General features: G+C 50.1%; 54 protein-coding genes, 1 riboswitch and 1 other annotated feature (2 of these 56 cut by a window edge). Of the genes, 33 read left to right on the forward strand and 21 right to left on the reverse strand.

From position 1 onward, the window contains the following. Positions 1-86 carry the 5' portion of an MBL fold metallo-hydrolase gene (locus DWY93_RS00260; RefSeq protein WP_117468993.1) on the reverse strand. It extends 727 nt beyond the left edge of the window, so only the first 86 of its 813 coding nucleotides appear in the window; it begins with the start codon at positions 84-86; its stop codon lies beyond the left edge, outside the window. A 561-nt stretch (positions 87-647) separates the two neighbouring features. Beyond that, positions 648-776 (reverse strand): hypothetical protein, encoded by a 129-nt coding sequence (locus DWY93_RS17750; protein ID WP_278286463.1) that lies wholly within the window; start codon positions 774-776, stop codon positions 648-650. 450 nt (positions 777-1,226) lie between these two features. Between DWY93_RS17750 and DWY93_RS00270 the strand changes: the two genes are divergently transcribed. The 4 genes from DWY93_RS00270 to DWY93_RS00285 all read left to right on the forward strand — a co-directional run bounded on the left by DWY93_RS00270 (position 1,227) and on the right by DWY93_RS00285 (position 6,136). Next, positions 1,227-3,266 carry a DHH family phosphoesterase gene (locus DWY93_RS00270; RefSeq protein ID WP_117471618.1) on the forward strand — a complete coding sequence of 680 codons (2,040 nt, stop codon included), beginning with the start codon at positions 1,227-1,229 and terminating at the stop codon, positions 3,264-3,266. A gap of 1 nt (position 3,267) precedes the next feature. Continuing rightward, positions 3,268-3,714, forward strand: coding sequence for a 50S ribosomal protein L9 (gene rplI / locus DWY93_RS00275; protein WP_015552983.1), 447 nt, complete (start codon positions 3,268-3,270; stop codon positions 3,712-3,714). 174 nt (positions 3,715-3,888) lie between these two features. Beyond that, entirely contained in the window at positions 3,889-5,229 is a 1,341-nt protein-coding gene (dnaB, locus tag DWY93_RS00280) for a replicative DNA helicase (RefSeq protein WP_021905152.1), read from the forward strand. Positions 5,230-5,470: 241 nt separating this feature from the next. Next, positions 5,471-6,136: a helix-turn-helix domain-containing protein gene (locus DWY93_RS00285; RefSeq protein WP_117468996.1), complete on the forward strand. Its 666-nt coding sequence runs from the start codon at positions 5,471-5,473 to the stop codon at positions 6,134-6,136. Between the two features lie 120 nt (positions 6,137-6,256). On the opposite strand, the gene DWY93_RS00290 is transcribed toward DWY93_RS00285, so the two are convergent. Then, a complete protein-coding gene (locus DWY93_RS00290; protein WP_021905155.1) occupies positions 6,257-6,427 on the reverse strand; it encodes a 4Fe-4S binding protein in 171 nt (56 codons plus the stop codon). A 474-nt stretch (positions 6,428-6,901) separates the two neighbouring features. Here DWY93_RS00290 and DWY93_RS00295 point away from each other — a divergent pair, with 474 nt between their 5' ends. Next, a complete protein-coding gene (locus DWY93_RS00295) occupies positions 6,902-7,108 on the forward strand; it encodes a DUF1858 domain-containing protein (RefSeq protein WP_015552988.1) in 207 nt (68 codons plus the stop codon). A gap of 272 nt (positions 7,109-7,380) precedes the next feature. On the opposite strand, the gene DWY93_RS00300 is transcribed toward DWY93_RS00295, so the two are convergent. Further along, positions 7,381-8,145, reverse strand: a complete 765-nt coding sequence (locus DWY93_RS00300) for an adaptor protein MecA (protein ID WP_117468997.1) — start codon at positions 8,143-8,145, stop codon at positions 7,381-7,383. 274 nt (positions 8,146-8,419) lie between these two features. Here DWY93_RS00300 and DWY93_RS00305 point away from each other — a divergent pair, with 274 nt between their 5' ends. The 4 genes from DWY93_RS00305 (at position 8,420) to DWY93_RS00320 (ending at position 12,897) form a co-directional block, all read left to right on the forward strand. Beyond that, positions 8,420-9,772, forward strand: coding sequence for a serine/threonine-protein kinase (locus tag DWY93_RS00305; protein ID WP_181968457.1), 1,353 nt, complete (start codon positions 8,420-8,422; stop codon positions 9,770-9,772). Then, on the forward strand, positions 9,721-10,323 hold the full coding sequence (locus tag DWY93_RS00310) for a hypothetical protein (protein WP_147324176.1): 603 nt from the start codon (positions 9,721-9,723) through the stop codon (positions 10,321-10,323). The genes DWY93_RS00305 and DWY93_RS00310 overlap by 52 nt, the downstream gene beginning before the upstream one ends. A 277-nt stretch (positions 10,324-10,600) precedes the next feature. After that, a complete protein-coding gene (locus DWY93_RS00315; protein ID WP_117469290.1) occupies positions 10,601-10,900 on the forward strand; it encodes a hypothetical protein in 300 nt (99 codons plus the stop codon). Between the two features lie 347 nt (positions 10,901-11,247). Further along, complete coding sequence (locus DWY93_RS00320) at positions 11,248-12,897, forward strand: glycosyl hydrolase family 18 protein (RefSeq protein ID WP_117469000.1); 1,650 nt, start codon at positions 11,248-11,250, stop codon at positions 12,895-12,897. Between the two features lie 27 nt (positions 12,898-12,924). Here the strand turns inward: DWY93_RS00320 and DWY93_RS00325 are convergent, their stop codons facing one another. The 4 genes from DWY93_RS00325 to DWY93_RS00340 form a co-directional block, all read right to left on the reverse strand. Further along, positions 12,925-13,716, reverse strand: coding sequence for a tyrosine-type recombinase/integrase (locus DWY93_RS00325; RefSeq protein ID WP_347465567.1), 792 nt, complete (start codon positions 13,714-13,716; stop codon positions 12,925-12,927). Between the two features lie 106 nt (positions 13,717-13,822). Further along, positions 13,823-14,677: a tyrosine-type recombinase/integrase gene (locus tag DWY93_RS00330; protein ID WP_117471619.1), complete on the reverse strand. Its 855-nt coding sequence runs from the start codon at positions 14,675-14,677 to the stop codon at positions 13,823-13,825. A gap of 239 nt (positions 14,678-14,916) precedes the next feature. Next, the gene (locus DWY93_RS00335) at positions 14,917-16,302 is read right to left on the reverse strand and encodes an amidohydrolase (RefSeq protein WP_181968458.1); all 1,386 of its coding nucleotides are present in this window, start codon (positions 16,300-16,302) and stop codon (positions 14,917-14,919) included. Between the two features lie 61 nt (positions 16,303-16,363). Continuing rightward, complete coding sequence (locus DWY93_RS00340; RefSeq protein ID WP_117469004.1) at positions 16,364-17,416, reverse strand: beta-eliminating lyase-related protein; 1,053 nt, start codon at positions 17,414-17,416, stop codon at positions 16,364-16,366. A 252-nt stretch (positions 17,417-17,668) separates the two neighbouring features. On the opposite strand from DWY93_RS00340, the gene DWY93_RS00345 reads away from it, so the two are divergent. Genes DWY93_RS00345 through DWY93_RS00350 form a run of 3 tightly spaced genes read left to right on the forward strand, consistent with a single transcriptional unit; the run spans position 17,669 to position 18,964 of the window. Further along, positions 17,669-18,367, forward strand: coding sequence for an N-acetylmuramoyl-L-alanine amidase (locus DWY93_RS00345; RefSeq protein WP_117469291.1), 699 nt, complete (start codon positions 17,669-17,671; stop codon positions 18,365-18,367). Between the two features lie 17 nt (positions 18,368-18,384). Next, a complete protein-coding gene (locus tag DWY93_RS17005) occupies positions 18,385-18,561 on the forward strand; it encodes a hypothetical protein (protein WP_165859933.1) in 177 nt (58 codons plus the stop codon). Further along, on the forward strand, positions 18,518-18,964 hold the full coding sequence (locus tag DWY93_RS00350; protein ID WP_117469005.1) for a hypothetical protein: 447 nt from the start codon (positions 18,518-18,520) through the stop codon (positions 18,962-18,964). The genes DWY93_RS17005 and DWY93_RS00350 overlap by 44 nt, the downstream gene beginning before the upstream one ends. Before the next feature lie 47 nt (positions 18,965-19,011). On the opposite strand, the gene DWY93_RS00355 is transcribed toward DWY93_RS00350, so the two are convergent. After that, positions 19,012-20,322, reverse strand: coding sequence for a M18 family aminopeptidase (locus tag DWY93_RS00355; RefSeq protein WP_015553000.1), 1,311 nt, complete (start codon positions 20,320-20,322; stop codon positions 19,012-19,014). A 292-nt stretch (positions 20,323-20,614) separates the two neighbouring features. Here DWY93_RS00355 and DWY93_RS00360 point away from each other — a divergent pair, with 292 nt between their 5' ends. The 13 genes from DWY93_RS00360 (at position 20,615) to DWY93_RS00420 (ending at position 34,968) form a co-directional block, all read left to right on the forward strand. Then, on the forward strand, positions 20,615-21,778 hold the full coding sequence (locus DWY93_RS00360; protein WP_117469006.1) for a polysaccharide deacetylase family protein: 1,164 nt from the start codon (positions 20,615-20,617) through the stop codon (positions 21,776-21,778). A 59-nt stretch (positions 21,779-21,837) separates the two neighbouring features. Further along, positions 21,838-21,955: riboswitch (FMN riboswitch) on the forward strand. Positions 21,956-22,114: 159 nt separating this feature from the next. Beyond that, positions 22,115-22,753, forward strand: coding sequence for an ECF transporter S component (locus tag DWY93_RS00365; protein WP_117566743.1), 639 nt, complete (start codon positions 22,115-22,117; stop codon positions 22,751-22,753). A 199-nt stretch (positions 22,754-22,952) separates the two neighbouring features. Further along, complete coding sequence (locus DWY93_RS00370; protein ID WP_117469008.1) at positions 22,953-23,747, forward strand: creatininase family protein; 795 nt, start codon at positions 22,953-22,955, stop codon at positions 23,745-23,747. 332 nt (positions 23,748-24,079) lie between these two features. After that, on the forward strand, positions 24,080-25,150 hold the full coding sequence (locus tag DWY93_RS00375) for an L-threonylcarbamoyladenylate synthase (RefSeq protein WP_117469009.1): 1,071 nt from the start codon (positions 24,080-24,082) through the stop codon (positions 25,148-25,150). Between the two features lie 134 nt (positions 25,151-25,284). Further along, positions 25,285-25,773 (forward strand): dCMP deaminase family protein, encoded by a 489-nt coding sequence (locus tag DWY93_RS00380; RefSeq protein ID WP_117469010.1) that lies wholly within the window; start codon positions 25,285-25,287, stop codon positions 25,771-25,773. 11 nt (positions 25,774-25,784) lie between these two features. Then, on the forward strand, positions 25,785-27,638 hold the full coding sequence (locus DWY93_RS00385; protein ID WP_117469011.1) for a B12-binding domain-containing radical SAM protein: 1,854 nt from the start codon (positions 25,785-25,787) through the stop codon (positions 27,636-27,638). Between the two features lie 54 nt (positions 27,639-27,692). Beyond that, positions 27,693-28,436 (forward strand): 3'-5' exonuclease, encoded by a 744-nt coding sequence (locus DWY93_RS00390; protein WP_347465570.1) that lies wholly within the window; start codon positions 27,693-27,695, stop codon positions 28,434-28,436. A 350-nt stretch (positions 28,437-28,786) separates the two neighbouring features. Next, positions 28,787-30,313: a VanW family protein gene (locus tag DWY93_RS00395; RefSeq protein ID WP_117469012.1), complete on the forward strand. Its 1,527-nt coding sequence runs from the start codon at positions 28,787-28,789 to the stop codon at positions 30,311-30,313. Positions 30,314-30,338: 25 nt separating this feature from the next. Next, a complete protein-coding gene (locus DWY93_RS00400) occupies positions 30,339-30,929 on the forward strand; it encodes an AIR synthase-related protein (RefSeq protein WP_117469013.1) in 591 nt (196 codons plus the stop codon). A gap of 24 nt (positions 30,930-30,953) precedes the next feature. Continuing rightward, positions 30,954-31,436: an Lrp/AsnC family transcriptional regulator gene (locus tag DWY93_RS00405; protein ID WP_015553011.1), complete on the forward strand. Its 483-nt coding sequence runs from the start codon at positions 30,954-30,956 to the stop codon at positions 31,434-31,436. Further along, on the forward strand, positions 31,433-32,605 hold the full coding sequence (locus DWY93_RS00410) for an aminotransferase class I/II-fold pyridoxal phosphate-dependent enzyme (RefSeq protein WP_117469014.1): 1,173 nt from the start codon (positions 31,433-31,435) through the stop codon (positions 32,603-32,605). The genes DWY93_RS00405 and DWY93_RS00410 overlap by 4 nt, the downstream gene beginning before the upstream one ends. Before the next feature lie 192 nt (positions 32,606-32,797). Next, a complete protein-coding gene (gene trmL / locus DWY93_RS00415; RefSeq protein WP_117469015.1) occupies positions 32,798-33,292 on the forward strand; it encodes a tRNA (uridine(34)/cytosine(34)/5-carboxymethylaminomethyluridine(34)-2'-O)-methyltransferase TrmL in 495 nt (164 codons plus the stop codon). A gap of 137 nt (positions 33,293-33,429) precedes the next feature. Beyond that, positions 33,430-34,968 carry a nitrite/sulfite reductase gene (locus tag DWY93_RS00420; RefSeq protein ID WP_117469016.1) on the forward strand — a complete coding sequence of 513 codons (1,539 nt, stop codon included), beginning with the start codon at positions 33,430-33,432 and terminating at the stop codon, positions 34,966-34,968. Positions 34,969-35,337: 369 nt separating this feature from the next. Here the strand turns inward: DWY93_RS00420 and DWY93_RS00425 are convergent, their stop codons facing one another. From DWY93_RS00425 to asnS, 3 genes are all read right to left on the reverse strand, one after another. Further along, complete coding sequence (locus tag DWY93_RS00425) at positions 35,338-37,173, reverse strand: AAA family ATPase (RefSeq protein ID WP_117469017.1); 1,836 nt, start codon at positions 37,171-37,173, stop codon at positions 35,338-35,340. Further along, the gene (locus DWY93_RS00430; protein ID WP_117469018.1) at positions 37,170-38,246 is read right to left on the reverse strand and encodes a DNA repair exonuclease; all 1,077 of its coding nucleotides are present in this window, start codon (positions 38,244-38,246) and stop codon (positions 37,170-37,172) included. Before DWY93_RS00430 ends, DWY93_RS00425 begins: the two co-directional genes overlap by 4 nt. Positions 38,247-38,461: 215 nt before the next feature. Then, on the reverse strand, positions 38,462-39,853 hold the full coding sequence (asnS, locus tag DWY93_RS00435) for an asparagine--tRNA ligase (protein ID WP_021905181.1): 1,392 nt from the start codon (positions 39,851-39,853) through the stop codon (positions 38,462-38,464). Between the two features lie 259 nt (positions 39,854-40,112). Here asnS and DWY93_RS00440 point away from each other — a divergent pair, with 259 nt between their 5' ends. Then, the gene (locus tag DWY93_RS00440) at positions 40,113-41,423 is read left to right on the forward strand and encodes an amidohydrolase (protein WP_117469019.1); all 1,311 of its coding nucleotides are present in this window, start codon (positions 40,113-40,115) and stop codon (positions 41,421-41,423) included. 91 nt (positions 41,424-41,514) lie between these two features. Here DWY93_RS00440 and fucO read toward each other — a convergent pair whose 3' ends face one another. From fucO to yfcC, 3 genes are all read right to left on the reverse strand, one after another. Further along, the gene (fucO, locus tag DWY93_RS00445) at positions 41,515-42,663 is read right to left on the reverse strand and encodes a lactaldehyde reductase (protein WP_117469020.1); all 1,149 of its coding nucleotides are present in this window, start codon (positions 42,661-42,663) and stop codon (positions 41,515-41,517) included. A gap of 177 nt (positions 42,664-42,840) precedes the next feature. Then, complete coding sequence (locus DWY93_RS00450; protein WP_117469021.1) at positions 42,841-43,422, reverse strand: TetR/AcrR family transcriptional regulator C-terminal domain-containing protein; 582 nt, start codon at positions 43,420-43,422, stop codon at positions 42,841-42,843. Between the two features lie 231 nt (positions 43,423-43,653). Beyond that, positions 43,654-45,165, reverse strand: a complete 1,512-nt coding sequence (yfcC, locus tag DWY93_RS00455; RefSeq protein WP_117469022.1) for a putative basic amino acid antiporter YfcC — start codon at positions 45,163-45,165, stop codon at positions 43,654-43,656. Between the two features lie 489 nt (positions 45,166-45,654). Between yfcC and DWY93_RS00460 the strand changes: the two genes are divergently transcribed. The 3 genes from DWY93_RS00460 (at position 45,655) to spoVG (ending at position 48,451) form a co-directional block, all read left to right on the forward strand. Continuing rightward, positions 45,655-46,929 (forward strand): glucose-1-phosphate adenylyltransferase, encoded by a 1,275-nt coding sequence (locus DWY93_RS00460; RefSeq protein ID WP_117469023.1) that lies wholly within the window; start codon positions 45,655-45,657, stop codon positions 46,927-46,929. Beyond that, positions 46,926-48,047 carry a glucose-1-phosphate adenylyltransferase subunit GlgD gene (gene glgD / locus DWY93_RS00465; protein WP_117469024.1) on the forward strand — a complete coding sequence of 374 codons (1,122 nt, stop codon included), beginning with the start codon at positions 46,926-46,928 and terminating at the stop codon, positions 48,045-48,047. The genes DWY93_RS00460 and glgD overlap by 4 nt, the downstream gene beginning before the upstream one ends. 128 nt (positions 48,048-48,175) lie before the next feature. Beyond that, positions 48,176-48,451: a septation regulator SpoVG gene (gene spoVG, locus DWY93_RS00470; RefSeq protein WP_015553023.1), complete on the forward strand. Its 276-nt coding sequence runs from the start codon at positions 48,176-48,178 to the stop codon at positions 48,449-48,451. Positions 48,452-48,605: 154 nt separating this feature from the next. On the opposite strand, the gene DWY93_RS00475 is transcribed toward spoVG, so the two are convergent. The 3 genes from DWY93_RS00475 to DWY93_RS00485 all read right to left on the reverse strand — a co-directional run bounded on the left by DWY93_RS00475 (position 48,606) and on the right by DWY93_RS00485 (position 51,700). After that, the gene (locus DWY93_RS00475) at positions 48,606-49,865 is read right to left on the reverse strand and encodes a TRAP transporter large permease (RefSeq protein WP_117469025.1); all 1,260 of its coding nucleotides are present in this window, start codon (positions 49,863-49,865) and stop codon (positions 48,606-48,608) included. A 1-nt stretch (position 49,866) separates the two neighbouring features. Continuing rightward, the gene (locus DWY93_RS00480; protein ID WP_117469026.1) at positions 49,867-50,355 is read right to left on the reverse strand and encodes a TRAP transporter small permease; all 489 of its coding nucleotides are present in this window, start codon (positions 50,353-50,355) and stop codon (positions 49,867-49,869) included. 265 nt (positions 50,356-50,620) lie between these two features. Next, complete coding sequence (locus DWY93_RS00485; protein ID WP_117469027.1) at positions 50,621-51,700, reverse strand: TRAP transporter substrate-binding protein; 1,080 nt, start codon at positions 51,698-51,700, stop codon at positions 50,621-50,623. 102 nt (positions 51,701-51,802) lie between these two features. Continuing rightward, positions 51,803-52,063, reverse strand: a binding site (T-box leader). Positions 52,064-52,226: 163 nt separating this feature from the next. Between DWY93_RS00485 and DWY93_RS00490 the strand changes: the two genes are divergently transcribed. The 4 genes from DWY93_RS00490 (at position 52,227) to DWY93_RS00505 (ending at position 55,500) form a co-directional block, all read left to right on the forward strand. Then, positions 52,227-53,552, forward strand: coding sequence for a glycosyltransferase (locus DWY93_RS00490; protein ID WP_117469028.1), 1,326 nt, complete (start codon positions 52,227-52,229; stop codon positions 53,550-53,552). A 94-nt stretch (positions 53,553-53,646) separates the two neighbouring features. After that, positions 53,647-54,462: a Cof-type HAD-IIB family hydrolase gene (locus tag DWY93_RS00495; RefSeq protein ID WP_242990489.1), complete on the forward strand. Its 816-nt coding sequence runs from the start codon at positions 53,647-53,649 to the stop codon at positions 54,460-54,462. Positions 54,463-54,678: 216 nt separating this feature from the next. Next, complete coding sequence (locus DWY93_RS00500; RefSeq protein WP_181968459.1) at positions 54,679-55,287, forward strand: sortase; 609 nt, start codon at positions 54,679-54,681, stop codon at positions 55,285-55,287. A gap of 15 nt (positions 55,288-55,302) precedes the next feature. Continuing rightward, complete coding sequence (locus tag DWY93_RS00505; protein ID WP_117469031.1) at positions 55,303-55,500, forward strand: helix-turn-helix domain-containing protein; 198 nt, start codon at positions 55,303-55,305, stop codon at positions 55,498-55,500. A 172-nt stretch (positions 55,501-55,672) separates the two neighbouring features. Here DWY93_RS00505 and DWY93_RS00510 read toward each other — a convergent pair whose 3' ends face one another. From DWY93_RS00510 to DWY93_RS00520, 3 genes are all read right to left on the reverse strand, one after another. Further along, positions 55,673-56,674 carry an SH3 domain-containing protein gene (locus DWY93_RS00510; protein WP_117469032.1) on the reverse strand — a complete coding sequence of 334 codons (1,002 nt, stop codon included), beginning with the start codon at positions 56,672-56,674 and terminating at the stop codon, positions 55,673-55,675. Between the two features lie 110 nt (positions 56,675-56,784). Next, the gene (locus tag DWY93_RS00515; protein ID WP_117469033.1) at positions 56,785-57,099 is read right to left on the reverse strand and encodes an MGMT family protein; all 315 of its coding nucleotides are present in this window, start codon (positions 57,097-57,099) and stop codon (positions 56,785-56,787) included. 1 nt (position 57,100) lies between these two features. After that, positions 57,101-57,671 carry the 3' portion of a DUF4317 domain-containing protein gene (locus tag DWY93_RS00520; protein ID WP_117469034.1) on the reverse strand. It continues 575 nt past the right edge of the window, so 571 of the gene's 1,146 nt are visible here — the last part of the coding sequence; the start codon falls outside the window, past its right edge — the gene reads right to left on this strand; the stop codon is at positions 57,101-57,103.

Genomic DNA, 57,671 nt, shown 5'->3' on the forward strand with positions numbered 1-57,671 from the left:
CCATGATATTCAATGAAAATGGATAATCCCCATTCACAGCCGAGATTTTCGGCGGGGATGTTGTCGCTGAGTACGGTTGCTTTCATAAATGAAAATCCTTTCGTAAAGTATTGATTGATAGTTGCCTTATAACTTTATTTTTTTCATTAAACACAAATGCGAACTTCCTGCAGGAAAGAGGTTTTGTATAACTTTGCGGCTTTACAAATTTCTTTTGCAATCTCTTTCTTATCGATCTTTTTCCTCATTAGATTTTTCCTATCAACGGTATTTGGGTAACAAAAACGCCGGACAACCAAAGTTATCCGACGCCTTTTTTATGATTGCGTGTTTTATGCTGGCTGTCAGCCTCGATGCCTTGCCGAGTATCATAAAGTGCTGGTAATTACCCTCCCCAGCCGGAGTACAGCTTTCATGTGTCGCCACACGGAAACCTTTCTGGTTCATTTATATTATACTCAAATCCCGTCCTCTTATCAACTGATTTTGAAATATCCAAGATTTTAACGGAAATGGCATGGAAAGTGTTACAGGAAAATCGCAGAAAGACCTCTTGAATATTTAAAGAAGAGATGTTATATTATAGATAAGAGAAGTGCCACCGATAGACGGCTTGGCCCTCGAAAATATGGATTAAAAAATAACCGCTAGTTTTGCGAGGACTGGGCGGTTATTTTTTTTGCGTTTTTTTCGATGTCTCTGCCAAGTGAATATCCTGCCTTGAAGCAAGTTGCTCCGAAGCTCAGGATTGCAAGTACAATACCTAAGATTTCCATATGGCATCACCCTCCTCTCACTATGTATCAGAGGGTTACGCATGCCCTCTGCGAAGAGGGCCAAACCGCCTACCGTTATGGTGGCACCTATATTATTCTATCACAAATTCTTTGATCTATAAAGTCTATTTTACGCTACTGGTGGTTTTAGAAGCCGCGTCGCTGCTATCCACGTCAGGAATTTCATAGACCGCAGTGCCATGTCCGCCCCAAGCGGATCATGGACAAATGCCTGTATCTATGGTATACTATCCCCAAAGTCGGTTCTGATACATGGAGAAATTCTGCCTGAATTTCTCCATGCATAAAAAGGCACTAACGTGTCAAATGCACACTCGCGCAAGAAGAGTCTATCACAAGCGACTGCGCTCGGCGCGAGAATGTGTCAAGGCACATTCTTTTTATGGTCTTGCTATGCCCATTTTACCGGGCGGCGGATAGGAGATAAGAATGAAAGATGATAAAAAGGTCAGCCATATTCTGCAGCTTTACCTTCAGTGGCCGGTATTTTTAACGGCACTGGTAATCCTTGCGGGAGCTGCGGTCAACCTGATCTCACGCAAGGCGGGATTCGTGATGCTTACATTTACGGTGATCTACGCGGCGTGTGCCGGAACCCTGTATATGTACGGAAAGAAGCGGGCTCTCGGCAGTCTGGTGTCCTTTGCGTCGGCATACAGCTGGAGCCAGAAACAGCTTCTGGCGTCTCTGGAGTTGCCCTACGCGATCGCGGACACGGATGGTAAGATCCTTTGGATGAACCGCGCCTTTGAGGCGGTGACCAAAGAAGAGAAGAGCGCAGGGAAAAGCCTGACAATGCTCTTCAAGGAGATCACAGTGGAATCCCTCGAGAAGATGGAAAATGCGATGGAAGTCCATGTGATCTATGGGGAATCGAAATACCGCGTGAGTATGAAATGCGTGACGATCCGCCCGGATGAACTTGCCTCCGGAATCCCGGAGAAGCAGACGGAGCAGCAGATCCTTGCGGTATATCTCTATGATGAGACAGAGCTCTACAACTACAAGCAGGCGATCACAGACCAGAAGATGGTCGCGGGCCTGATCTATCTGGACAACTATGATGAGGCGTTGGAGAGCGTCGAGGAAGTCCGCAGATCGCTCTTAACGGCCCTGATCGACCGAAAGATCAACAAGTACATTTCGGCGGTCAACGGTATCGTAAAGAAGCTGGAGAAGGACAAATATTTCTTTGCGATCAAGCAGTGCTATATGCCGCGTCTGGAAAAAGAGCGGTTTGGACTGCTTGAGGAGGTAAAGACCGTCAATATCGGAAACGAGATGGCGGTGACCTTAAGTATCGGTATCGGAATGAACGGCGATACCTACAGCCAGAACTATGATTATGCCCGTACAGCGATCGATATGGCCCTCGGCCGAGGCGGTGATCAGGCGGTAGTAAAATGCGGCCAGAAGATCCAGTATTACGGCGGAAAGGCCCAGCAGTTAGAGAAAACGACCCGTGTCAAGGCCCGCGTCAAAGCCCATGCCCTCAGGGAGCTTCTTGAGACAAAGGACTGCCTTCTGATCATGGGACATAAGATCGGAGATATCGACTGCTTTGGCGCGGCGATCGGAATGTACCGGATCGCATCCGCTCTGAATAAGAAGGCACATATCGTGATCAATGAAGTGACCTCCTCGGTGCGTCCGATGATGGAACGCTTTGAGACCGGCGATTATCCGAAGGACCTGTTCCTCACGGGAAGTGAGGCCGCGGATATCGTGGATAACAATACGGCGCTTGTCGTTGTTGACGTCAACCGCCCGAGTATCACAGAAGAACCGGACCTTTTAAAACTCGTGAAGACGATCGTTGTCATCGATCACCACCGTCAGTCCAGCGAGATCATCACAAACGCGACTCTGTCCTATGTAGAGCCTTACGCGTCATCTGCCTGTGAGCTGGTTGCGGAGATTTTACAGTATGTTGCTGACAGTATCCGGATCAAATCCCCGGAGGCGGACGCTATGTACGCGGGAATCGTGATCGATACGAACAACTTTACAAATCAGGCGGGCGTCCGCACCTTTGAGGCGGCGGCGTTCCTTAGAAGAAACGGAGCGGACGTGACGAGAGTACGGAAGTTGTTCCGTGACAGTATGGAGGACTACAAGGCGAGAGCCGAGGCAGTCCGTCAGGCAGAGGTCTATAAGAAATGCTTTGCCATCAGCGTGTGCCCGTCAGAGGGCGTGGAGAGCCCGACAGTAGTAGGCGCACAGGCTGCAAATGAGCTTCTTGACATTGTGGGAATGAAGGCATCTGTCGTTCTGACCCCATATGAAGGCAAAATCTATATCAGCGCGAGATCGATCGACGAAGTCAATGTCCAGGTCATGATGGAAAAGCTGGGCGGAGGCGGACACAGAACGATCGCAGGCGCACAGCTCCCGGGCGCTACCGTTGAGGAGGCCAAGGAGAAGGTGAAAGGCGTCATTGATATGATGCTGGAGAAAGGAGAAATTTAAGATGGAAGTTGTATTATTAGAGGATGTGAAGGCACTTGGAAAAAAGGGCCAGGTCGTAAAGGTAAATGACGGATATGCGAGAAACTTTATCCTTCCGAAAAAGCTTGGTGTTGAGGCGACATCCAAGAACTTAAACGATTTAAAGCTCCAGAAAGCAAACGCGGAGAAGGTTGCGGCAGAGCAGCTTGCGGAGGCTAAGAAGCTTGCGGAGGAGATCGATAAGATGTCCGTAACCGTTTCGATCAAAGCCGGCGAGGGCGGACGCGCGTTCGGTTCCGTCTCCACAAAGGAGATCGCGAAGGCGGCGAAGGATCAGTTAAAGCTTGATATCGATAAGAAAAAGATGGTTCTGCCGGAGCCGATCAAGAGCATCGGAAGCTTTGAGGTTCCGATCAAGCTCCACAAGGAAGTAACAGCAAGACTCAGCGTGAAGGTCGTTGAGGCGTAAAGACTGAATGCCTGCCGCGTGCGCAATACGCGGACAGCAGCAGTTTTAATTCAGGGCAGGAAACCAGGTAGAGGTTCCGGCCTGCAAAGTAAGAAAGAAAACGGCTTCTGCAGAAATATATGCAGAAGCCGTGCGAAGTTATAGACAGAGACGTACAGAGAGGAAATCGGACAGATGGAAGAAGCGTTAGTAAAAAGGGTTTTGCCGCACAGCGTTGAGGCGGAGCAGTCGGTGATCGGTTCCATGCTGATGGACAGGGACGCGATCATCGCGGCATCGGAGATCGTGGTCGCGGACGACTTTTATCAGCGTCAGTACGGGATCATGTTTGATACGATGGTGGAGCTGTTCAATGAGGGAAAACCGGTGGATCTGGTCACGCTTCAGGACAGGCTGAAGGAAAAGGATGTCCCGCCGGAGGTGTGCAGTCTGGATTTTGTCCGCGACATCCTGGCAACGGTTCCGACTTCCGCGAATGTGCGCTCCTATGCCACGATCGTCCATGAAAAGGCGGTTCTCCGCCGCCTGATCAGAATCAACGAGGAGATCGCCAACAACTGTTATTCCGGAAAGGACAGCCTTGAAGTGATCCTGGCTGACACGGAGAAGCAGATCTTCAACCTGTTAGAAAGCCGCGCTTCCGGCGATTTCGTGCCGATCCGTCAGGTCGCGCTGAACGTCCTTGATAAGATCGAGCAGGCGACCCGCTCAAAATCCACGGTAACGGGTCTTCCGACGGGATTTATCGACCTGGATTACCGGATGTCCGGACTCCAGCCTTCGGATCTGATCCTGATCGCTGCCCGTCCGTCTATGGGTAAGACGGCGTTCGTGTTAAATATTACTGATTATATCGCGGTCCGGAGACAGAAGACCTGCCTGATCTTCAGTCTGGAGATGTCGAAGGAGCAGTTGGTAAACCGTATGCTGTCCATGGAGTCCAACGTGGATTCCCAGAAGCTCCGTACCGGTACCCTGACGGATGCGGACTGGGACGCTGTCGTGGAAGGAATCGGTACGATCGGAAGCTCCAAGCTTGTGATTGACGATACGCCGGGTATTTCCATCATGGAACTTCGTTCCAAATGCCGGAAGGTTAAGCTGGAACATGGCCTCGACCTCGTTATGATCGACTACCTGCAGTTAATGTCGGGCAGCGGAAAGAACGGAGACAACCGTCAGCAGGAGATTTCCGAGATCTCAAGATCCTTAAAGGCGATCGCGAGAGAACTGAGCGTCCCGGTGATCGCCCTGTCCCAGCTTTCCCGTGCCTGCGAGACGAGAACGGATCACAGGCCGATGCTTTCAGACCTTCGTGAGTCCGGAGCCATCGAGCAGGATGCCGACGTTGTTATGTTCCTGTACCGTGACGATTATTATAATAAGGATACGGATAACCCGAACACAGCGGAGGTTATTATCGCGAAACAGCGTAACGGCCCGATCGGAACCGTATATCTTGGTTGGAAACCGGAACTGACCCGGTTTGTGAATATTGCGAAAGAGCAGCAGTAAATGCATGGTCAAGCGCCTGCTTTCGAATGGAATTTGAAGAAATTTCATCGGAGGCGGGCGCTCTTGTCATATTAAGGGGTGGCTTCACATATATTATTAGCAATCTGATAACGGTTTTGCAGGCATGCGGCAGTCTGTGGACATGCTGAGAAACTGGATCAAACAGAGTCGAACAATCGTTGCGGTTCATGGCAGAAATTTCGAACTGTGACGAAAATCATGTGAAAGGAAGAGGACGACCATGTCAGAAACACATTATCTGATCTCCGATGCCTCGAAAAAGGTTGATGTGGAATCTCATGTACTTCGGTACTGGGAGGAGGAACTGGAGATGAACATTCCTCGCAACGAGATGGGACATCGGTATTATACGGATTTTCATATCCGTCTTTTTAAACAGATCAAGGAATTGAAGGAAAAGGGGTATCAGTTAAAGGCGATCAAGACAGCGCTGGCGAAAACGCTGGACGCGGAGGGGGAATCGGTGGCGCCCACGGATGTTCTTGAGGAGGATGTTATGACGGCATTGAAGGAATGTACGGAGCAGGAGAAGAGAGATCTGGAAAAGCTGGATCCGGGGGAAGCCGCGGAACTCATGAACCGGGAAAAAGCGGAGCAGTTCAGGGAGTTTCTTACCCAGATGATCGGACAGGCTATCGAGGAGAACAACGAGAAGCTGAGCCAGGATATCAGCCGGATGGTGAACGATAAAGTGTTAAAGGAGATCGATTACCTGATGCGGGTGGCAGATGAGCGGGACGAAGAGCGGTTCCGGCAGCTGGATGAGACGATCCGGCTTTATCAGAAGGAGAATAAAGGGAGGGCGGAAGCTGCGGCGGCGAAAGCGCCGTTTTTGCCGTCGATCTTCAGAAAGAGAAAGTTTGGGAGAAATGGGAATAAGCTTTGATGAGAGCAACAATGAGAACTCCTTTCGCGAAGATCCGGATTCTGGATCAGAATCCACAGAAATCAAAAAGCCGCTGTTCGAATAGAACAACGGCTTTTATGTATTGGTTTGCGTTTGTGATCAACCCTCGTTGATTGCGCCTGTCGGACAGACACCAGCACAAGTACCGCAGCTGATGCAAGTATCAGCGTCGATTACGTACTGTCCATCTCCCTGAGAAATAGCGTTTACCGGACATTCACCAGCACAAGTACCGCAGCTAACGCAGCTATCGCTAATTACATATGCCATGACAAAATACCTCCTTTATTTATTTCTTTCATTCTATAATAAACGGTTAAATTATTCAAGGGGAAAATTGTGAAAAAATGTACCTAATGAGGAACAAAAATCCAGTAAACATGCGGTTAGACAGTCACAACTCGAGTTAGTCTATTCTTACCTTTGCAGACAAAAATCAACCCGCTGTCATTCAGCTGAAAGCATTTCATGATGGTCAACATAGGCGGACAGGCATTTTCTAAACTGGAAATACCATATCATACAGGAATGCATGATGGTTACTGTACGCGGGTATGGAGTGCCCGTGTACTGTAACTGCATGATGAGGCTGTACCAGCAGATTTTGTAAAACCACCTTGCCAAGAAACGAAAAAAGTATTATACTCTCGATATGCTGGCAAATGCGGCGATATGTCCGTTATGCCAGAAACAATCGTAGAAAATTGCCCTCAGCAGATTTCGAAGGTGAAAGGAGGATTTATCATGCAGATTTCAAAAGAAATGCTCATTGGTGAGCTTCTTCAGGTTGATGAGAATATGGCTCAGATTTTAATGGGCGCTGGAATGCACTGCATCGGATGCCCGTCTTCTCAGATGGAGTCTCTGGAAGAGGCTTGCATGGTTCACGGAATTCCGGTAGAAAAACTTGTAAGTGTAATTAACGAGTATCTGGCTCAGAAGCAGCAGTAATGTATGTGACCGCTCGAGAGAGTTTTGGTTTGCTGACTGTGCGAAAGGTCGGAGAATGTAAGAAGGACTGCGGTCAGGAGAATTTTCCCGGCTGCAGTCCTTTTTCCATTTTGACATATATGGAGCAATGTGCCATAAAAATTCTGTATGTTGAAAAAACAAGGGGACATTTTGGAAACAGACTTTGCACATAAAAAAGCATCTGTATAAATCTGTGGAATGCAGCTCTTTACAGATGCTCTATTTAAATATTGATCAATTGGGAAGTCAGATTATAAGTTCTGCAGCACCTTCAGCGCGTCCTTCTTTACGATCACATCATAATGTTCCGCATAGTAAGCGCCGGACGCAGCGGCATCGCCCTTTAACCTTGTTCCGTATTCGGAGAGAGTATTGCAGACTCTGTTGAAGGAACTCTCACTGTCATTTTCCTTCTTGAGGATCAGGTAGAAGACCCCATTTTCCGGATTCTTGTAGAGAACACTGTTTCCTTTAAAAACAGCACCGGTCTGCCGTGCGGCTTCACAGACGAGATCGAGGGAAGAAAACTGGTAGATCCTTGTAAACTGAGCCGGATTCTTCGACTCTTCCTTTCCCTGCGGTCCATTTGCCGTTGCAGCTGGTGCCGCAGGAGCTTTTTCTCCCTCCGGCTTTAAAATTCCGCTCTGGGTCAGGATATTGATCAGGCCGTCAGCGCCTTCCAGCACTTCCGCGGTGAGATTTCCCCATCCGTTATCATTCTCGTCCTCTTCCGGTGAGAACTTGGAGAACCGGGTATCCAGTTCCTCTGGATCTTCCATCTTCGTGATGATCAGCATAACACTCTCGTTCGCCATCGGGATCGCCTCGACCATAAGCGGGATATCCTCGGCCTCGAAACCGACCTCATTTGCGGCGCGCTGGATCATCTCGCGGAAAAGATTACGGGCTTTCTCGGTTCCATAGGCCAGCTCGCCGAGATTCATATTCCGGACACTCAGGTCAAAGTTGCTGAGGGTGCAGCGGATCTGGTTTTCATTGATACGTTCTATTTTCATAGGATCACTTCCTGTCTGGTTAAAATCAAAATATTCGCGGTATGCTGTAATTCCCATTATAAGAGGGCAGAAAACCGCATTTTTACATCTATAATATACTATATCCTATTCAGCTTTTGCAATCGTATGAGGGAAATTTATTAAAATTTAATCAGTTTGACATCTACAAGATGGTCTGAAGCGGGAGTGTGTATATTAGAATAGTCGCAAGAGGTTGTGTTGCCGGAAGGAGGTGTGATGGTTTATCGAGCGCGTTCTGTTTGGCAAGTATCGGTTGTGCAGAGAGCTGGGAAACGGGCGATCCGGTACTGTATATCTGGCGTATCACGTTGAGCTGGAAGAATACAGGGCGGTAAAAGTAGTCCCGAAATCCCTGGCGGATTATGATACTTTTAGAAAAGAAGCACTTTTTCTGAAAACACTGAGACATCCGGGAATCCCCATCGTCTACGATGTGGAGGAAGATACCGGATACAGTTATCTGATCGAAGAATATCTGGAAGGCGAATCTTTATATGCCCTGGTAAAACGCCTGGGCAGCTTGTCGGTTAAGGCGGCAGCTGATCTTGGAATACAGATCTGCCGTATCATTCAGTTTATGAATTCAGCAGAAAATCCTATTTTATATTTAGACTTGCAGCCCAAAAATCTGCTGGTGTGCAATGGAGTCCTTCGTCTGACGGATTTTGATCATGCACAATACGCGTCAGATGCCGCTGCGTTTGGTGAGCGGTACGGAACGATCGGTTTTGCGGCACCGGAACAGTACACAGGGGAACCACTGGACTGCCGGACGGACGTGTACGCGATCGGTGCGCTGCTCTACTTTATGAGCCGTGGGGATGCGCCGGGAAGTGTTCCGGAATACAGGAATGAACCGGAATATAGGATGTTTGACCGGATCATCCGCGGGTGTATGGAAAAGGAGAAAGAAGCGCGTTACCAGAGTGCGGATGAACTGCAGGAAACGCTGCAGGAGCTGCAAAATCAACTGAAGGAACAGGCAGCAGAATCTCGAATCGTTGTTTTTGCCGGGGCGGCAGCGGGGATTGGAACAACCCATGCGGCTCTCGGAATGTCTCATTTTCTGACCCGGAATGGGTGTCCGGCTTTATATCAGGAAGCTTATGATACGTCTGCGGTTCGCACACTTGCGAAAAATATGGGAATCAAAACGGACCGGACCGGCGTATATCGAATCGGATGCGGAAGCATCCGGCCTTATTATGGCGATGCTGTGAAGCTGCCATATCTTTATTTTCCAGTAATCATAAAGGATGTGGGAGTGATCCGCCCGGAAGAGAAACTTCCGGAAGCAGATTTTTATGTTCTTGTATGCGGGGGAAAATGGTGGGAGATCGACAGGACTGTGAATGCGGCGAAGATCTTAAAAAGCCGTGGGAATGTAATCCTGCTCTTCAATCATATGGAGAAAAAAGCACGTCTGAAACTTCCAAAAGTTTTATCTGATATTCATTATTTCTTTCTTCCGTTCTTTTCAAATCCATTCAGAGAAGATAAAGCTGCCAACACCTGTTACCGGGATCTATGGAACGATGGTACAGGGGAAACCAGATGGAAAAGAAAAAAATTATCACAGAGACTCAGGAGAAGCGATGCAGAATGATCGGAATCGCTGGGAGCAATACCGGGGTGGGGTGCACCCATTTTTCGATCATGCTGACAAACTATCTCGCGGGATACCTCAGAAGGAAAGCCATACTGCTGGAATTTAATGAGTCGGGGGACTTAGAAAAGCTTGAATACGTCTGCACGGGGCAGATGGGACAGAAAAATCCATACAGGGTACTGGATGCGGATTATTATAAGTATGCAGGGCCGGAGGCTGTGAAGGAGGTGCTTCAGAGGGGATATGACGATATCCTGATCGATTTCGGATCGGTCAAAGATGGCGCAAACGAATTATATTGGAGATGCGATAAAAAGTTCCTGGTGGGTTCCTTTACGGAGTGGCAGCAGGAGAGTTTCCGGGAATTCGAGATGGAACAGAGAGCGAAACAGAAAAAAAGCTGGCAGAGTCTCGCGGTATTTGGAAGCGAGGAGACCAGAAGAGAATTCTCGAGAAGATTTCGGATCAATGCAGAACGGATTCCGTTTTCAGCGGATGCCTTCTTGGTCACGAAGGAGTGCGGGGAATTTTTTCAGCGTATCCTGTAAAAATGACATAAAAGGACGATTTCCCTAACCGTTATAAAGGGAAAAGCCTGATACTCAGAAATGTCACAATAAATGAGATCTGACCGGCTAAGAATACAGCAGCGGGGAAAAACATGTCACAGTATAACCTTCTTCAGTCATCGCGGAAAAGCCGGGAACAGAGGCATTTAATAACTTAAAATCGACAGCGCAGAGGGAGAACGTTCAATGAAGAGCATCGATAAGACCGTGCATGCCATAGATATGCGGCACGAAGAAAAGAAAGGTGTATATGGGTATGGAAACAGCAAGCGGAACGTATGACTCGGAAAATCGAAGTGTCGAGGAGATGACGCGCTATCTGAATGGACTTAAGCGGTACACGGAAAAAGGAATCCCGATCTACATGGACGGAAAACTTTCCGGGCAGAGAGAATGGGAGAAACTGTTTGAAGTTCGTGAGGATGGAATGTTCTATATGGGAGATTATGTCCAGGCGGAAGGCGGCGGTCTGAAGGAGATACGGTTTGATAAGGTCTATCTAAGCGAAGCGGATATCATGGAGACGAAAGGTCGGAGGAGAAGAACGAGAAAATAAGGAAAGACGGAGGATACCGAATAGAATGGATCTGGCGGTACTGGATAGCAGTAAATCGCACGGAAATGAACCAGGTTATATGTACGAAGTAATATAGATTCAACAGCTGGGGGATCGTTCTGCCAGATGATTCGTAAGACTGCTGACAACAATTCGTTACAAAAAGTTAACAGACAGACATTCCGCGTTGTGGTATACTTAAGCTATCTTGAAGATCCGGCAAAGTATACGATCTGTGTATACCTTGCCGGATCATCCGTAATAAATAACGATTCAGCATGCCGCCGGTGAGAGACGGAAATGAACGCAGAGTTCTGGGAACCGGCGTGCGGAAAGAGTGATAACGAATGAGAAAAGTAGTTCCTGTATTGGTTGCTGTCGGTCTGATCATCCTGATCGCCGTGGGATTTGTCGGTTTCCAGGTACTGGACCGGTATATGCCGACGAAAGAGCGGGCGGATCTCGCGGAAGTCTATGATGTGTCCGGGGATGAGACCGCGATCCTCTATAACTATGAGCGGCAGGAGCAGACAGGAATCTATGAAAATGGACAGACGTATCTGCCGGTCTCCTGGGTGAATGACCACATTAATGAGCGGTTCTACTGGGACAGCACGGAAGACCTTCTCGTATACGCGCTCCCGGACCAGATCGTCTATGCGGACGCGGAGACAAAGGGGGCCAACGGCGCTCCGCTGCTTCTTGTAAAAGATGATGAGGTCTATCTGACGCTGGGTTTGATCGCAAACTATACGGATGTGCAGATCCAGACCTTTGACTCCGGGGATGGAAGACGTGTCCTGATCAATGACTGGGGAACAAGAAATATAGCGCGGGTGAAAAAGGCTGGAAGTCTGCGAGTAAAAGGCGGCGTAAAGAGTAAGATCCTCACAGACCTCGCAGAGGACGATACGGTGACCGTTCTCGATACGATGGAGAAATGGTCCAAGGTCGCATCTTCCGACGGAAATATCGGATATGTGGAAAATAAGCGCCTGGCAGCCGCGGAGAGCCAGAAATTTTCCGGAAATTTCACAGCTCCTGTATACAAGAATACCAGCATGAGCGGAAAGATCGTTCTCGGCTGGCACCAGGTAACAAGCCAGGACGGAAACAATACCTTTGACAGCATTGTGGCAAAGACAAAAGGGATGAACGTGATCTCCCCGACATGGTTTTCCCTGACAGACAACAACGGAAACTATAGGTCACTGGCGAGCAAAGATTATGTGGTGAAGGCCCATGCAAAGGGGATCCAGGTATGGGCGCTGATCGATAACTTCAGTGCCGATGTCCAGACGGAGACGCTGTTAGCATCCACCGCCACCCGCCGCAGGCTGATCGACAGCCTGATCGCGGATGCGGAAAAATATGACCTGGATGGTCTGAATCTTGATTTTGAGAGCCTGAAAACAGAGGCGGGCGTCCATTATATCGAATTTATCCGGGAATTATCGATCCCGTGCCGCCAGAAAGGTATTGTCCTGTCCGTGGACAACTATGTTCCGGCGAGATACAACAGCTTCTATAACCTGAAAGAACAGGGAATTGTTGCGGATTATGTGATTATGATGGGATATGATGAGCACTTTGCGGGCGGCGAGCCGGGCTCTGTGTCCTCTATCAGCTACGTGAAGAATGGAATCTCCGGAATGCTCGAGGATGTCCCGAAGGAGAAGCTGATCAATGCCGTTCCGTTCTACACGAGACTCTGGATCGAAGCCGGGGACGGATCCATCACCTCCAAGGCGATGGGAATCGCGGATGCGAAGAAGTGGGCAGACAATAACCAGGTGGAACTCACCTGGCAGGCGGATACCGCCCAATATTATGGCGAGAAACAGACAAATGACGGTGCTCGGTTCCTCTGGATGGAGGAGGAGCGGTCCTTGAAAGAAAAGATGAACGTGGTCCGTCAGAACGATCTGGCGGGAGTCGCGTGCTGGAAACTGGGGTTTGAGGATTCTGCCGCGTGGGATTCCATCCAGTGGAACTAAGATCATAATGGCGCATTTACGCCGGACCTACCAGGTCACCATCTTGTCCAGCAGGAGTTTCTGTTCCTTGCTGGAACGTGTGAGGTAGATGCGGGTGGTCTCGATGCTCTCATGCCCGAGAAGATCCGCCAATAGAGAGATATCGCTGCTGCGAGCCAGAAAATTCTTCGCGAACCGGTGGCGGAAAGAATGAGGGTACATGGTATCAGGATCGATGCCATACCGGACTGCATAGTGTTTTAATTGGGAATGGATGCCTCTGGTCGTCACGGGGCGTCCATTTTTTCCCACAAAAAGAAAGCCGGAGGTGATACCGCGGCGGTCACACCAGGCTTTTGCCTCCTGACAGAGGGAATCCGGGATGTAGATGCGGCGGATCTTCCCACCTTTGGAGTAGAGATCAAGATACCCGCAGGCTAAATGTTCCGCCTTGATCTGCACCAGCTCACTGACCCTGGCACCGGTGGTCACCAGAAAACGGACGATGAAATACCAGAAGTCGTGGTGTTCTGCTTTCAGGTTCCGTTGGAGCGTCTCACAGTCTTCGTTTGTGATAATGGAGTCCTGGAAGGTGTCGCGGGAAATTTTTACCGCATGGAGTCGAAAACTGGCGAGGTCGGGATAGAGTTCCGGCTGTTCTTCCTCCAGGAAAAGAAGAAAATGATTTACGGCGTAGATCCGCTGATTGATCGTTGCGGGGCGGTAATTGGCAATCAGAAGACTCCGGTATTTCCGGAGAAGAGATTCGGTTGGAATGGGATAGATGGACAGAAGCTGCCTGATCGTCCGTCCATACGCGTCTCCGGTATTTTCAGACATATTCTTTTTTCTTAAATATGATCTAAATGATTCTGCCAGGTTTTCCTGGTCTTTTGGAAGTTCTTTCATAACATATCCTTTGAATAATAACGGAGCAGCAGGAATTTTACCAGTTTACGATCTGATTGAAGAGATCCTGCTGTTCAGTACTGCTTTTATGTAGGTAAATGCGGGTAGTCTCAATGCTCTCATGTCCAAGAATATCGGACAGAAGCGCAATGTCATCACATTGTTCTATAAATTTTTTTGCGAATAGATGCCGGAATGCATGGGGATGTACGACAGATGGATCCAGATTGTATCGAAGTGCAAAAACCTTAAGCTGATCCCGGATCCCGTTTGTGGTGATCGGATTTCCGAAACGGTTTAAAAATAAGCTGCCGCTGGTGCGCTTTTCGTTTTGAAGCCACAGCAGGCAGGTCTCCTGGACATTTTGCGGGAAGTAGATCCGCCGGATCTTATCACCTTTTGAGTACAGGTCCATCTGACCGCGGATCATATCTTCCACACGGATCTGGAGAAGTTCGCTGATCCGTACGCCAGTGGCGGCCATGATCCGCACGGCAAAGTAGTAGGTAGGCTTTCCGTCACGCAGAAGACATTTTTTCAGGTACTCATAGTCGGCCTGGCTGATCACATTTTCCAGAAATGGTTTCTGTTGAAGGCGGACCATAAGGACCCTGGAGTCAGGAAGCTCGAGAAATTCCATAAAACAGTTCATTGCGCGGATCCTCAAATTTACGGTGTTGGGCTTGTACCTGTCGATGAGATAGCATTTATAGAGCATCAGATTGTCATGTGTGATTTCGGGGTACAGGGAAAGAAAATGCCTGGCAGTATAGAGATAGGAACGGATCGTCTGGTAAGATTTTCCATTCCGGAGCAGCCACGCTTCGAACCTGGAGAGTTTTTGACTGGCCGTTTCAGAAAGACGGTCTGTGGGAAGAGCAGTTTTTCTCATAGTATTATCATACCTTTCTGTTTTTGAAAGTATTTTATCGCAGGAAACAAAAAGAGCAAGAGAAAACTGGAGAATACGTTGTTGATGGGGAAAGGAAGGAGGAAAAGCAAAAAATCCGTCGGAGACATAGGACATCTCCGACGGACGTTTATATAAGCTGTATATGATTGGAAATGAACAGACAATGCTTTTGGGAAATGTTCGGTGGCATTGCGCTGCCCGGAAGGAAATTGGGTTGCTTAGTTCTGGAAATCTACAATCGCGTTTCCCTTTTCATCATATCGAACAGCATCCTTATCAAGTGTCAGCACATCAATGGCGTCAAGGTACGCCTTGATGGACGGATACTGCGGCTTGTAGTTGGCGATGATCTCTTTCGCGGTCACGGCATTGTTGGAGAGCAGGGCATCTACGAGGAAAAGCTGAACCTTTGCCGCGTTCACGCACATACGGTTCGGATCGGTGATCTGGAAGTCGATGCCATGGAGAGTGCCGACAGCGCCGCCTGCGTTGATCTGCACGCCCGGCATTACGCAGGTGACATCGCCGAAATCGGAGGAACCGGTGCTCCAGCCGTTGTAGTCGAAGACAACTTTCTTTCTTCCGCAAAGTGCCACGCAGCAGTCCTCAGCCAGCTTCATGAATGTCGGATCATGATACTCCGGAGCGTAACCAGGGCGGTCGCTCAGCTCAACGCCTGCGCCCATAGACAGTGCGGCACCGGTCAGCGCACGGTTTACCTTGATATTCTCGCGTTTGATCGCCTCTAAGGATTTTCCACGGACATAACTCTCGATCTTCATCTCATCCGGGATAATGTTTACGGCGCAGTTTGCGCCCATGAGGATCGGATGGAAGCGGATCGTATCTTTCTCCTGGAATGTCTCACGGAGGTCGTTGCATGCCTGGAGACCCAGCATAGCGGCATACTCCGCGTTGACTCCCATATGAGGAGCTCCGCCTGCATGGGCAGATTTTCCTTTGTAGCGGATATTTTTCGCTATACATCCGTTCATTCCGAGCAGTGCCTGAAAGTCAAGGTCGGTATCTCCGTCCTCGTTAACGCTGGATCCCTTTGTCATGCCGTGAACCATCATGGCCATGTCGACGCCGTCTAAGAGACCACGGTACATGAATTCGGTCTTACCGCCGTTGTACTTGATGATGCCTTTCTGGCGGAGTTCCTCACGGAATGCAAGCTGGATCATCTCCTCGGCCGGAACGACAACGAGGCGGATGGATCCGCAGAGACCGTCGAGGGCGTGGGGCTGTTTCAATGCGGCTGCGATTCCTAAAAGTGCAGCGGACTGGGCGTTATGTCCGCAGCAGTGGGTCATTCCATTTACGGATTCCGGATGGTTCGCGATATCGAGGGCATCCAGTTCACCGAAGATCGCTACCTTTGGTCCCGGTTTTCCTGTCTCAACATCGGTGTAAAAGCCCGGAATGTTTCCGGCTTTGACGAGTGTGTATCCAAGTGCCTCGTATTTCTCTGCGAGATAGTCGTGGGCCTGCCACTCGGTGTAACCGGTCTGCGGATGAGCCCAGATCCAGCGCTCTGCGTCGAGGATGAGCTGTTTTACGGTATCTACGTTGTTTACGATCAGCTGTTGTCTGTCTGTCATGGAAATACCTCCTGAAATATGTAATATTGGACGGAACCAGGCGCTGTACGGGAGCATCAGGTCAAGCCCGGTTCATCTTTAAAAGCTCGATCAGCGCGTCAGTGTGTTCCTTCGTTGTCGCCCAGCTTGTGGCGATCCGGATCACGGTATGGGAGTCATCATATTTTTCCCAGAAGCTGAATTCCGCCTGCTCTTCCAGACGGTGCAGGACTTCGTCCTCCAGAATAATAAAGATCTGGTTTGTCGGAGTCTCAAGGAAGAACTGGTAACCGTTTTCCTTTAACGCGGATTTTATCGCGGCTGCGCAGTCGAGGGCGGATTCCCCGATATGAAGGTACAGATCATCTGTGAACAGGGTATCGAACTGGATCCCCAGGATGCGGCCTTTCGCGAAGAGCGCTCCGTGCTGCTTTATGATCGTGAAAAAGTGCGGGATCAGCGCCGGATCCGGGATTACGACCGCCTCGCCGAAGAGCGCTCCGCATTTCGTTCCGCCGATGTAGAAGACATCGCAGAGTTTCGCAAGATCCTTTAATGTCACGTCATTTTCCGGGGAAGCGAGAGCGTAGGCAAGTCTGGCGCCGTCCGCATAGAGCGGGAGATGGTACTTACGGCATGTCTCGCTGAGGGCGGTCAGTTCTTCCAGGGAATACAGGGTTCCGTATTCCGTCGGCTGGGAGATATAGACCATGCCCGGCATGACCATGTGCTCATGGTTATCATCAGATAAAAAGGTGTCCATATAAGAGGTGACCTGGGCAGCTGTGATCTTTCCATATGTATGGGGCAGCGGGAGCACTTTATGTCCGCCGAATTCGATGGCACCGGCCTCATGGACTGCGATGTGACCGGTCTCCGCACAGAGAACGCCCTGATAGGAGCGGAGAAGCGCGTCGATGACGGTAGCGTTTGTCTGGGTTCCGCCCACGAGGAGATAGACTCCCGCATTTGGAGCACCGCAGGCTTTGCGGATCTTATCCCGGGCAGATTCAGAGAACTCGTCGAGACCGTACCCGGAAGTCTGCATCATATTTGTGGAGAGCAGCTCATTCATGATAGCCGGATGGGCGCCTTCCATGTAATCGCAGACGAATTTCAGTTTTTCATTTGCCATGTTAAAAACCTGACCTTTCGTGTTGTCTGACTCTATTATACAGATGGCATATTGATGTGTCAATGCAGGAAAGTGTATGAAAAAATCTGAAAACACTGAGGGAAATATAGGGATTCAGCTGATGATGGCGATAAGAGCGGAAGCCAGAATCCAGAACTTTTTTGGATTGAACGGAGACAGGAAAATCCGCACATAAACGGGTCCCCCATGAAATAGAGTATTATGAAGAGCGGATTTTCGGGGAAACAGAGCATGAAGCAGAAAGTGATAGAGCCGGTTCTCGGCATATGCCTGCTCGCCATGGTGGTCATGGCGGTGAAATATGGGAGTATTCGTGTGACGGGGAGCGGTGACGCCTACATAAAAGAGACACCGGTGGTGGTGGTCGATGCCGGACACGGCGGAACAGATCCCGGCAAGGTTGGAGTCGACGGGAGCCTGGAGAAAGATATCAATCTGGCTGTGGCGGAGCGGTTGAAAACGTACCTGGAACAGGATGATGTGAAGGTCATTATGACGCGGGAGACGGACACGGGACTTTATTCCGAAACGGACAGCCGGAAAAAGATGGCGGACATGAAGAAACGGTGTGAGATCATTGAGGAGAGCGGCGCGGACCTTGTGGTCAGCATCCACCAGAACAGCTATCACGAGGAATCCGTCTCTGGCGGACAGGTATTCTATTACCGGGATTCGTCAAAGGGAAAGGCGCTGGCGAAGATCCTGCAGGACCGGTTTGACTATGTCCTGGGGGACCAGAACCGGAGACTTCCGAAGGCGAATGCCAATTACTACCTCCTTCTGCATGTGAAATGTCCCATCGTGATCGTGGAGTGCGGATTCTTAAGCAACCGGAAGGAAGCAGCGCTTTTAAACAGCGGGGAGTACCAGGATAAGCTGGCATATACGATTCATATGGGGATCATGGAGTACCTGAATAAGAAGCAATGAGATAGGAAAATGTACAAATGAAGAGAAATAAAATCGTCATATTATACAAAAAAGGTCCACCTGTTTTTAACTATCCGATATGGCATTTAAAAGGTCAATATGCTATGATTCTTTTACCAATTGGGACGAAAAAAATGAAGGAGGGATACTTTGACGAAAGAAGATATGAAACAGATTTCAGACCTTATGGATGAAAAGTTTATTGCATCGGAAGGCCGGGTGCGAGCGGAGATTGTAGCATCGGAGGCGCGGACAGGAGAAAAGATCGATAGGGTGGAAAATAATCTGAGTGCAGAAATAAAGAAGAATCGTATCAGCATGACAAGGCATATGCAGGAGCTGAATGCCAAATGGGTTGAAACAAATGAAAAACTGGATCGTATGCTTGCAAGGATGGATGGAATGGATAAGAATATGAGCGCGATGCGGGCAGAAATGGACGCAGTGCCTAAGCGATTCGACGCGGTAGAGACAAATCTGGGCAGAAAAATTTCAGAATCGGAGGCAGTTACCCGGAGATATACGGAAAAACTGTTTTTCCAGGTGGCAGAAGGCAAAAAGAAACGTTCTGTACGTTCATCTGGGCTGGAAGGATAAAAGATCCGCCGGAGACACGAATATTCCGGCGGATCTTACTATCAGAATTACTCAAGTACGAGTGTACCGTCGCCCTCAGCACGGATCGCGGATTTGAAGAACTCTTCAAATGCCTTTTCCAGGTAGGCCATATCCTTGGAGCCTGCAGTCTCATACGGAGAGTGCATAGCTAACTGCGGAAGTCCGACGTCTACCGTGTTTAAGGAAACCTGAGCGTTGGAGATATTTCCGAGAGTGGAGCCGCCGAGGATATCGGAACGGTTTAAGAACTCCTGGTACGGAACACCTGCGCGCTCGCAGAGGCAGCGCATAACAGCTGCGGAAACAGCGTCTGTTGTGTACTTCTGGTTTGCGCTGTGCTTGATCACGAGACCGCCGTTTAAGTAGGTGCGGTTTGTCGGATCTGTCTTGTCTGCGTAGTTCGGATGTACGGCATGTCCGTTATCCGCGGATACCATGAAGCTGGAAGCGAGGGACGTGAGGTACTCTTCCTCTGTTCTTCCAAGGCTGCGGTTGATGCGGCGGAGAATGTCGTAAAGGAATGTGGAGCCGGCGCCCTGTTTTGTGCCGCTTCCTACTTCCTCGTTGTCAAATACGGCAACGACCGGGATGCAGCGGTCGCTTTCACTGTTTAAGAGAGCCATTGTGGATGTGAATGCGCACTGGAGATCATCAAGACGCGGAGCAGAGATAAACTCGCCGTCGCAGCCCCATACAGTACCTTCCATACGGTTGTAAAGGAAGAGGTCCATTCCTTTGATCTGGTCAACGGAGACGCCTGCCTCCTCAGCGATCATCTCTTTGAATGCCTTTCCGGAATTGCTCATGCGGTATAATGGAAGCATATCTTTCTGGATGTTGTACTTGTAACCGTCGTTTACTTCACGGTTCATATGGATTGCGAGGTTCGGGATCATGAGAAGATCACGGTCAACGTTGATCAGTTTTGTTGTGAGACGGTTGCCGTCTTTTACGATAATGCGTCCTGCAACGGAGAGAGGTCTGTCGAACCACGGTGCGCAGAGCATTCCGCCGTACTTCTCAACATTTAATTTTACATACTGGTTCTCGATGTTCATCTCAGAAGACTCTTTGATCTTTAAGGTCGGGGAGTCGCTGTGGCTTGCCGCGATATGGAAGCCGGAATAATCCTTGCGGGATACCTTGAATGCGATGATCGCGGACTGGTTGCGGGTTACGAAATACTTTCCGCCCTCAGCAAGATTCCAGGTATTGCCCTCAGCGAGGCGCTCGAAGCCTGCCTCGGTCAGGTAGTTTGCCAGTTCATGAACAGCATGGAAACCGGTCGGGCTCTTTTTGATAAAAGAAAATAATTCCTCATTCAGATTTTGAATCATGTTTTTGTTACTCCTTTCGATAAATAACCCCTGTAAGTCATACTACTTTATTATATAAAAAAAATGAAGATCAGGCAAGCTTGCGCTATGATGTGCGCAAGTGTTAAAATGAAATTCTGGTAGCTTTCGTTATAATTCTGACGTTTTTCTGAAGTTTGTGAAAAAGGTCCCGAAAAGGTACCTTTATTCGCGGTTTCATGTTAAAATATGGTCACGAGTAGCTGCGAAGGTATGGAACAGTTACAAATACGATCAATATGGTGAGAAGATCACTGGGAAAAGAGGGGAACTTATGGATTGGAAGAAGATCAGACAGGCAGTCCGCACGGTGCTGGCGGCTGTATTGATCTGCGCTGCATCGGTGGGAATCACCGGTGATCCGGCATATGCGGCGGATATGGGCGCAGTTTACGGAATTTATGAGCATGGAACCGGTTGGAGTGGGTATCATGGTGACAGCAAAACAGCGCGTGCTGGAACCGGAAGCTATGTGACGGCGATCCGCGCCAGCCTTCAGGGACAACCTGAGGGAATGAGCGGCACGCTTTCTTACCAGGTGAACTTAAGCGGAAGCGGATGGCTTTCCTGGCAGGAAAATATGACTCCGAATGGAAGCACCGAGACAGATATGCCGTTAGAAGCGGTCCGCATGGCATTTACCGGACAGCTTGCGGAGAATTATGATGTTTATTACTCTGTATATCAGAATGGCTCCTGGACAACTCCGGTGAAGAACGGGGAGACTGCGGGAACCGAAGGACAGGGACTCCGTGTGGATGGTCTCTGGGTAACGGTGACGGGAAAAGGTGCGGAGGTACCGGAAGGCCCGAATGGAAAGAGCGTTGACCCGACAAGACCGATGGTTGCCCTGACCTTTGATGACGGTCCGTCGAAGTATACGCCCCGGATCCTGGATTCCCTGGAAGCGAACGGCGGAAGAGCCACATTCTTCATGGTGGGCAACCGAGTTGCGTCCTATGCGTCTACCGTAAAGCGCATGGCGGATCTCGGATGCGAGACAGACAGCCATACCTGGGCACATACATATCTGACAGGAATGTCTGAGGGAGAGATATTACAGAGCTTAAATCAGACACGCGATGCCATTGTGGCAGCAGGCGGAAACGCGCCGAAAGCTGTCCGCCCGCCGGGAGGAAAGATCAATGATGCCAGTAAGGCGGTCCTCGCAAAGGCTGGAATGCCGTCTATCGTCTGGTCCGTGGATACACTGGACTGGAAGACGAGAAACGCGCAGCACACCATCGACACAGTTCTCAGACAGGTGCAGGATGGAGATATCATCCTGATGCATGACCTCTATGAGCAGAGCGTCATTGCGGCAGAGACGCTGATTCCTGAACTCACGAGAAGAGGTTACCAGCTCGTGACAGTCAGCGAGATGGCAGAGCTCCGCGGTGGTATGGCGGCAGGACAGTCTTATGGACATTTCCGCTAAGAATAAAAAATATTGCAGTATGAAGCAAAATGTGATATTCTGTTAACGAACAAATAAATATCGTTCTTCGGGGCGGGGTGCGATTCCCCACCGGCGGTATAGTCCGCGACCTGCGAAAGCAGCTGATTTGGTGAGATTCCAAAACCGACAGTATAGTCTGGATGAGAGAAGAAATTGTATGACAGGAGTAGTTCATTCAAGCCCCGGACTTTTTCAATGGTCCGGGGTCTTTTTATTTACATGGACAGGGAATCATCCCCACGAGTCCGTGTGAGCCGGCAATCCTGCACAGCAATTCCTTGTAACAGAAGAACAACAAGTACAAGGAGGAACATTATGAACCAGAACAAAGTATTAAGCGTCAGAAATCTCGTGCTGATCGCCATGTTCAGCGCGCTCGCAGCCGTATTGGAGACGATCCAGGTGGCGGTTCCGTTTGCCCCGCCGTTTTACAAGCTGGACTTCGCGGAGCTCCCGGTACTGATCGGCGGCTTTGCCATGGGACCGGCCCAGGCAGCTCTGATCGCGATCGTTAAGAACCTCTTAAAGCTGCTTTTAAACGGAACAAGCACTTACTATGTCGGCGAGCTCGGAAACATCATTGGAAGCTGCATGTTCTCCGTACCGGCTGCCCTGATCTACCGCAGACATAAAACGAAAAAGACCGCTATGGTCGCTCTCGCTGCCGGTGTCATCTGTGCTATCGTCGGCGCTGTATTCGTAAACTGCGCGATCACACTTCCGTTCTACGCAAAAGTTGCTTTCGGCGGAATCGAGAACATCATCGCAATGGGAACAAAGATCAACCCGGCAGTTACAAACCTGTATACATTCGCGATCTTCATGATCGTTCCGTTCAACCTTGTAAAATGCGGACTGAATGCGATCGTAACAGCACTTGTATATAAGCATGTCAGCGTGATCATCCATGCAGGGGTTCACAGAGAAAAGAAAACTGAAAATACGGCGGCATAACACCTGAAATGGGAAATTCCCCCGGGATAGAGACGGCGAAAGCCGTGTCTGCCTCGGGGGACTTACAATTTATGCGAGAAGTGAGCAAAAGCCTGCGCAGGCACAAAAGTGAGTGCTGGCAGGTGGCGGCAGTACTTGACGGATAACGACCGAAATGAGATAGTGAAGCGGCAATGACTTAAGAAACGGAGAAAATAAAATGGTAAGATATTATAATGAACTGACAAGACTGGAAATGGAACAGGTCGACAAGGACGAGACGGTGGTCATGATCCCGGTGGGAGCGTTGGAACAGCACGGAAACCAGTGTCCGCTGGGTACAGACGAGATCATCGCGGAGGGAACGGCGAGACGGATCAAAGAGGCCTTAGACCGGGAGATCCCGGACTATCCGATGCTGATCTTTCCGCTGATCCCGGTGGGACTCAGCACGGAACATGTGAACTTCTGCGGTTCTGTCACCTTAAAGCCGGATACCTTTTATCATGTTCTCTACGACATCTGCAAAGGCCTGGCGCATCACGGATTCAGGAAGATCGCAATCTTGAACTGCCACGGCGGAAACTCCCCGATCATCCAGGTCTTAAGCAGGGAGGTAAGAAGTGAACTCGGAATCGCCGTATTTATCATCAACTGTGGCGCATTCTTCGGAAACCAGGCGGTAAAAGACACTGTGACACCTGGAAATATCTGGGATTTCCACGGCGGTGAGATGGAGACATCCATGGTTCTCGCGGAGCGCCCGGAGACAGTAAAGCTGGAGACCTCCGAGGCGGGAATCCCGAGAAAGTTCATGGGAAACAAGACATTCACCGTATATGGCCCGATCACTCTTGGCTGGGTTTCAGAAGAGTGGGAGACCGAGGACGGAAAGCCCATCGGAATCGGCGGCGATCCAAGCGGGGCGACGGCGGAGAAGGGCAACCAGATCTACGACAGCTTTGTGGAGTCGATCCTTTCAGGGCTGAAAGAGATCAGAAAGTGGAAAGACTAAGGCACTGTTTCAGAAAATAGTGAAAAAGTGCTGAGAAACCGGTGGACAGATCATTATTACAGCAATATTAAGAAGAACAGAAAAATTGAAACGAATGGAAACGATGCCGGAAAAGCCTGTAAATCCGCCGGAAATCTGTTGCAACCATAACTTTCATGTGCTAAACTGAATACGCAATTGAACAAAGTAAGGTGCTGCGGTTTTATGCAGCACCTTTATCATTACGCGGCAGGCCACAGCAATACCGCCGCATGAGCGTAAAAATGGGAAACTGTATAGAAGAAACACAGGTTTTCCTGGACATTTGAGTAATAGAATCGAGAGTGCAGAACATGAATACAAAAGTAGTTCGTATCAAAGAGGAAGAGAAGACAAGAGAGACGCTGGAAAAGAATCCGGGGCTTTTAGAGGCGGCTGAGATCTTGAGAAACGGCGGTCTCGTGGCGTTCCCGACGGAGACCGTTTACGGCCTTGGTGCCAACGCGTTGAATGAGGAAGCGGCAAAGAAGATCTACGCGGCAAAAGGACGTCCGTCCGACAACCCGCTGATCGCCCATATTTCCTGTATGGAAGAACTTCCGGCGATCGTGAAGGAGATCCCGGAGGCGGGCCGGAAACTGGCTGAAAAGTACTGGCCGGGTCCGCTGACCATGATCTTCCCGAAAAAGGACATCGTACCTTACGGAACCACCGGCGGTCTTGATACCGTTGCGGTCCGTATGCCGGTGGATCCGGTGGCAAATTGCCTGATCCATCTCGCAGGTGTTCCGATCGCGGCACCGAGTGCCAACACTTCCGGAAGACCGAGCCCGACAAAGGCGGAACATGTCATCGAGGACATGGACGGAAAGATCGAGATGATCATCGACGGCGGCGCTGTGGGAATCGGCGTGGAATCCACTATCGTGGATGTATCCGGCGAGATCCCGACACTTCTCCGCCCGGGCGCGATCACCATTGAGATGCTGCGTGAGACGTTGGGCCAGGTGGATATCGATCCAGTGATCTTAGGACCGGTCAGCGGCGATATCAAGCCGAAGGCGCCGGGAATGAAGTACCGCCATTATGCCCCGAAGGCGGACATGACACTGGTGGAAGGCGACATGGACAAGGTCGTTGCCTACATCAATGAGCAGACAAAGAAAGCGGAAGCAGAGGGAAAGAAAGTCGGCATCATCTGCACCGAGGAGAGTCAGGACATGTACCAGGGCGGAAACCTCGAGGTGATCGGAAGCCGGGAACACGAGGAGACGGTGGCCCACAACTTGTTTGCAGTTCTGCGTGATTTCGATGCCAGAAAGGTTGACTGCATTTTCTCCGAGAGCTTTTCCAAAGACCAGCTCGGCCAGGCGATCATGAACCGCCTGTGCAAGGCAGCCGGATATCATATTGTGAACATATAAAATTGCAGGAAGGCCTGCGCTTGCTGCGGTGGCTGCAGTAAAGGCAAAAGTACGATCAATTAAAATGAGAAATGGATTTTACCCGTAACTGTGAGAGCGTTGGGCAGTTACATATATGAAATGGAGGACGATCTATGTCAGAAAAGAGAAACGGATACATTACCTGGGACGAGTATTTCATGGGAGTTGCAAAGCTTTCTGCCATGCGCTCCAAGGATCCGAACACACAGGTCGGCGCGTGCATCGTGAGCGAGGACAACAAGATCCTGTCCATGGGCTATAACGGATTCCCGAAGGGCTGTTCCGACGACGAGTTCCCGTGGGATAAGATAGACGAGGATCCGTATAATAGAAAATATTTCTATGTGACACACAGTGAGTTGAACGCGATCTTAAACTACCGCGGCGGCAGCCTGGAAGGCAGCAAGCTCTATGTAACACTGTTCCCGTGCAACGAGTGCGCGAAGGCGATCATCCAGGCGGGCATCCAGACCATCGTCTACGAGAGCGATAAGTACGCGAACGACGCGTCCACACGGGCATCCAAGAGAATGCTGAATGCGGCGGGTGTGCGCTATTACCAGTACAACCCGACAGGCCGTAAGATCGAGTACCGGGTATAACGGAGGAACGAATGAAATTTTTGCTGGCGGCGATCAACGCCAAATATATCCACTCGAATCCGGGTGTCTACAGTCTGCGCGCCTTTGCTAGGACGAAGATCCCGGGGGCGGATATCGAGATCGGAGAATACACCATCAATCACCAGATGGACTTAATTTTACAGGATATCTACAGGAGAAAGCCGGATTTTATCGGCTTTTCCTGTTATATATGGAATATTTCCTACATCATGGAGATCGTCCGTGACGTGAAGAAAGTATTGCCGGAGGTGGAGATCTGGCTCGGCGGACCGGAAGTGTCCTATGACGCGAAAAAAGTGCTGACCAGGGAGCCGGATGTCTGCGGCGTGATGCGCGGGGAAGGCGAGCTGACGTTTACGGAGCTTGTGCGGGCGTATCTGAAAAGGGAAGAACTGTGTGCAGCAAGCTTAGACTTAGATCACATTCCGGGAATTACCTACCGCGCTGAGAGCGGCGGGGTCGTGGAACGTGGTCCCCAGCGCCTTCTGAGCCTGGATGAGATCCCGTTCTACTATGACGATATGGCTGGATTCGAGAACAGGATCGTCTACTACGAGAGCAGCCGCGGCTGCCCGTTCTCCTGCAGCTACTGCCTGTCTTCCATTGATAAAACCGTGCGTTTCCGGAGTCTGGACCTGGTACTCCCGGAACTGCAGTTTTTCCTGGACCACAAGGTTCTACAGGTCAAGTTTGTGGACAGAACCTTCAACTGTAAGCGGGATCACACGTTAGGAATCTGGCGTTATCTCGTGGAACATGACAATGGGATCACAAACTTCCATTTCGAGGTCTCCGCGGATATCTTCGATGAGGAGGAACTGGAACTTATCGGAAAGATGCGCCCGGGGCTGATTCAGCTTGAGATCGGTGTCCAGTCCACAAACCCGGATACGATCAAGGAAATCCACAGACACATGGACCTTGTGAAACTAAAACAGGCGGTGGACCGGGTCTACGATTACCGGAACACCCATCAGCACCTGGATCTGATCGCGGGACTTCCCTATGAGAATTATGAGTCTTTCATGCGCTCCTTCGACGATGTCTACCGGATGCGTCCCGACCAGCTTCAGATGGGATTCTTAAAAGTATTGAAGGGCTCTTACATGGAAGAGCAGGTCGCGGCATATGATCTGAAATACCGGGGAATTCCGCCATACGAAGTCCTTTCCACGAAGTGGCTGCCCTACAGCAATGTGATCCGGCTGAAGGGCGTGGAGGACATGGTGGAGGTCTACTACAACAGCGGACAGTTCCCAGCAACCATGAAGCTGCTGGAAAAGAAATTTGCGCGTCCGTCGGAAATTTTTACGAGTCTGGCGGAATATTATGAGAAGAACGGACTGACAGGGATCAGTCACAGCAGGCTGGCAAGGTATGAGATCCTTTATAGATTTTTAGAGGAAAAAGAGGTTAAAGTGGAACAGAGCACGCCTGCGGCAGAAGACCCGGCAGGAATGGAGCAGAAAACCGGCGTGATAGCTGCAGAAACAGCAGTAAAACTGACACTAGCTGACTTCCGCGACAGCCTGATGTACGACCTCTATGTCCGCGAAAATATCAAGAGCCTCCCGTCCTTTGCCAGTGACCAGTCCCCATACAAGAAAGAAGTGCGGGAATTCTTCATGGCGGAGGAAGAGAGTCCTCAGTGGCTTACGGACTATGCGGGATTTGATTCGAAGCAGATGGCGAAAATGGCTCATCTGGAACATATGGAAGATGGAACGTTTGTATTGTTTGATTATAAAAATCGGGATCCGTTGTCAGGAAACGCCAGAGCAGTCCGCTTCCGGTATGACCGGAAGGGAAGCCGGATGGTGCCAGCAAAACCAGCACGGATATGAAGAAAATTGTGCAGATATGTGATGATGCAGTGAAAGTAAAGATGGAGAACAGACATGGCAGATGAAATGATAAATTCTTATGTCGCCCTGGATCTTGAGACGACGGGCATCGGTGCCCGTCACGAAAAGATCACGGAGATCGGCATGGTGAAGGTGATCGACGGTGAGACGACGGACACTTACCACACTATGGTAAATCCGCACCGGGAGATCCCGAAGCGGATCGTGGAGCTGACGGGGATCACTGATGATATGGTGAAGGATGCACTGGGAATCGAGGAGATCCTGGATGAGGTCCTGGCCTTCACCGAAGACCTCCCGCTTCTCGGCCACCAGATCATTTTTGACTACGGCTTCCTCGTACAGGCCGCAGTGAACCAGAAACGGAAATTCGAGAAATACGGGGTCGATACACTGAAACTCTGCCGGTATCTGATGCCGGGGGAGGAAAAGAAGAATCTGAGTGCCGCCTGCGCGTACTTTGAGGTTACCCAGGATACGGCACACCGGGCACTTTCCGATGCCTATGCCGCCCACAATCTATACCAGGAACTGAAAAAAAGGTTTGGCAAAGAACGTCCGGAACTCTTCACTGCCAAAATGCTCCAATATAAGGCAAAAAAGGAACGGACGGCGTCGAAAAGGCAAAAAGAACACTTGCAGGATTTACTAAAATATCATAGAATAGACATAACTGTCGAGATCGATCACATGTCCGGAAATGAGATATCCCGGATGATCGACAAGATTATTTTCCAGTATGGAAGAATCCCGGAAAATGCAAAAAAACAGGGATAGTTTTCCGGAACCCTGAGAAAATGAATATTAGTGAATATAGTTCGGAATGAGTTACAGCATATGGCAGCCAGGACTTTTTGATCTGGAATGCGGAGCATCGGTAAAATCTGATGCAGTTTGCTCAGGGCATGGGCTGTAACCGGAATGGAAAGCAAGAAGAGGTGAATGTTGTGTTTAACATGAATAATAAAAAGACAAGAAAGATTTTCTCTACCATCGTAATCGTATTAGTTGTACTCGCAATGGTAGTGCCGATGGTCCTCGGCTCCCTTCTTTCTATTTTTTAATCGTGACGGGCTGAAGCCCCAAAATCTATCAGGCATCAGGAAGATATCAGTGAGGAGAAAAGAATGAAGAAAAATGTGTGGATCGCAGGCATGACGGCGATTTTAAGCGCCGGACTTGTTTGGCTTGCCCCGGTTTTCACACTGGCAGATGAACGGATCCCGGACGGGGTCTCTGTTGGAGCCGTCAGTCTTTCCGGACTTACGGAAGAGGAAGCCGAAAAGCAGATTGAGAGTTATGTAAATGAAAAATTAAATCAGGATATCACGCTTGTGGTAAACGGCACGGAGGCGAAGTCCGACGCGCAGACCCTTGGCGTCGCCTGGGATAACCAGGATGAGGTAGCTGAGGCCATTCAGGGGACGGAGCTCAAGGGAAACCTTGTAAAGCGGTATATGAAAAAGAAAGACCTGGAGGTAAATCCGGTGAAGATCGAGCTGGATCTCTCCGTGGACCAGGATAAGGTATCTTCCTTTGTATCCGAGAAATGCGGTTCCGCGGTGGCGGGTGCCGTTGACGCGACGATCACAAGAAAAGCCGGAAAATTTGAGATCACTCCTTCAAAAGAAGGTCTGGCTGTCGATATGGATGCGACAAAAGCGGCTCTCAACGAGGCGTTAAACAGCGAAAATACGGATGCGATCCGGGTGGAGGCGTCTGTGACCGTTAAAAAGCCGAAGGTGACAGAGGAAGATCTCGCGACGATCAAGGATGTTCTCGGAACATTCTCCACCAGCTTTGCGACAAGCGGTGCGTCCCGTTCCACAAACCTTGCGGTGGGTGCAGGAAAGATCAACGGACATGTGCTGATGCCGGGCGAAGTGCTCTCCGGATATGAGTGCATGCACCCGTTTACACTGGAAAATGGATACAAGACGGCAACTGCTTACGAAAATGGCAAGTCCGTTGACAGCATTGGAGGCGGTGTCTGCCAGATCTCAACGACACTCTACAACGCGTCCTTATACGCGGAGCTTGAGATCGTCCAGAGGCAGAACCATTCCATGTCCGTCAGCTATGTAAAGCCGTCCATGGACGCGGCGATCGCCGGAACTTATAAAGACCTTAAGGTAAAGAACCCATATGATACTCCGATCTACGTCGAGGGCTATACCAAGGGAAAGACCCTGACCTTTACGATCTACGGAAAAGAGACGAGACCGTCGAACAGGACTCTGGCATTTGAGTCTGAGACGCTTTCCACGACACCGTCCCCTACCCAGGAGATCCAGGACCCGAGTCTCCCGGCAGGCCAGCGCGTGAAGGTGGAATCCGGACATACGGGATTAAAATCGAAATTATATAAGTGCGTCTATGTAGATGGACAGTTACAGGAACGCACTTTATTGAATTCTGACACATACAACGCGTCAAAGACTGTTTACCGCGTAGGTACAGGAGTCGCGGCTCCGGCAGAGACAACACCTGTGGCCCCGGCAGCACCTGCGGAAACGGAAGCTGCGGCCCCGGCAGAGACAGCAGCGCCGGAGACACAGGCGCCTGAAACCGCGGCCCCGGAGACAGCCGGACCGCAGCCGGGTGAGAACTACGGCCCGGGAATGAGTGCCCAGGTGGGAGAGAACGCGGCTTAGGCCGCATAGAAAAGAGACCGGAATCATGAGAAAAATTGAGCGCGAACCCAACGGAGCTGGGATCTTTAAGCCGGGACAGGATCTGGTAGTTGCAGGAACTGTCGGAAAAAACGGTGTGAAGGCGGCTCTGTCGGCAAAAGAAAAAGAGATATCAGCCCGATTCCCGGAGTGGTTTGTCAAACGGATCCGGGAGCAGGCAGATAAAAAATCAGAGCTGACTCCGGAGATGCTGGACGCCTGCGGTGCAGGAGAATGGGAAGAGATTTCGGAGGGCGGCATACTGGCCGCCCTTTGGGCCATATCGGGAGCTTACGAGCAGGGGATTTCCTTTGAACTGAGGAAGATCCCGGTGGCTCAGGAGACGATCGAGATCTGTGAACTTTTTGACCTGAATCCGTACAGACTTTCATCGGGGGAATGTCTCCTGATGGCAGTGGAAAACGGCGGGGATGCCGTGAAGCTCCTGAGTGAAGCCGGAATCCTGTCTGCAGTGATCGGTAAAGTCGAAAAAGGGATCGCCAGAAAAATGGTCGGGATCGGAACGACCGGATTTCTGGAACGACCGGCACCAGATGAGATCCGGAAGCTTACGGATGCAGCTTCTGGAAAAGAATGATAGATGCAATGAGGAGGAACAATTATGCGTGAAAAAATTTTGGCGATCATTGAAAAGAACAGCCGAATTGATTTAAAGGATCTGGCCGCCCTTCTGGGTGAGAGTGAAGCAGCCGTCGCGAATGAGATCGCGGAGATGGAAAAGGAGAACATTATCTGCGGTTATCACACGATGATCAACTGGGATAACACAGGTGATGAGAAAGTGATCGCTCTGATCGAGGTGAAGGTAACCCCGCAGAGAGGAATGGGCTTTGATAAGATCGCGGAGCGCATCTACCAGTACAGTGAGGTGACTTCTGTATATCTGATGTCCGGCGCCTTTGATTTTACCGTGATCATTGAGGGCAAAACGATGAGAGAGGTCGCGCAGTTCGTATCGGAGAAGCTGTCACCGATGGATTCGGTCCTCAGCACAGCGACACACTTTGTCCTCAAGAAGTATAAAGATCATGGAACAGTTATGTGCGGTAAGGCAGAAGATGAAAGGATGATGATTACACCGTGAGAAACCCATTATCAGATAAAATCGTATCGATCCAGCCATCCGGAATCCGTAAATTTTTCGACATTGTGAGCGAGATGAAGGACGCGATCTCCCTTGGTGTCGGTGAGCCGGATTTTGATACTCCGTGGCACATCCGTGACGAGGGAATCTACTCTCTGGAAAAGGGACGGACTTTTTATACCTCAAATGCAGGTTTAAAGGAATTAAAGATCGAGATCTGTAATTATTTAAAGAGACGTTTTGATGTAGAGTATGATTATAATAAGGAAGTTATGGTCACGGTCGGCGGCAGTGAAGCCATCGATATTGCTCTCCGTGCCATGTTAAATCCGGGGGATGAGGTTCTGATCCCTCAGCCGAGCTATGTTTCCTACACTCCGTGTACGGTTCTGGCTGACGGTGTGCCGGTTACGATCCAGCTCGAAGAAAAAGATAAATTCCGTCTTACAAAGGAAAAACTACTCGAGAAGATCACACCGAAAACGAAGGTTCTGATCCTTCCGTTCCCCAATAACCCAACCGGATCCATCATGGAGCCGGAGGATCTGGCGGAGATCGCGAAGATCTGTATCGAAAAAGACCTGTTTGTTATCTCCGACGAGATCTATTCAGAGCTTACTTATAAGGGACAGCACTGTACGATCGCCGCATTCCCGGGAATGAAGGAGCGCACCGTTCTGATCAACGGCTTTTCAAAATCCTACGCGATGACCGGATGGCGTCTTGGATATGCGTGTGCGCCGGAGCTGATCCTGAAGCAGATGTTAAAGATCCACCAGTTTGCGATCATGTGTGCACCGACGACAAGCCAGTATGCTGCGGTCGAGGCATTAAAAAACGGAGACAAAGATGTAGCTGAGATGCGGAGCGCATACGACCAGAGAAGACGTTATCTCGTGAAGGCACTCCGTGATATGGGCTTTGACTGTTATGAACCGCAGGGCGCATTCTATGTGTTCCCGAGCATCAAGAAGTTTGGAATGACCTCTGATGAGTTTGCGTTAAAGCTGCTGGAGGAGGAGAAGGTTGCCGTTGTTCCGGGTACCGCATTCGGTGACTGCGGCGAGGGATATTTAAGAATTTCCTATGCATACTCCTTAAATGATCTGAAACGTGCCCTCGAGAGAATGGAGCGGTTCGTGAAGAGACATCTGAATGATGCGAAATAAATGGATGCTGTGATTGTGCGCTGAGCGGACGGTCATGTAAAATACAGTTCCCCGGCTTGATCATGAAGGTGGTCGGGCCGGGGTTTTATATGTCTGCACCTTATATTTCGTGAGAAAATCCGGATTGCTGACATTAGTTCTGAGTGATCGTGGAAAGCGGAAAGCGGCAGACATGACAGGAGAAGATCAACAATGAATATCGTATTATACGAGCCGGAAATGCCGGCCAATACAGGAAATATCGGGCGCACCTGTGTGGCGACGAACACGAAGCTGCACCTGATCGAGCCGCTGGGATTTAAGCTCAGCGAGAAGCATTTAGTCCGGGCAGGGCTGGATTACTGGGATAAGCTGGACGTAACAGTGTACAGCGATTATCAGGATTTTTTAAAGAGAAATCCGGGGGCGAAGATCTATATGGCGACCACGAAGGGCGAGCATGTATACACGGACGTTCCTTATGACCCGGATGTCTACATCATGTTCGGGCCGGAGAGCCGTGGGATTCCGGAGGAGATCCTGATTGAAAACCGTGAAAACTGCATCCGGATCCCGATGTGGGGCGATATCCGGTCACTGAATCTCTCGAATTCAGTTGCGATCGTGCTCTATGAGGCGTTACGGCAGAACGGATTTGAGAAGATGACGATGGAAGGACATCTGCATCATTTACACTGGAAAGAATAATTGAAAAATTAAAAAATGATAGAGCGCTTATTGTATACAAGATACGAAGCTGTTCCGCCGTGGATTTCCGGCATGTTTTTGAGACAACTGTGGAAGAGATAAGCGTTTTATAAAAAGGGGAAAGCGAGAAAACAACTATGATGAACGAAAAATGGGAAGAACAGTTCCGTGAACAGATCCATGAATTTGTTGGAACGATCGAGAAGTTCGATAAGGGAGAGATCGACCGTAAGGCATACAAGGGAATCTCCGGTGGATTCGGAAGCTATGCACAGCATGATCCGTCAAAGCACATGCTGCGTCTCAGAATGGCAGGCGGGAACCTGACGGAAAAACGTCTGGAGTTTCTTACCGAGGCAGTGAAAGATTACGGTGTGGAGCTTATGAAGCTCACTACATGTGAGACCGTGCAGCTCCACAACCTGAAAGCAGAGCAGGTTCCGGTCCTCATGGAGAAAGCCATCGCGAGTGAGATTTACAGCAGAGGCGGCGGTGGAGACAATCCGAGAAATATCATGATGAGTCCTCTCTCCGGCGTGCAGAAAGGTGAGGCATTCGATGTAAAACCGTATGCGGAGGCAGCGGCAGAGTACCTGCTCTCTATTGCTGGCGAGATCCACATGCCGAGAAAGTTAAAAGTAGCCTTCAGCAACGGTGCGGATGATTCCGTACACAGCGCCTTCCGCGATATGGGATTTATGGCAAACCCGGATGGAACCTTTACACTTCGCATCGCGGGCGGACTCGGCGGCGGCTATAAGATGGGAATCCTTGTGGATGAACATGTCCAGACGACGGAGATCCTTTACTACATCCGTGCCATGATCGAGACATTCTGCCAGCATGGAAATTATGAAAACCGCGCGAAGGCCCGTACCCGCTTTATGCAGGAGACTCTGGGCACTGATGGTTTAAAGGAAGCGTTCCTTGAGAATGTGGCAAAGGTAAAAGAAAAAGGCGGTCTTGACCTTCATGTGGAAGCAAAGCCGGTAACAAAGAAAGGCAGCGGCGAGATTTCCGGAAAGCGTGTAGTCGCACAGAAACAGCCGGGACTCTATGCGGTGGCATACCACCCGATTGGTGGATGTCTTCCGGCAGGAAAACCTGCGGAGCTTCTTACTCTTGTAAGAGAGATCCCGGACGCAGAGTGCCGGATCGCGCCGCACGAGACGATCTACATCATCAACCTCACTGCTGACGAGGCGAAGAAAGTCCTTGAAGCGACAAACGACGGCGCTCAGAGCACTTTTGAGAACAGTGTAGCCTGTATCGGTGCTGCAATCTGCCAGCAGGGTGTAAGAGACAGTCAGGCGGCGCTCAGAGCGGCTGTGGAGGCAGTCCGTGAGGCCGGGATCCCGGACGGAGCGCTTCCGAGGATCTGTATTTCCGGATGCCCGTCCAGCTGTTCCGGACACCAGGCGGCAGCCATCGGTTTCCAGGGAGCGGCAAAGTCTGTTGACGGAAAGCCGGAGTCCGCGTTTAAGATGTTTGTAGGCGGAAGCGATAAGCTGGGTGCCGCAAAGTTCGGCGAGGCCGGAGCTGTGATCTTAGAGCGCGATCTGCCGAAATTCTTCGTGGACCTTGGAAAAGCCGTTGCCAGCCGGAACATGAACTGGGAGACATGGATCGTGGGGCATGAGGATGAATTTAAGGCGATTGTGGAAAAGTACGCTTAAGAGGAAATCATACGTGGAAAAGTGGGAAAATCCGAGAATGAAAGTAAGCAGCAGAGGCAGCGAAAGCTTTCGTTCAGAGCCCGAATTCATATAAGTAAAAGAGGGCTTTTTAAGAAAGTACGTAACTATTCAGTACCTTCATAGTTACGTGCAAAAATCCATTCCAGATCAGCTTCGCTGATGGGATTTTTGCTTTCCAGCCTATGTTTTCTTACGGTCAGCGCAGCAAGTGCGCAGACCTACTGAACAGTTACGAAAGTACTTCATATTTGAATAACAACATAAAAACGGTCGACAGCGAAAAAACTGTCGGCCGTTTTGTATTTTCGAAAATGATTTTAGGGCAGATGCATCCTGGAAAAATATCTTTTACATCTCAATCAACTGAAACTCCACCTGTCTGGCCCGCAGCATCTGTGCTTCCCGGCGATGGCATGTGAAAATAATGATCTGGCCGCCATAGGCGGAGGCGAGCCATTCCAGTGCCGTCTTCAGGCGCTCATCATCATACTGTGTAAAGCTGTCATCGAAGATCAGCGGGAAGCCGGAGCCGGATCCCTGGAGAAGCTTTGCGGCGGCGAGACGCAGGGCGAGATAGACCTGGTCCATGGTTCCGCTGCTGACGTTCTCGAGGGGAACCAGCTTTGTCTTCGTGTTTAAGAAGACATTCAGATTCTCGTCGATGCTCATGCTGTCATAGATCCCGCCGGTGATTCCGGTAATGTACTGGGACGCTTCTTTATTCAGGTAGAGTCCGAAGGAATCACGGATCGAGGAGGAGAGATCTGCCATAGTCTCCTGGGCAAGATCAATGGCGACGATCTCATCGTGGATCCTGTCGTTTTCCGCCAGTGTCCGCTTCAATGCCTTCGCCTTATTTTTACAGTTGCTCAAATGCTCTAATTTCTTCTCAAGCTCCCACTGGGTCCGCTGCTGTTTCTCGATCATCTCGCTGCAGCCGGCCTGTTTCGTCTGGAGATTGCTTAAATCTTCTAAGAACTTCCTGATCTCTGCCTCAGACTGGGTAACCATATCGCAGAGCTTTGAGAATTCGCCCATTCTCGCCCGGAACGCGTTCATGGCATCCTCAGACACTGCGGAATCTCCGAGATGTCTCGCGAGAAGCGCGCCAAGTTCAGAGGAAGTATTGTCGAACAATCTGTGGTATTCTTTATCTTTCTGGAGGATGAACAGGGAGATGATAAAGAAGATCACAGCCGCCGTGGCTGCCGCGCCACAGACCGGAAGATAGGCGGTGAGGTTGAAATATCCAAGTGTCGCTGCAGCCCCCAGTCCTGCGACTCCGAGAACCGCTGTGAGACCGGAAAGAACCTTCCTGGACTTCTTGTTACACTCCCCATTCAGAGTATTATATTCGCTGTAAAGCCTCTCCGCGTCGGAAGACATGGCATCCACGGATGCCCGGTCTGTAAAGCCGTTGTCAGACAGCACCTTTTTCCCATTTGCCAGTTTCTCGTCCAGATCCTTTTTCTGTGTCTGGGTGTTGTCGATCAGGCCCTTGACCTGGGTCCGCATATTCTGGTAGGCGGCGAGCTGGTTCTCGTACTCCGGACCGGCGATCTCCGCCTCCACATTCCGGATCTCCGCGAGAAGAGAGGTAAACTCCCGGCTCGCCTCTGGGATCAGACCCGCCTCGAGGGAACGTTTCTGGTTTCTCAAAAACGCAGTCGCTTTTGTGATATTTAAGGAAATATTGCCGGTGGTGTTCATGTTGGCAATATAATTCTTTAATTCCGTCACCATCCCGTCTTCGGTGGCACTCTTTAACTGACCAATACTGATGGTGTTGTTGTACATGGTCTCGGTGAGACCGTCAAGCAGGCTGGAGACAAATGCAGGTGTCGCCTCTTCCTCCAGTCCTTTCGTCTCATTGATGATCTTTAAAGACTTATTTTCCTTCCGGAACCGGCGCTCGATGCGGTAGATGGTTCCGTCCTTTTCCAGTCTCAGCCATCCCTCGTAGGTTCCGCTGTTCTCCCAGGGCTCGTACTTTGTATACAGATCATTCTTTGCCGCCCGTCCGCGCCCGCGCTCGATGCCGAAGAGCATGCCGCGGATGAAGGTGTGAAGCGTGGATTTTCCGGCTTCGTTCTTTCCGTAGATAATGTTGATCCCGTCGTTGAAGGAGATGGTCCGGTCATGAAATTTTCCGAAACCGTCGATATGTAATTCGAGTAATCTCATGGCTGGCTCCTTTCATCTTTTGTCATAAGCAGGGCATGAATTCCATAGTACAGGGCTTTCTTCTCCACCGGACTCATATCATCCTTCATGAGTGCCTGGATATAAAAGCCGATCATGTCGCTTGGATGTTCCGCGAACAGTGCGTGGAAATCATACTGTGGCTCCGACTCGTCCAGGATCTCGATAATATTCCACTGACCGGAGAGAAAATCCAGGTCAAAGCTGATATCCGGGTCTCGCATACCGCGGATCCGGAAGCGGTAGATATTGTTGGCACCGCGCTTGCGGATCTCGTCGGCGATGATCTGGGAAAGCTCGGTGTTTGTCGTCTGGGGCGTCACATTGACCACGAGCGGGATATACTGGGCCTGGCAGACTTCCTTAAACTGCAGGGAGGTCACATGTCCGCTGGTGGTGTCGATCTCGCCGATAAAATATCCGTGAGGTCCGGTCTCCGTCATGTCAAGCGGTTCCGGGGAACCGGCGTAGGCCATGCGGTTTTCCAGAAGAATCTCCGGTTTGTGGATATGTCCCAGGGCGATGTAGGAGAACGGGGATGCTGCCAGCGCATTCCGATCAAATGGGACATGTTTCGCGTCACCGCCGTGGAGCATGAGAATTCTGGTGCGTCTCGAGGCCGGCAGGGAAATATTGTCGGCTTTCGCCTCGGTGATCTCGGCCGTGTGGTAGCTGAAGCCGTAGACCTCCGTGTTCAGTTCCTCGAAATAGACGGAAGAGAGGTTCTCGTCCATCAGAAATGTGACGTTCGGGGCCCAGGTGAAGCTGAGAAGTGCAGAACTTTTCCGAATCCGGTCATGATTTCCGGCGATGATGACAACGCGGGTTCCCGGAATCGTGGAGAACAGGTAGTTGACCTCTTTCAGATCCCGCGCTAAGGGCTGGCGGTGGAATAAGTCACCGGAGATCAGAAGAAGGTCCGCGCGGGAGTCCCTGGCGTCCTCGATGATCCCCTGGAACGTCAGACGGATCGCCTGTTCCCGCTTTTTGCCCCAGGGCTTATCGCTGTCCGGGATCATGCCCCAGTGGATATCGGCGGTGTGAATAAATTTCATACATTCCTCCATAGTGTATGGATTGCAGATACACTGCGCTCCAGTATCAAGATAGTGGACTGTGAAAGTCCGCAAAAACGTGTTTCTCAGGTTACCGCGGCAGTTCGGTCACCAGAGGATCGCCGTCGCGTAAATGTGAAAAGGAGCGCAACAGATCTCTGTGCGCTCCCTTGCGGCTGCCTTGCATCGAAAGGACGCGGCGGGCTGCTGTTTCTTTATAATTCGCAGTTATTAACGGTACGCGGGAACGGAACTACGTCGCGGATATTGCCCATTCCTGTGAGGTACATTACGCAGCGCTCGAAGCCGAGACCGAAACCGGAGTGGCGGACGCTGCCGTACTTTCTCAGATCGAGATAGAAACCGTAGTCTTCCGGCTTTAATCCGAGTTCGTTCATGCGGGCAAGGAGCTTTTCGTAATCGTCCTCACGCTGGCTTCCGCCGATGATCTCGCCGATACCCGGAACGAGACAGTCCACAGCGGCAACGGTCTTTCCGTCCGGATTTAATTTCATGTAGAACGCCTTGATCTCCTTCGGGTAGTCGGTAACGAATACCGGTCTCTTGAAGATCTTTTCTGTCAGATAGCGCTCATGCTCTGTCTGGAGATCGCAGCCCCAGAATACCTTGTAATCGAATTCGTCGTTGTGCTCTTCAAGGAGCTTTACAGCCTCTGTGTAGGTAACATGGCCGAATTCGGAATTTAATACGTGGTTTAAGCGGTCGAGAAGTCCCTTGTCAACGAACTGGTTGAAGAAATTCATCTCGGACGGAGCGTTCTCGAGAACGTAGCGGATCACGTACTTTAACATGCCTTCAGCGACAGCCATATTGTCATCGAGATCTGCGAATGCCATCTCCGGCTCGATCATCCAGAACTCGGCAGCATGACGGGTCGTGTTGGAATTCTCAGCACGGAAGGTCGGTCCGAAGGTGTAAACATTGCGGAATGCCATTGCGTAGGTCTCAGCGTTTAACTGTCCGCTTACGGTAAGGCTTGTATGCTTTCCGAAGAAGTCCTTGCTGTAATCAACTGCGCCGTCCTCAGTCTTCGGAACGTTATCAAGATCGAGAGTCGTTACCTGGAACATCTCACCGGCACCCTCACAGTCACTGGAGGTGATTAACGGAGTGTGGACATAGACGAAGCCCTGCTCCTGGAAGTACTGATGGATCGCGTAAGCAATCAGGGAACGCACACGGAATACAGCCTGGAATGTATTGGTACGCGCGCGAAGGTGCGGGATCGTACGAAGATATTCGAAGGTGTGGCGTTTTTTCTGGAGCGGGTAGTCTGCGCTGGAAGCACCCTCAACGGTAACTTCTGTTGCCTGGATCTCAAACGGCTGCTTTGCCTCCGGAGTCGCAACGAGAGTACCTTTTACGACAATGGCAGCGCCTACATTTAATTTGGAAACCTCTGCGAAATTTGCCATTGTGTCATGGTAAACGATCTGTAAGGTATCGAAGCTTGTACCATCATTTAATACGATAAAGCCGAACGCCTTGGAATCACGGATGCTGCGGATCCAACCGCCGACCTGGATCTCCTGGTTTAAATATTTGTCACGCTCTTTAAAGAGCTCTTTCACTGTTGTCAACTGCATGATTCTTCCTTCTCCTTATATCTCTCTTCTTAGATAAATGTGCAATCTGGTATTAGTATAGCGTATTTTTTATGGGGATTCAAGGTGAAATGGGCATAACACGGGGGTTTTCGGGAGTTTTTTAAAGGCCTCCCGGGCAGAAATTACAGAGTCCATCAAGATTTGTAAGTAAAATAGGAATAGAAAAATATATTTTTATAGAAAAATTCCGGAATATCGACTATAATAATAATAAAATAGCACACGGGAGGGCAAACGAATGAACATTTACGATCAGATCAAGACTATGAGCGATGAGATGGCGGGTGACCTTACAGCGCAGAGACGTGACTTTCATAAGTACGCGGAGCCGGGCTGGTTCGAGATGAGGACGTCGTCCATTATTGCTCGGAAACTGACAGAGCTCGGATATGAAGTGCTTGTCGGAGATCAGGTCTGCAAAAAGGATTCCAGAATGGGCGTTCCGTCTGAGGAAAAGTTAGAGGAACAGTATGAGCGTGCCATTGCTCAGGGAGCGGATCCGGAGTTTGTTAAGTACACAAAGGGAGGAATGACCGGCGTGATCGGAATCCTGCGCTGCGGCGAGGGCCCGACGGTTGCCATGCGGTTTGATATCGATGCCCTCGGCGTATTCGAGGAACATGATCCGAGCCACAGACCGGCGAAGGAGGGATTTAACTCCGTAAATGAAGGCTTCATGCATGCCTGCGGACATGACGGACATGCCACCATCGGACTCGGTGTGGCGAAAGTACTGATGTCCATTAAGGATCAGCTCCATGGAACCGTGAAACTGATCTTCCAGCCGGCGGAAGAGGGCGTCCGCGGCGCGAAATCCATCGTTGATAACGGACACCTTGACGGTGTGGATTACATGATCGGCTCTCATGTGACAAATAAGAAAGAGGACGATCCGGCAGTGGTAATTCCGGGAAGCTATGGCTCTCTCGCAACGACAAAATATGATGTGATCTTCCACGGAAAATCTGCCCATGCGGGCGGATCACCGGAGGTTGGACGGAATGTCATGCTGGCAGTCGGAACGGCGATCTTAAACCTTTATGCGATCCCGCGTCACTCCGGCGGTGTGTCCAGAGTAAATGTGGGAACCGTTGTCGCCGGAAGCGGACGGAATGTTATCGCGGACGAGGCGAAGATGGAGATCGAGGTCCGCGGTGAGACCACCGAGATCAACGAGTATATGAAAAATTACGCAGTGAACATTATCGAGAGCGCGGCAAAAATGCACGGATGCACCTGTGAGATGAAGCTTATGGGCGCGGCAAACTCTCTGGCGAGCAGTGAGGCGCTGATGGAGCGGGTGAAGAGAGTCTGCGAGGAAGATCTCCATCTGCCGGTTGCGAAGGAAATGAGCAGCAAAAACGGCGGCAGCGAGGATGTCTCCTATATGATGAACCGCGTCCAGGAACAGGGCGGACAGGCGACCTTCATGCGCGTCCTCACCCACGAAGCCGGCCCGGGTCACAGCCGTATCTTCGATATCGACGAGCAGGTTCTTCCGAATGCGGTGAAGATCTTCTGCGGTGTGGTTTATGACATTATGCACTAATGGGTGAGAAGTGCATGCGATAAAAAGTGACAGATAAAAAGAGCTCCGGCCAATTTGCCGGAGCTCTTTTCATAAATGCGAGAAGGCACTTTTATGCCATGATCTTACGGAACAGGTCTTTCAGGTCCTCTACGCTGGCATCCTTCGGGTTGCCCGGCGCGCAGGCATCTGCATATGCGGACTCTGCAAGGAACGGAAGGTCTTCCTCTTTGATCGCCTCAAGGACAGACGGAATTCCGACATCCGCGGAAAGCTTCTTGACAGCGTCAACAGCAGCTTTCCGGTATTCGTCCTGAGACATGGAATCAACATTTGCAACGCCCATTGCACGCGCGATCTCACGATATTTTTCGCCGGTGCATTCCTGATTATATTCCATAACGATCGGAAGCATCATTGCGCAGGCAACACCGTGCGGGGTATCATAGACAGCACCGAGTGTGTGTGCCATGGAGTGGGCGATGCCAAGACCAACGTTGGAGAAGCCCATACCGGCAATGTACTGACCGAGAGCCATTCCCTCGCGGCCTTCCTTTGTGTTTGCCACAGCACCGCGCAGGGATTTTGAGATGATCTCGATGGCTTTCAGATGGAACATATCGGTCATTTCCCAGGCAGCTTTTGTTGTGTAGCCTTCGATGGCATGGGTCAGGGCATCCATACCGGTGGAAGCGGTAAGTCCCTTTGGCATGGAGGACATCATATCCGGGTCAACAACAGCAATGATCGGCATGTCATGCGGGTCAACGCATACAAATTTACGCTTTCTTTCGATATCGGTGATAACATAGTTGATCGTAACCTCGGCAGCAGTACCGGCTGTTGTCGGAACGGCGATGATCGGAACACACGGTTTTTTCGTCGGTGCAACACCCTCAAGACTTCTTACATCCTCAAATTCCGGGTTTGCGATGATGATGCCGATCGCTTTGGAGGTATCCATGGAGGAGCCGCCGCCGATGGCGATCAGGTAGTCAGCGCCGGATGCCTTAAATGCTTCAACACCGTGCTGGACATTCTGGATCGTCGGGTTTGCTTTAATATCGGAGTAGAGCTCGTAGTCAAGACCGTTTGCGGTCAGAATGTCGGTTACTTTGGCGGTAACCTTGAATTTTACGAGATCCGGGTCGGAACATACGAACGCCTTTTTAAAGCCGTGGGCTTTCGCCTCGTTCGCGATCTCCTGAATCGCGCCTGCTCCGTGATAAGATGTCTGATTTAACATAATACGATTTGCCATGATAAAAAACTCCTTCCATGAATACTTGAACTCAAAAGCTTTCTGTGCCTTTGTTATTATATTAACAAATTCGAAGGGCAAAAAGAAAGTTACAGAAAAGGCCAAGTGTAACACTTCAAGGAAAATCGACATATTGCAAAAGAAACGCACGAAAAAATTGTGCAAAATAACAATAGATCAGGACAGCAGATGAAGCTCAAGAAACAGATCCCGCAATGCTGCCGGCATCGCGCGGACGAGAAGACCGGCAAACTGGGACGGGGTCAGGTCCATGCCACCGAGAACCCACTTTACGGTCATGGTGATCGAGCCCTGACAGTACATTTCCAGAAGAAAATGGATCTCAGGGCTGGCCGGTCTGCCGCTTTTTTCCCGGATCAGATTTTCATAAAAGGCGAGGATCAGCTTAAAATCATGCTCCCGCAGGGAATTCTGCCTGTCATAGCGGAAGGCGGCGGCAAAAAACGTCTTTTCCTCCTGAATATATGTAAATTTTTTCTCCAGACTGTCAAGGACCGTCGTCCCACGGCCCATATGTTCAAAGGAGCGGGCGAGGAGCTTGTCGAAATACCAGTTGATCAGGTCATATTTATCAAGAAAATTCCGGTAAAAGGTCTGGCGGGTGACGCCGCAGCGCTCTGTGATCTGGCGGACAGTGATCGCATCGACCGGAGTTGTCTTCATGCATTCCTTCATGGCTGCGGCGAGACGGTATTTTGTTTTTTCCCCCTTCATGGCAGGCGTGCTGGATTCGATCATTAAAAGCTCCTTTCTACGGTATCGCGACCGGTGCTATTGTATTCAGTAAATTCTATCATATTTTTCCCAAGGGAGAAAGTCTTTTTGCTCCGGTTAGCTCCCTCTTCAGATATCATCGGGAAGCGTTCAAAAAAACCCCGTATTATCCGCGATCGAGTCACGCGGATGATACGGAGTTTTTGTTATACCTGAATGAGCTTCAGATGGCTGAGCCCAAAGGCAGACCGGTTTTTATGAGAGACCGATCACAACGGCAAGGATCACAGCGATGGATCCGAATGCAAACAGGACAGCCTGGAATTTGATCTGGAATTTTGCCCATTTGCCCCAGTCGAGCTTTGCTGCGGCCAGCGCGCCTAAGAGACAGCCGGAGGTCGGAACGATGAAGTTTGTGAAGGCGTCACCAAGCTGGTACGCAACAACAGCAACCTGTCTCTCGACACCGACAAGATCGGCGAGAGGAGCCATGATCGGCATGGTAAGGGCAGCCTGTCCGGAACCGGATACAACGAAGAAGTTGAACACGGACTGGAAGATATACATAAACCATGCGGAGATCACCGGCGGGAAATTCTGCATTCCGTCGCTGATGCTGTGAAGGATCGTATTTAAGACTGTACCGTCGGTTGCACTTGTGCCACCGAGGATGATGATAATACCCTGCGCCATTCCGACACACATTGCAGCGCCTAAAAGATCGGCAGCACCGTGGTCGAAGGATTTTGCGATATCATTTACTTTCATGTCATTCAGCTTGAATACAACGCCGATGATACCGGAAACGAGACCCATCACGAAGAACTGGGAAGCGATCTCCGGGATATAGTAGCCCTCGCTTATAACACCCCAGATCGTCCATACCATGCAGGCAGCGACCGTGAGGAGAACAAGCTTGTGGCCGAGAGTGAACGGCGGCATCTCTTTGCCGTTCTTTGCGAATTCTTTTCTGTATTCCTCATCAGACTCATATGCAACGGAGAGCTTCGGATCTTTCTTGATCTTTACCGCGTAGCGCATCGTGAAGACGATCGTAAGTCCTGTGAAGAAGATCCATAACGGGATACGGAACCATGCGCCGGACATGACCGGAATACCGGCAACACCCTGGGCAACAGCCAGTCCGAACGGATTCTGCCAGGAAGAACCGAAGCCGATCTGTGTAGATACATAGGAGCACATAATTCCGACAACTGCGTCATACCCCATTGCGATAAACATCGGTACGAGGATCATAACGAACGGAATTGCCTCCTCACCCATACCGAAGACTGCGCCTCCGAGGGAGAACAGGACTACAAGAATCGGGATCAAAAGGATCTCGCGTCCATTTGTCAAAGCGATGACCCGCATAATGCCGCTTTCTATCGCGCCTGTCCGGAGAACGATACCGAAAGCACCGCCTACAACCAGAATGAAGGCGATGATTCCGACAGCGGTACCATTCTTATCGCCGACGGTCATACCCTCGAATACATAGTTTAAAATTCCCTGACCGCCAAAGTCCTCGGTTCCGAAGAGCGGAGCTGCTTTGGTCACTTTGTTTCCGTTTTCATCCAGAATATACTGGAAGCTTTCCGGATCCAGAACGGTTCTTGTTTTTTCCACGCCGTTCTGCATATACGTGATTTCTTTTGTGTCGTATTTACCCAACGGGATAAATACGGTGAGCAGAGCCGCGAACAGAATGACACCAAAAATGATGATGTAAGTGTGCGGCATCTGGAAGCCCTTTTTTTTCTCCATGGCTTATCCCCCCATAATTGTATTCTCTGCCTGTGAAATCCCCCGCACAGGTAGTGTATCTACTATATTAACATAAATTCTGTGATACGTCATTACTCTTTTCCTTTAATCCTACATATTAATAGTTGCTGTACAGGGGTAGGAATTTTCTGAACTGAAAATTCCGTACAATACAGTGGTGGCAGTGGATTTTGCCGATTCGGAATGCGAAGCATCGGCAAAATCAGTTACTGTTTGCGCAAGGCGTGAACAGTAACTATTAATAGGTTTATACAATTTCGAATCAGCATTTTTGGTACTTATGTAACCAATCAGGAACATAGGTATTGTATTGCGTATCATACAAAAAGAAAAAAATGTCAGAATATACACAAAATTGGGATTGAAAGGATGAAAAGTTTGTTCACATCTTCTAAAAAGTATGTTATAATAGAGTCACCATCTAAGAAACTAATGTATGGGACAAAAAGAGCAGCAAGAGGTGATATCATGGTAAAAAAAGAGATGATAGCGATGCTGTTGGCAGGAGGACAGGGAAGCCGCCTCGGTGTATTAACACAGAAAGTGGCAAAACCGGCCGTCTCCTTCGGCGGAAAGTACAGAATTATTGATTTCCCGCTCAGCAACTGCATCAACTCTGGTGTTGATACTGTGGGAGTATTGACCCAGTACCAGCCCTTACGTTTAAACGCGCACATTGGAATCGGTATTCCGTGGGACTTAGACCGCAACGTCGGCGGCGTTACGATCCTGCCCCCTTACGAGAGAAGTAAAGGCAGCGACTGGTATACAGGAACCGCGAACGCAATTTACCAGAATCTGGAGTACATGGAGTCCTACAATCCGGAATACGTTCTGATCCTTTCCGGCGACCACATCTACAAAATGGATTATGAGGTCATGCTGGAATATCACAAAGCGAATAATGCGGATGTCACGATTGCCGCTATGCCGGTGCCGATCGAGGAAGCAAGCCGTTTCGGAATCCTGATCACGGATGACAACAATAAGATCACGGAATTTGAGGAAAAACCGGCGAACCCGAGAAGCAACCTCGCTTCCATGGGTATCTATATCTTCAGCTGGAAGGCACTGAAGGAAGCGCTCATCAAGCTTTCCGAGGAGCCGGGCTGTGATTTCGGAAAACATGTGATCCCGTATTGCTTCGAGCAGGGCAAACGGATCTTTGCATATGAGTACAATGGTTACTGGAAAGATGTCGGAACTCTCGGCTCCTACTGGGAAGCAAATATGGAGCTCATCGACATTATTCCGGAATTCAACCTGTATGAGGAATACTGGAAGATCTATACAAAGAGCGACCGGATCCCGCCGCAGTATATTTCCGCGGACGCGAAGATCACAAAGTGTATCATCGGCGAAGGTTCCGAGATCTACGGAGAGGTAACGAACTCTGTGATCGGATCCGGCGTAACGATCGAGAAAGGCGCTGTAGTCAAAGACTCCATCATCATGCAGGACAGCGTGATCGGTGAAGGCGCGGTGATAGAAAAAGCGATCGTGGCCGAGGACGTAAAGGTCGGCGCCGGGGCGCACCTTGGTGTTGGTGAATATGCGCCGAGCAAATATGACCGGAAAGTATACCAGTTTGATCTTGTGACGATCGGCGAACACTCTGTGATCCCGGAGAACGTAAAGATCGGCAAGAATACAGCAATTTCAGGTGTGACGACCGCGGAGGATTATCCGGACGGAGCGCTTGAGAGCGGCGGCTACATTGTAAAGGCAGGTGGAATCGTATGAGAGCAATCGGTATTGTTTTAGCAGGCGGAAACAGCAAGCGGATGCGCGAACTTTCCAATAAGAGAGCGATCGCGGCGATGCCGATCGCGGGCAGTTTCCGAAGCGTGGATTTTGCGTTAAGCAATATGAGCAACTCTCATATCCAGAGCGTTGCCGTACTGACACAGTATAACTCCCGCTCCTTAAATGAACATTTAAGCTCTTCCAAATGGTGGGATTTCGGAAGAAAACAGGGCGGAATGTATGTATTTACTCCGACGATCACGGCGGAGCACAGCGACTGGTACCGCGGAACAGCAGACGCGCTCTACCAGAATCTGGACTTTTTAAAGAAAAGCCACGAACCATATGTAGTGATCGCTGCCGGAGACGGTATCTATAAGCTGGACTACAATAAGGTCCTGGAATATCATATCGAAAAGAAAGCCGATATCACGGTTGTCTGCAAGGACATGCCGGGTGATGTGGATGTGACACGTTTCGGTATGGTGAAGACGAATGCCGACGGACGGATCGTTGAGTTTGAGGAGAAGCCGATGGTGGCTGATTCCCACACGATCTCCTGCGGTATCTATGTTGTCCGCCGCCGTCAGCTTATCGAACTTATCGAGCGCTGCGCGAACGAGGACAGATATGACTTCGTACAGGACATTCTGGTGCGCTACAAAGGTCTCAAGCGGGTCTATGCGTACAAGTTAAATACATACTGGAGCAACATCGCTTCTGTCGATGCTTACTACCAGACAAATATGGACTTCTTAAAACCGGAAGTGCGCAATTACTTCTTCAAAGAGTATCCGGATATCTACTCCAAGGTGGATGACCTTCCGCCGGCAAAATACAATCCGGGCGCAGTTGTGAAGAACAGCTTGGTATCCAGCGGCTGTATCTTAAACGGAACGGTAGAGAATTCAGTTCTGTTTAAGAAGGTCTATATCGGAAACAACTGTATCATCAAGAATTCGATCATCTTAAATGACGTGTATATTGGGGATAATACCGTTATCGAGAACTGCATCGTTGAGAGCCGTGATACGATCCGGGCGAATACGACGTATATCGGAAAGCCGGACGATGTGAAGATCGTGATCGAGAAGAACGAGAGATATACCCTGTAAAAAGGGTGCCGCAGTTCGGAGACGGGATATTCCGGACGGTGCGGCAAAGGCTGAAAGACAGGCATTCAAATATTGACTGGCCGGTGATTACATAAAATCTGCGGGGAGCGCAGATGGGGGAGGTTATTATGCAGGTAACAGATGTACGTGTGAGAAGAATTGAGAAAGAGGGAAAAATGAAGGCGATCGTGTCCATCACACTGGACAACGAGTTCGTGATCCACGATATCAAGGTCATTGAAGGGGAGAAAGGCCTGTTTATCGCGATGCCGAGCAGAAAAGCTGCTGATGGCGAATACCGCGATATCGCCCATCCGATCAATTCCGGAACACGGGACATGATCCAGAGAGTGATCCTCGACAAGTACGAGACAACCACACTGGAGGAAGCGCAGGCAGTTTAGTTTTCCGGGAAACTTGTCCGGAGTGACAGCCTGACGCAGGTCCTGCAAAAAGATATAGCCGCAGAGAGCGGCTTGTGAATGGGGAAATAGAAAGTCCGCCGAATCGTGAAAAGATTCGGCGGACTTTTTTCGCGTATTATGATCTCTTATACGATTACATAAGTCCCGGGATCAGAAGCGGAACATATACGATCATGAAGAATACGATGATCAGTCCGATCAGGTACGGGATAACAGATTTGGAGATCCGCTCGATCGGAAGTCCCGTGATACCGGAAGCAACGAACAGGTTGATGGCAACCGGCGGTGTGATCATACCGATGGCGATACCAACTACGAAGAGGATTCCAAAATGTACGGTGCTGATGCCCATGGCCTTGACAAGCGGCAGGAACACCGGGGAAAGAATGATGATCGCGGAGGAGGTCTCCATGAAGACTCCTGCGAGCAGGATGATCAGGGAGATCAGGAACATGATCACATACTTGTTTGTGGAGATTCCCAATACTCCGGACGCAATGGCCTCCGGGATCTTGTAGTTTGCGAGAACCCAGCCGAACGGACCGCTGCATGCGATGATGATCATGATAACGGCAGATGTCTTTGCACTTCCCTTCATGATCTCAACGAGACCCTTGAAATCAAGGTCGCGGTAGATAAAGAAGGAGACGAAGATCGCGTAGATAACCGCTACGGCAGCCGCCTCAGACGGTGTGAAGTAACCGGAGAAGATTCCGCCGAGAATGATCAGCGGCATTAAGATTCCCCAGATCGCTTCCTTGAAGGTGTGGAGCACGTTTCCGACAGAGAACGCTTTTCCCTTCGGGTAGTTGAACTTGCGCGCCTGATAGAGGGAGATCGCAACGAGGATCACGCCCATTAAAATTCCCGGGATAAATCCGTTTTTGAAAAGAGTGTTTACGCTGTCCTCAGAGATAACGGCGTATAATACCATCGGAACGGACGGCGGGATAACGACACCGATGGTTCCGGCAGCTGCGATCAGGGCAGCGGCGGAATCTTCGCGGTATCCGCGTTTCTTTAACTCCGGGATCAGTGTTGCGCCGACAGCGGCTGTTGTGGCGGCACCGGAACCGGAGATCGCCGCGAAGAACATACCTGCGAGGACGGATACGATGGAAAGACCGCCCTTTAACATACCAAGTAAGGACTCGGCGAACTCAACGAGCACCTTGGAAACTTTTCCCTTTGCGAGAAGGTCGCCGGCAAAGATGAAGAAGGGGACTGCGATCAGGGAGAAAGAGTCGGTGCTGGCGAACATACGCTGCACGAGGATCAGGAGCTTTACATCGCCTTTTAAGAGGACGAGGAGAGCTGCCGCCGCGATCGCGAATGCGACCGGAACGCCGATCAGAAGCAGAACGATAAAGGAAATGAATAATAATGCTGCCATGTTATGCCTCCTCCTTTCCAAATAAAAGTCCAAGAACCGCGTCAACCGCGTGTACGAGCATGAATCCGCATCCTACCGGAATGCAGAGGTAAATATATTTCATGGGAAGACGCATTGCTGCAGACAGCTGGTTTCCCTGTTTTTCGAAGTATTTCATACCATAGATGATCACGACAACAAAAAGAATTGTGCAGACCACATGGACGAGAAGTTTTAAGACTTTGCTTAACGCCGCCGGAACCATATCCTGAACGAAGGTGATGGAGATATGGCCGCTGTGCTTGTATACACAGCTTGCGCCTAAAAATGATGACCAGACTAAAAGGTAACGGGTTGCTTCCTCACTCCAGGAGAGTGCGGTGAATGCCATACGGCAGACGATCTGTGCGCCGGTGATGATGACCATGGCGCCGAGCATGACAACGATGATGTAGGAACATAAGGTGTCTAGGACATCGCTGAGTTTATGAAAACCTTTAACGAAAGCCAACGGTGTTTCCTCCTTTTTAAATCCTGAGCGGTTACTGCTCACGACAGGCGTTTTCCGCAGCCATGCGTCTGTAAGGGGACGCCGGCGGCAGGTCCTGCAGGTGTGGAAAATGCTTATCGTGAACAGTAACCATGAAATGTGTTTAAGATGGGACCGGCTGCACAGGAGATCCTGGGCAGCCGGGTCAGATCACATGCTGAAATTCCGACTGCGAAAGCAGTGCCAGCGGATATCAGCACAAAAAGTTACGATCCAGAAACCGGGATTACTTTAAAGCATCCTGGATTCTTGTGATGTAGTCAGCGTAATCCGGATATGCATCATATACGCTCTGAACAGCGGCACGGAAGCTGTCAACATCCGGGTTTTCCACGACTTCCATACCATGATCCTTGATCTCCTGGAGCTGGTCAGCTTCCTGATCTGCAACCCACTGGCGCTCGTACTCAGCAGCTTCCTGTGCGGATTCCTCGAAGATCTTCTGAACATCTTCCGGTAAGGACTTGAAGAGGTCGTTGCTCATGGTGATGATCGCTGTGGAGTAGGAATGACGGTCAAGGGTTACATACTTCTGGGACTCCCAGAGCTTGTAGGAGTAGATAACGTTGATCGGGTTCTCCTCGCCATCGATGGTGCCCTGCTGAAGAGCTGTTAAAGCGTCGGACCATGCCATCGGAACCGCGTTTACATCAAGAGCCTTGAAGGTAGCTGTGTAAACATCGTTCTCCATGACACGGAGCTTTAAGCCTGCAACGTCAGCCGCGTTTGTGATCGGCTTCTTGCTGTTTGTGATGTTACGGAAACCACGCTCTGCGTATGCGAGACCCTTTAAGTCAGCATCCTCAAGTGTTCCAAGGAGCTCTTTACCGATCTCACCGTCGAGGACTTTGTAAGCTTCCTCGTTGTTTGCGAACAGGAACGGCATATCGAGAACACCCATAGCGCTGGAGAAGTTTACGAACGGACCGCTTGTGATGATACCCATATCAAGAGTACCCATCTGCATGCTCTCAAGCATGGTACGCTCGTCGCCGAGAGCTCCGTTCGGATGGATCTCGATCTCGTAGGCGCCGTTTGTGCGCTCTTTTACGAGCTCAGCGAATTTCTCCGCACACACCTGGAAGCTGTCCTGCTCGTTTACGGTCGTACCAAGCTTTATTACGGTTGCGTCTGTGCTTGAAGTCGCTTCCTTGCTCTCAGCAGCGGAAGAATCAGCGGCAGCGGCTGTTGTCTCAGCGGCAGCAGCAGTTGTCTCTGTAGAATTGCTGGAAGAGCCGCAGCCTGCCATGGAAAGAACCATAGCGCCTGCCATAACGGCGGATAATAATTTTGCACTTTTTTTCATAATGACCTCCTAAAGTCTTTTAAGAATAGATTGATTATAAGTATATATCTTAACTGCCCCTCGCAGTAAGAATCTGAAGAATAAAAAAGCTCCTGTCTCTGTTAAAGAGACAGAAGCGAAACTTCTGCGGTACCACTCTTTTTGCTGTAAAAACAGCCTCTCGATCCCGTCGTTTTCCGGCTCATTTAGTGCGGAAAAGTAAACAGGCAACACGTTAACGGGTGTAAACCGAACCAGCCTACTTGGAACACTTTCAGTGGTTAGCTCCGGGAGGATTGTCTGTAACGCGGTGTCTGCAGCTTTTCACCAGCCAGCTGCTCTCTGAAAGACCTTCGTTAAGAGCGTTCCCATCATCGCAAGGAATATTTAAAACTGCCCTTTATTATAGTCACAGATTTTCAAAAGTCAAGAGAATTTAAAAAAATAAATCGCGTATTGTGAGAAAAATATGATATGATAGATCGTATAGTAAATTTATTTCATAGGAGATATTCCAACAGGTTATTATAGAGAATGGAGGAGGAGAATGAAACCGACCGTCAGTATAATTGTTCCTGTCTACAATGCGGAAAAATTTCTGAACCGCTGTGTGGACAGTATTCTCGGACAGGAATATAGAGATTTTGAACTGATCCTCGTAGATGATGGGAGCAGAGATATGTCAGGCTCGATCTGTGATGCGTATGCGAAGACGGATGAGCGTGTGGTGGTGATCCACAAAGAAAATTCCGGGGTTTCAGATACGAGAAATCAGGGAATTGAAAGGGCAAAGGGAACATATCTCCAGTTTGTGGACAGTGATGACTGGCTGACGCCGGATGCGACAAAGCTTATGGTCCGGGCGGCAGAGGAACATGGCTGTGATATGGTGATCTCCGATTTTTACCGTGTCGTTGGGGATATGGTATCCAGAAAAGGGGACATCGAGTCAGACTGCGTGATCGACCGGGAGGAATTCGCGTCGTTTATGATGGAGAATCCGGCGGATTATTACTATGGAGTGCTGTGGAATAAGCTGTACCGGCGCGATCTCGTAAACCGCTTCGGGATCCGGATGGATGCGGAGATCAGCTGGTGTGAGGATTTCATGTTCAATCTGGAGTATGTCCGCTATGCAGAGACATTCTATGCGCTGAGGACACCGGTGTATTATTATGTAAAGACAAAAGGTTCGCTGGTGAACCAGAAGATCAGCATCACGAAGACTGTGAAGATGAAGCTTATGATGTTTGAGTACTACAACAACTTTTATAAGCATGTGTTGGACGAAGAGGATTATGAGAAAAACCGGCTTCAGGTGTACCATTTTCTGGTGGATGCAGCGAAGGACGGCTTTGTTTTCCCGGCATCGATCCCCGGAAACCGGAAGCTCGGAGAGGAGCGGAGCAGTGCGCTACAGGAGGTGATCTCCGATGATGGGATCATTGTGGATAAATACCGGGACCGGAAACTTCTGGAGAGATATCTGGAGTCGGCGGCATTGAAGCATGATATGACAATGGAGGAACTTTCCCTGCTTTTATATCTGAAGGATGCAAGCCATGAACTGAGCAGAAAGAATCTTGCGGATCTTATGGATCTTAGCCGCGGAGACCTTGCGGTGGCGGTTCAGCGGCTGTCCGCGAAAAAGATGGTGGAGGTAACGGAGCTTCCGAGAAGGCGGGGAGCAGAACGAAAGATCCGACTGGAACTTCTTCCGGCATCAGAAGTTGTGATCCCGGATCTTGAGGCGGCGGAGAACGATTACTATCAGGCGAAGTTTGGAAATTTTACAGAGGAAGAGATCAGACAGTATACGCTGCTGGCACGGAAAGTGCGGGAGAACGAGAGGAGTATTTTGCAGCGGGGATAGGAGAAGGCGCATTCGCGAGAAGCTGCGGACTGCGTCAGGCGGTCGTACTGGTGTGGAAATACAACGGATAAACATCAAAAATATGGAGATAAAGATGGAAAAAGAAAAAACTTGCAAAATCGTATTCAGTGACATCGACGGCACGCTGCTGACGTCAGACGGACAGATCACGGAGGGGACGAAGGAGATGATCCTGAATCTTGAGAATAAGGGGATCCCGTTTATCCTGACTTCCGCGCGGTCACCGGAAGGCGTGCGGGTCATTAAGAGAATGCTGGGGAACCATGCACCGATCATTGCGTTCTGCGGCGGGCTGATCCTTGATGATGACGGAAATGAGATCTACAGTAAGAGGATCCCGCTTAAGCGGGCACTGGAACTGAAGGCGATGCTGGATAAGGATTTTCCGGCTGTTGCCTGTAATACCTTCGGCGGCGAGAAGTGGATCGTGGATGACCGGGACGATTGGAGAGAGCAGCGGGAAGAGAAAATCGTGGGATTTCCGGCTGAAATTGGATCTATTAAAGATACATTTGAAACAGAAGGCGGAATTCATAAATTTCTCCTCATGGGAGATCCGGACGTGATGACAAAGCTGGCGGCGGTTCTGGCAAGAGATTTCTCTGATCTTCAGTCCGCGGCATCCAACCCGGAATATCTGGAGATCACGGCAGCGGGCGTGGAAAAGTCGGAAGGTTTGAAGACGCTCTGTGGAAAACTCGGAATTTCCCCGGAAGAGGCAGCGGCCTTCGGTGACGGCGAGAGCGATCTTTCCATGATGCGTGCGGCAGGATTTGGCGTGGCGATGGGAAATGCGCCGGAGAATGTGCGGAGGCGGGCACCGATGGTGATTGGGAAGAATGATGAGGAAGGGCTGCTGAAGAGGCTGAAGGAGATATTTAAGGACTGAGAAAAATTGAGATTTCGAGACGGATGAATTCTGCCAGGCACTAACGTGCCAATGATGCGCACTCGCGCGAAGATGTAGATTGTCGCAAGTGACCGCACGAGGCGCGAGAATGTGCCAAGGTACATCCTTTTTTAGAGTTCTTGCAGAACAGAAAAACAATACAATTGAAAAAAACACAGACAGCATATGCAATATGGAGGACGGGATAGTAAGACTATGAAAGGGAAGCTTTTAACAGGCGTGGGTTTGCTGCTGATCGCGGCGGCTCTTCTTCTTACTGTTTATAATATAAGAGAATCAGACCGGGCCGGAGCAGAGTCAGAGGAGATGGTGGTCCGGATGGAGTCACTGACAGCAGCTCTGCCGGAGCGGCTGGAGACGGAGAAAAAGGAACTGGTGCCGGAATATAAGAAGAATCCGGAGATGGAAATGCCGACAGTGGAGGTAAATGGACAGGAATGTGTGGGGATGATCGAGATTCCGGCGCTGGGGCTCAAGCTTCCGGTTATCAGCGAGTGGAGCGACGCGAAGCTCAAAAAAGCGCCGTGCCGCTACAGTGGTTCTGCGTACTTAAAGAATATGATCATCGCCGGACACAATTACCGCACCCATTTTTCTGGCATCAAGCGCCTGAATCCAGGTGATTCCGTGGTGTTTACGGATGCGGATGGAAATGTGTTTTCCTATGAAGTGACGGAAATTGAGACGGTCGGCGGCTATGACATCGAAAAGATGGAGGACGGGGACTGGGATCTGACGCTGTTTACCTGCACGAATAAGGGGAAAGCGCGGGCGGCGGTGAGATGCAGGGAGATCGAAGAATAGAGAGGAGTGAGAGAAATGTGTAAGGCGATGGAAGACCTGAGAAATGAGAGCTATGCGGGAGGGCGTGAAGAAGGGCGCGAAGAAGGGCGTGAAAGCCAAGCTAAGGATACGGCGGTTCGAATGAGCGAAAAGGGAATTTCGGTTGAAGAGATTGCCGAAATCGTTGGATTCAGTACAGACGGGGTTAAGAAATGGATTGTAACAGAAGTGTAGGAGAGTGGTGTTGATTTTTAAGAAGAGCATTTTTAGTTGAAGCGTTATTAAAGGAAATGGGGTATGTGTACGGAAACAGGGAAAGCACCTTCGGAGAAGGTAGGCTTTCCCTGTTTTTTTGCTGCAATTCATCTGAAAGAAGCTGCCGATGGCAGGTCTTGCAGATAAAATATTATTTTTTGTAGAAACAGTTCCCGCCAACGATCTTGTAGGAAGAGTAGCTGCCTGTTGAGGCGTGTTTGGCGGATTTGAAGTAGAGATAGTCGCCGATATTGTTGGAACCTGACAGAGCATCTTTGGTGGCTTTGATGCAGGACTTGGACGGACCCTTTGCCAGGTATTTGTCCAACAGGCCGGAGGACGCGCCGGGGAACTGGCCATCGGCGTAGATCACGTCGGAGATCGTTTTGCCCCATTTTCCGGATTTTACACGGTTTACAATACAGCTTGCTACAGCGAGCTTATCTTCATAGGAATCGTCACCGGCCTCCATGGCCACGCAGGCTGCCATCAGGTAGATCTCATCTTCGGTGGCGGAGATTACATAGGACGGTGCCGCAGAGGTTCCGTTTCCGGATGCGCTCAGCGCCGCGGACTCTTCCTTTGCGTCAACAGCGGCAGCAGGAACCGGGCCGATGGAGGCATATTTACTGGAAATATAGCCGTTTGTGTCGGCGGAGAGCTGGACCTTTGTCCAGCCGTCGGATTCACTTAAGACAGGGAAGGAATCCCCTTCGGCCGCCTGTTTTAAGATTGCGGAATCTGTGGACGGAATCTCGCGGACGTTCAAGGTCGTCGCGGTGATCTTCGCGGATAGAAGACCGAGTTCCTTCGCCAATGGCTCGATATCTGTCCCAAAGAGCAGATATTTGTCACACATCCATCCCTCAATTTTTCCGGAACGGACCTTCGTCCAGCCATCTTTCTTCTCTAATACGGTTCCGCCCGCTCCACGGTAGCACTTTCCGACGATCTCTCCGTCCGTGGACGGTTTCGTCCGCATATTTAACGGTTCACTTGTCACATTTGCCACGGCAAGATTGTCGTAGGCGGATGCGGCGAAAGATGGAAGAGTTAAAAGTGCAGTGGAAAGGAACAGGACAGACGCGGCAGCGGCCGCTTTTAAAAGAAACTTCTTTGAAAAGTCAGAAATCAGATTCTGTAATTTTCTCATGCCAAATCTCCTCATATCAGTTGAATGTCCCGGTTATATTGCGGGAATTATTTCAAATATTACAAAACTATTACGAAGAAATTATAGCAAAAATGGAGAAATTTGTCAAATCAGCATTCCCATTGATATTTCTTGAGATCCACATGCATCGCGTCCTTCAGCTCTACGCCTTCCTGCCGTAGCAGAAATGCCTGTTCCGGCCAGCCGGGGACGAGGCGGCCGGAGTGGTTTACGACACGGTGGCAGGGGAAGTCTCCGTAGTTTGAGGCGTGGGAGAGGACCCGGGCCACGAGGCGGGAGTTTTTGTCCCTGCCGATGAGGCGGGCGATCTGGACGTAGGTGGCGACGGTTCCCTCGGGAATCTCCCCGACTACGGACAGGACCTCGTATGCGAAATCTTCAGTAAAACGGGCGGATGGTGCCATGTTACTGCACCTCCTTCTGCTCCTCCCACATCTTCACCGGCATGCCGTTGACTTCCACGTTGTCCTCAACGGCAATTACAAGACAGCGGCGTCCACCGATGAACTTGGTTTCTACGAGATCGAGACGGTCCGGGTTGACCTTAATATCCACATCCGGTGTCTTCACGGCAAATTTTCCGGTTCCGGTGATCGCCGGAACGAGGATCGCGGTGTTCTCCCCAGCGGCTTCCTCGTAGACTTTATCGAAGTGCTCCAGGCGCTCCGGCTCCACGCCGCTCTTTTCCAAAAGATCTTTGACTTCCGGCTTTGTGAGCGTTAACGGAATCTCATCCTCTTTATGTTCCTCCGCAAGCTCCGTGAGATTCTCATGGATCTGGCGGACAGTCTCATAGTCGCACTCTTCGCCGAGAGTATCCGTCAGGATCTCCTGGAACGCCTCTTTCTGGGATTTGAAGGAGATCGGTGTCGGCGCGCCGAGGCAGGCATCAATGAACTCGGAGTGAAGCTCCTCCGGATTCTTGGAGAAATACAGGACACCATGGATATCGCTGCTGCGGTCATTGAAGGCTGGG

Origin of the sequence: Clostridium sp. AF28-12 (assembly GCF_003435225.1) — a bacterium.
Taxonomy (GTDB): Bacteria; Bacillota; Clostridia; order Lachnospirales; family Lachnospiraceae; genus Pilosibacter; species Pilosibacter fragilis.

Coding starts and splice junctions, on each gene's coding strand:
- DWY93_RS00440 (WP_117469019.1), top strand. CDS start 40,113: ATGAACATTTACGATCAGATCAAGACTATGAGCGATGAGATGGCGGGT.
- DWY93_RS00460 (WP_117469023.1), top strand. CDS start 45,655: ATGGTAAAAAAAGAGATGATAGCGATGCTGTTGGCAGGAGGACAGGGA.
- DWY93_RS00400 (WP_117469013.1), top strand. CDS start 30,339: ATGAGAAAAATTGAGCGCGAACCCAACGGAGCTGGGATCTTTAAGCCG.
- asnS (WP_021905181.1), bottom strand. CDS start 39,853: ATGCAGTTGACAACAGTGAAAGAGCTCTTTAAAGAGCGTGACAAATAT.
- DWY93_RS00295 (WP_015552988.1), top strand. CDS start 6,902: ATGCAGATTTCAAAAGAAATGCTCATTGGTGAGCTTCTTCAGGTTGAT.
- DWY93_RS00395 (WP_117469012.1), top strand. CDS start 28,787: ATGAAGAAAAATGTGTGGATCGCAGGCATGACGGCGATTTTAAGCGCC.
- DWY93_RS00290 (WP_021905155.1), bottom strand. CDS start 6,427: ATGGCATATGTAATTAGCGATAGCTGCGTTAGCTGCGGTACTTGTGCT.
- DWY93_RS00335 (WP_181968458.1), bottom strand. CDS start 16,302: ATGACAGACAGACAACAGCTGATCGTAAACAACGTAGATACCGTAAAA.
- DWY93_RS00380 (WP_117469010.1), top strand. CDS start 25,285: ATGTCAGAAAAGAGAAACGGATACATTACCTGGGACGAGTATTTCATG.
- DWY93_RS00385 (WP_117469011.1), top strand. CDS start 25,785: ATGAAATTTTTGCTGGCGGCGATCAACGCCAAATATATCCACTCGAAT.
- DWY93_RS00500 (WP_181968459.1), top strand. CDS start 54,679: ATGAAAGGGAAGCTTTTAACAGGCGTGGGTTTGCTGCTGATCGCGGCG.
- trmL (WP_117469015.1), top strand. CDS start 32,798: ATGAATATCGTATTATACGAGCCGGAAATGCCGGCCAATACAGGAAAT.
- DWY93_RS00310 (WP_147324176.1), top strand. CDS start 9,721: ATGGAAAAGAAAAAAATTATCACAGAGACTCAGGAGAAGCGATGCAGA.
- DWY93_RS00505 (WP_117469031.1), top strand. CDS start 55,303: ATGTGTAAGGCGATGGAAGACCTGAGAAATGAGAGCTATGCGGGAGGG.
- DWY93_RS00370 (WP_117469008.1), top strand. CDS start 22,953: ATGGTAAGATATTATAATGAACTGACAAGACTGGAAATGGAACAGGTC.
- rplI (WP_015552983.1), top strand. CDS start 3,268: ATGGAAGTTGTATTATTAGAGGATGTGAAGGCACTTGGAAAAAAGGGC.
- DWY93_RS00375 (WP_117469009.1), top strand. CDS start 24,080: ATGAATACAAAAGTAGTTCGTATCAAAGAGGAAGAGAAGACAAGAGAG.
- DWY93_RS00405 (WP_015553011.1), top strand. CDS start 30,954: ATGCGTGAAAAAATTTTGGCGATCATTGAAAAGAACAGCCGAATTGAT.
- DWY93_RS00315 (WP_117469290.1), top strand. CDS start 10,601: ATGGAAACAGCAAGCGGAACGTATGACTCGGAAAATCGAAGTGTCGAG.
- DWY93_RS00345 (WP_117469291.1), top strand. CDS start 17,669: ATGAAGCAGAAAGTGATAGAGCCGGTTCTCGGCATATGCCTGCTCGCC.
- DWY93_RS00490 (WP_117469028.1), top strand. CDS start 52,227: ATGAAACCGACCGTCAGTATAATTGTTCCTGTCTACAATGCGGAAAAA.
- DWY93_RS00450 (WP_117469021.1), bottom strand. CDS start 43,422: ATGATCGAATCCAGCACGCCTGCCATGAAGGGGGAAAAAACAAAATAC.
- DWY93_RS00300 (WP_117468997.1), bottom strand. CDS start 8,145: ATGAAAATAGAACGTATCAATGAAAACCAGATCCGCTGCACCCTCAGC.
- DWY93_RS00475 (WP_117469025.1), bottom strand. CDS start 49,865: ATGGCAGCATTATTATTCATTTCCTTTATCGTTCTGCTTCTGATCGGC.
- DWY93_RS00340 (WP_117469004.1), bottom strand. CDS start 17,416: ATGGCAAATGAAAAACTGAAATTCGTCTGCGATTACATGGAAGGCGCC.
- DWY93_RS00515 (WP_117469033.1), bottom strand. CDS start 57,099: ATGGCACCATCCGCCCGTTTTACTGAAGATTTCGCATACGAGGTCCTG.
- DWY93_RS00325 (WP_347465567.1), bottom strand. CDS start 13,716: ATGTCTGAAAATACCGGAGACGCGTATGGACGGACGATCAGGCAGCTT.
- DWY93_RS17750 (WP_278286463.1), bottom strand. CDS start 776: ATGGAAATCTTAGGTATTGTACTTGCAATCCTGAGCTTCGGAGCAACT.
- DWY93_RS00390 (WP_347465570.1), top strand. CDS start 27,693: ATGGCAGATGAAATGATAAATTCTTATGTCGCCCTGGATCTTGAGACG.
- DWY93_RS00510 (WP_117469032.1), bottom strand. CDS start 56,674: ATGAGAAAATTACAGAATCTGATTTCTGACTTTTCAAAGAAGTTTCTT.
- DWY93_RS00360 (WP_117469006.1), top strand. CDS start 20,615: ATGGATTGGAAGAAGATCAGACAGGCAGTCCGCACGGTGCTGGCGGCT.
- DWY93_RS00425 (WP_117469017.1), bottom strand. CDS start 37,173: ATGAGATTACTCGAATTACATATCGACGGTTTCGGAAAATTTCATGAC.
- DWY93_RS00420 (WP_117469016.1), top strand. CDS start 33,430: ATGATGAACGAAAAATGGGAAGAACAGTTCCGTGAACAGATCCATGAA.
- DWY93_RS00430 (WP_117469018.1), bottom strand. CDS start 38,246: ATGAAATTTATTCACACCGCCGATATCCACTGGGGCATGATCCCGGAC.
- DWY93_RS00330 (WP_117471619.1), bottom strand. CDS start 14,677: ATGAGAAAAACTGCTCTTCCCACAGACCGTCTTTCTGAAACGGCCAGT.
- DWY93_RS17005 (WP_165859933.1), top strand. CDS start 18,385: ATGAAGAGAAATAAAATCGTCATATTATACAAAAAAGGTCCACCTGTT.
- DWY93_RS00485 (WP_117469027.1), bottom strand. CDS start 51,700: ATGAAAAAAAGTGCAAAATTATTATCCGCCGTTATGGCAGGCGCTATG.
- spoVG (WP_015553023.1), top strand. CDS start 48,176: ATGCAGGTAACAGATGTACGTGTGAGAAGAATTGAGAAAGAGGGAAAA.
- glgD (WP_117469024.1), top strand. CDS start 46,926: ATGAGAGCAATCGGTATTGTTTTAGCAGGCGGAAACAGCAAGCGGATG.
- DWY93_RS00285 (WP_117468996.1), top strand. CDS start 5,471: ATGTCAGAAACACATTATCTGATCTCCGATGCCTCGAAAAAGGTTGAT.
- DWY93_RS00355 (WP_015553000.1), bottom strand. CDS start 20,322: ATGATTCAAAATCTGAATGAGGAATTATTTTCTTTTATCAAAAAGAGC.
- DWY93_RS00320 (WP_117469000.1), top strand. CDS start 11,248: ATGAGAAAAGTAGTTCCTGTATTGGTTGCTGTCGGTCTGATCATCCTG.
- DWY93_RS00495 (WP_242990489.1), top strand. CDS start 53,647: ATGGAAAAAGAAAAAACTTGCAAAATCGTATTCAGTGACATCGACGGC.
- DWY93_RS00270 (WP_117471618.1), top strand. CDS start 1,227: ATGAAAGATGATAAAAAGGTCAGCCATATTCTGCAGCTTTACCTTCAG.
- DWY93_RS00365 (WP_117566743.1), top strand. CDS start 22,115: ATGAACCAGAACAAAGTATTAAGCGTCAGAAATCTCGTGCTGATCGCC.
- dnaB (WP_021905152.1), top strand. CDS start 3,889: ATGGAAGAAGCGTTAGTAAAAAGGGTTTTGCCGCACAGCGTTGAGGCG.
- yfcC (WP_117469022.1), bottom strand. CDS start 45,165: ATGGAGAAAAAAAAGGGCTTCCAGATGCCGCACACTTACATCATCATT.
- fucO (WP_117469020.1), bottom strand. CDS start 42,663: ATGGCAAATCGTATTATGTTAAATCAGACATCTTATCACGGAGCAGGC.